This window comes from Runella sp. R5_40, assembly GCF_057652295.1.
Genome location: NZ_JBYFCH010000002.1, coordinates 1 through 57,671, shown reverse-complemented (window position 1 = coordinate 57,671; position 57,671 = coordinate 1). Strand labels below are relative to the sequence as shown.

The following is a 57,671-nucleotide window of genomic DNA, read 5'->3' as shown; positions in this document are numbered from 1 at the left end:
GTGTAAGATTTTTTGGAAGAAAGCATACAGCATGGCCACGCCAAGCCCTTGATAGGCTGTTTTGGCAAGGTCACCGCCTTTTTCGCCCGCAATCAACACCGAACCGCAAGCCGTCCCTTCGGGGTAGGGAAGGGTGCCGTGTTCTTGCACGATGAGCGACCGCCGCAGTGGAATCATCATAAACGTCCCTAAGAATCCACCCAAAATGGCCAACGTGAGAATGGTCCAATAATTGAAAAAATCGGCTCCAATGCTTTTGCCCTCTTCGGTCATGGAAAGAAACAAAAAGCCAGGTAAGGTAAACACCACGCCCGATGCGATGGACTCGCCCGCTGAACCCGTGGTTTGAATGATGTTGTTTTCGAGGATGGTGGTGCCTAAAAATTTGCGACCCAACGAGATAGCCAAAACGGCAATGGGGATAGAGGCCGAAACAGAAAGCCCTGCTTTGAGCGATAAATAGACCGTAGCAGCGCCGAACAATACGCCAAAAATAGCACCCATGACGACCGATTTGACAGTAAATTCGGCGACGCTACTTTCGTTGGGAACGTAGGGTTTGAAGTCTTTTGATTCCATGAAATTTTAAGGTTTAGGAGATAAACCTTAAAGATAGCATTGAAATAGAAAACCACAATTAGGTTTCCAAAATCAACAACATAGCATCGTTCGATAATGCTTCAAATTCTACCTCCGTCACCGACGAAAGTGATAAACCATCGCGAGCATGAAGCAGGCGGTTTTGGACTTCAAATGCACCTTCTATCACAAAAACATACACTCCTTTTCCTGCGGATTGCACTTGATAACTATCCTCTGCCCGCCCGTCATAACGCCCGATGAAACCTGGCACACACGCATTAAAAAGAGGAAGCAACTGATTCTTTTGCGAAAAATCGAACGTATTTATCTCTGTTTTTGGGGTAAAATCTTCTGGCGGACGCTTTAGCCAAATTTGCAAAAAATTCACCAGATGGTCAGGATACGGGTTGGTTACTTTGTAGCTCATCCCTTCCTTTGCCGAAAAGACCTGCACTTGCCCAGCTTCTACAAAACCCGTTTGGTGTAGGCTATTTTCGTATTCCAAAGCCCCAACCAACGGAATCAAGACCACATCCGTCGCTTGGTCAACCGTCATTTCGATGCTACGTTCGTAATCTAGGGTGTCGTCGTTCAGCACGCGTAACGCACCAAATGGCTCACGGTTTTCGGCGCGATAGGCCCCAAAATTGAAACTATGGTAGCTCCGAAACCAGTCGAGTTGTGACACTCCACGTTGGTCGGCTAAAAAAATGACAGCGTCGATTTGGGTTATCATGATTTTTGCAAAGAAGAAATACTCAAAAAGGGTTGAAGAGCAATTAAATCGGTCTCAATGTCTGCACCGGTCGCTAAGGCAGTTCGATGGTCACCGTAGGCCACCAATAAATGGTCGCCGACGGTGTCAATCCAAGTAAGAGGGTCGCTATAGAAATAAATAGCTATTTTATGTTCAGCCTTGTTCTGAATGTTCGATTGAACAATCTCAAACCGAAAACGCTTGAACGGAAGACAAAGCTTGCCGTGAGTGTTGACTATGTCAGGTACAATATCGTTGAGTTGGCGCAAATACCCGATCGCTGCTGTACTCACCATGCCGTGAATCTGCTCGGCATTGGGCACATGGTCGAGTAGTTCTTGCAAGGTTTTATAACGGCTATTAGGGTCAAAATACTGCGCCCTCATAAAAAACTCAAGATGAGTATCGTCAAAAACAAACTTATCCCAAGCTTTCTGTGACGATGCGTCAATCACTTTCCGATAACACAGACTGATTAGTCCTTTCATAAATCCACTAAATATTAGGCACTTACAACAATTGTATGAGTAATTGTATATCCATTGGCTACACTTCCCGAAACCGTACCAAGCTCGTTGGTATATCCATCCCCAAATACGTTATCTTTTTCGTTAGTCGTATCCGCTTTGCCTTTTTTGTAATAGTTGGTGGCGGTAGTAAATACGGTGTCACACACATCGGCAGGAAAAGCGATTTGGGTGACCAACAACGACTTGCCCGTAGAGTCATAGATGTGAACGTGGATGTGTACTGCACGACCCGAATACCACCCAGGGAAAATAGTTGTAAAACCTACATTACCCGACGCATCGGTAGTTTGGCGTCCTCTCAAAAAATGCACTGATGTATAGTTGGTACTTTGCATACCTGTACCGCCGTATTCTGAGTAGTTTCCATCCGCATCGCAGTGCCAAATGTCAACGAGTGCTCCCGACAGCGCTGCGCAGCTATTATTTTTATTTTTGATGGTAATAGTAACTGTCATAGGAAGCCCCGAACGGTCTGAACGAATATCTTTCATGACCAATGAACTAGGAGTCTTGGTTGGGAACGGCCCTTCGGTTTCCGAATTTGTGACTGTACAATTCGAGCTTGACGAGCCATTGGTAGAGCCTTGCGAAGTAGTAGAGCCCGAAGTAGTGGAGGTTGGGTCAACAGTCTCTTTGCTGCAAGAGCTGACAATAGGGACTACGGTTGCAATGCCTAATACCGATAAGCTTCTTTTCAAAAATTCCTTGCGTTCCATATTCGTATGATTTTGGTTAGAATGAGTGATTTTAATTACCCATACGTACAAAGCATTCATAACGTTGTGCAAAAAACCTGTTTTGAGGTAAAGGGCTTAAATGTTGCGGTAAACACAGGTCAGACGATAGTCAGACCACAGTTTACCACTGTACTCTTCGTGGTCTGACTATCGCTGACCAGTGTTTGAGGACTCTTCTACTCTTCGTGGTCTGACTATCGTCTGACCACGGTGTTTTTGACCATTTTTTTGTCAAGTGTTTGGTTCATGGTCACTTGTTCGGCCGAAAGGCGGGCGTTGCTTGCCACGGTGAAACTACCCGCCTGAATATAGTTGAGTGTTGCGGCCAAACAGTTCTCCTGCGTATCGCCCCAGTTTTTGCTGAGTCCATCCGACACCGCCGCATCTACCGCCAAACCTGTATAATAATCTCCTACATTTTGGGCATTCACCGTTTTAAACGCAATCGGAGCAATGACGTAATCCATGACCTCAAAACCGTACATGCCTACGGGCTTACCGTGCGTGGTGCTGCCAATTGTTTTGACGTCCAAATACGGCTTTAGGTTATTGATAAGTAATTCGGATGCTGAAGCAGAGGCCGACGACGTAATGAAGAAAATTCGAGAAAGATTCAAAGCGCCTGTTTTAGAAAAGCGAATCGTCTCGTTCCACTGCGAAAGTTTGGTGTTGTGAAGATAGCTAAACATCACCGACGACTTGGTGACACTCGTAGGAGCAAGCGCGTTGGCCAGCATAATTTGCGTTTCGACGTCCCCTCCGCCATTATAGCGCAAGTCCACGATGAGTTCGTTGACTCCTGCACTTTCAAAATTGCTCAACACCGCTTTTAGCTCATTTTGCGAAGGGGTTCCTGTAAAACTATTGAAGACAAAATAACCCACTTTTCGTCCCGCCACGTCGTAGGTTTTATTAAAAAGCACCGTATTCATCGTGTAAGTCGCGGCTGTTAGCGCAACGGTGGATGTAGTTCCATCCGATTTTTCAAACCCAAAGGTCGTAGAAGTCGCATCATAGAAGGCATTAACAATGGCATCATCCGTCATTGACTTTACCGATTGTCCGTTCAGCGTCGTCAGTTTCCAGCCCCGTTCTACCCCTGCTTTTCCCGCAGGCGATTGGTCATATACATAACGCACACGCAGGTCGTTGTTGGCATCGTATTTTATCCAAAAACCAAAATCTTGCGTTTCGCCGTCCGAAAAATAGCTATTGAAAGTACTCGCCTTTTCCACAAACGACCAGCGGTCTAATGTTTGATAGGTACGCAACGCATCCATCTCACTTTCAGGGTCGGCATACGATCGAGGATTAAACGTAGTAGGAAGTTTATCATACCACAAATAAACATCTTGCATGTACAGCCAAAGCGAATCGCGAATGTCTGCCGTATTTGAGGAGGTATTTGAAGAACTAGAGCCGCTAGAAGTGGTTTGCGGGTCGAGGTTGTTTTGTTTGCAACTAAAAAGGGCAATACAAAACGCCACAGTCATTCCAATAGTAAGTTTTGCCATGTTGCTCATGATACTGTTTTTAAGTTAGGTGAAGAAAAAAACAGGGAGAGGTATGGCAAATTCGGGTGATGCTCAAAAAGTGGATGATTGCGTTAACAATTGCTGTTACGCATATCTTTTCGGGAGCGTTGCAGAAAACCGCGCTCGTGTTTTCTGCGCCGCGCCCGTGGTTTCTCAAAACCACGGACTCAACAGACGCGGTTTTGAGAAACCGCTAACACAGTAGAGAAACTGCTGACACTTACTAGGAAGAAAAACGTTTGAAAAATTCTGCTTCGTAGCTACTTCCAATCGGGATTTCATTTTCACCCAGTGCAATTACTTTATTCCGAACGTTTTGAATGCGTCGCATGGGTACAATAAACGACCGATGCACTCGTATAAAATCCCGTGCTGGCAGTTTTTCAACCATGCTTTTCATGGTCATACGCGCCACGATAGGTTTCGCATTTTCGAGCTGAATTTTGAGGTAATCGTCTAACCCCTCGATAAACAAAATGTCGGCGATGGCAATTTTATAGGTGCTGTAATCGGCTTTGATGTATAAATATTCAACAGCAAGCTCAGGTTCTTCTTTTTTGATGAACTGAGAATAATCCAGCGCTTTGTGGACCCCCTGTTGAAAACGCTCGAAGGTAAATGGTTTCAAAAGATAGTCAACTGCGCTGAGGTTAAAGCCTTCTACGGCATATTCAGCGTAGGCCGTCGTAAAAATCACCATCGCCGCTTTTGGAATCGCTTTAAAGAAATCAATCCCCGACATGGCAGGCATATTTATATCCAAAAAGAGCAAATCCACCTCATTTTCGTTCAAATAAGCCAGCGCCTCGTCGGTACGCGAAAAGGTTTTTTGTAAGTCAACCAAAGATACTTGACTGCAAAAATGAGAAATCACCCGCAGGGCAGGGGGCTCGTCGTCGATGGCAATTGCTTTTAGCATAGTTTGGTATGTTGTTTACATATAAAATAACAGGGTTGTGAGCAACCTTTTGCACGTGAGGTCGGGTTTTGAGAAACCCTTTGCACGTGAGGTCGGGTTTTGAGAAACCCTTTGCACGTAGGGTCGGGTTGTGAGCAACCCTCTGCACGGTGCACGGTGGTTTTACGCTATTCGCAATTGCAAATCTACCGTAAAACTATCCACGCTATCCCCGATTTTTAATTCATAATCATCAGGGTAGAGCAATTCCAGTCGCGTTCTTGTGTTTTCGATACCTATCCCACTCGACGCTTCTTCATCATAAAACACCCGTACTTTTTTGTTAAATGTAGTTAAGGTCAATACCCTTTCTTTTACTGAAATCCGTAGCTGAATCAGCGATTTTTCCTGAGGATTTACGCCGTATTTAAACGCATTTTCGATGAATGAAATCAAAATCAACGGTGCAATTTTATGGCCATTGGGTTTGCCTTCTATCCCAAAGTCCAGCTCTACGGTATCCCCAAGGCGAAGCTTTTGCAGTGCTACATAATTGGAAATATACCCAAGTTCGTGCTCCAATGCCACCCAATCTGTAGCTGCTTCGCGCATGACGTACCGCATCAACGACGACAGCTTCACCACCGCGTCGGCTGTGTGTGGCGACTGCTCAATCGCTAGTGAATAGATGCTATTGAGCGTATTAAATAGAAAGTGGGGGTTGATTTGTGCTTTCAAAAACGACAGTTCGGTATTCAGTTTTTCGCTCTCAGTTTGCCGCAAACGATGGTTGATACGCAACGCTAATGACACAAAAACGCCGACCAAAAACAGAAAAAGCGCATGGCTCAGTTCAAACCCCATAGGAGGTTTGTTATCCGTTATCATTTGGTGAGAAGAGGGCGGGGGAGGAAAATCATGGGGTCTTGCTTCAGCATTGGATGGCGGGGGTGGGTGACCGTGTTCCTCAAAGCGACCTCGGTACATTTCAGGCCCAATTGCTGTTCGGTCGATGGAAGCTAGAAGCAGGAAAATTATCCCAAAAGCAGCTCCAATGCTCAGAGCGTATCGAACATATTTTTTGGGGAAATAAAGGGCAGGAATCAGGTAGTAGTAATTCAAATAAAAGAAACCCAACATAAACAAATACGAGGCAAAACTGGTGAGTTCGTGTGGATTGGAGGTCAGGTGAAGGAGTTGCGAAAGCCCGTTGGGCGCAAAAATGTAGGGGAGAGCCAAAAATGCCAGTCCTCCTAATACATGTACCGTCAGCTGCCACGCGGGGCTTTTCATAAAAGGGTATTTTTGGGGAAAATTAGAACTCCTCTTTATTCCTCCCAAATTCTTGCGGTCATCAGGCATAATTTGTCGGTAGATAAGTATTTATAGCATAGGTTTTGGTTTTTGGTATAGATACGCCTACTTTGTCCCCAAATCCTATAATTGTTTGTTCTGTAGTTATGGCCAACGAAGTACTTCTGCAAATTAGCAGTAAACTGAAAGATTACCGCAAGTCGAAAGGAATAACCATTCAACAATTGGCAGATCGTGCCCAAGTAAGCAAGGGACTTATCTCGCAAATTGAAAACAATCGGACGATTCCTTCTTTATTGGTACTGATCAATCTCATTCGCTCGCTAGGGGTGGATTTGAACGATTTTTTTGCCGATGTAGAACAAGCTTCTGAAGCCAAAGTGCTGGTCAAACGCAGTAGCGAGTATCAGTCGTTTGAAAAAGAACAATCCAAAGGTTTTTTGTACAAACGCATCATGACGCGCAACATCCAAAGCCTTCCTACTGACATTGTTATTTTGGAACTAGCCCCCAAAGCTACCCGTGCTTTCATGGTCAAAACCAATGCTTACGAATATAAATACATCATCAGCGGAGAAGTAGAATACACCGTAGGTGACCAAAAATATACCTTGAGTGCAGGAGATTCTATCTTTTTTGACGCGAACCTCCCGCACAAACCCGTCAATGTGGGTGATACCACCGCTTCTATGCTCGTCATGTATTTCTTCAAAGAATAACTTTGTTTTATTATCAATCCTAAACCTTTACTACCATGAGTCATTTAATTTATGTATTGATTGTAGGTGCTATTTCAGGATGGTTGGCTGGTCAAATAAGACGCGGCTTTGGATTCGGTCTTTTTGGCAATATCGCTGTCGGCATTGTAGGTGCTTTTGTTGGGAATTGGGTCTTCGGTCAGCTCGGCGTCTCGTTGGGGGCGGGTTTATTAAGTACGATTCTCACCTCCGTTATCGGGGCATTGTTGGTGTTGTTCGTGATTGGCCTCATCAAAAAGTAGAGCGTTTATCAACATTTTATACCCAAATAGCCCGTATTTTGCGGGCTGTTTTATTTTAGTCACTCCATTTTCTGTTTTTAGTAGTATGAAACCTTTTATTGTTCTCGCTTTTTTTCTCGTATCTCCGTTGTTATACAGCCAGTCGGTACGTCCAACCACAGAATCCGTCGCAAAACACATTCAGTTTTTGGCCTCCGATAAAATGAAAGGACGGGGTACTGGAAGCAAAGAGAATAAAAAAGCGGCGGCGTATATCATCAAACAATTTAAGAAAAATGGGCTTACACCCCTTGGCACCGACGGTTTCTTACAACCCTTTACGGCAAAAGTGCGCCGCATTGTGGTGCCCGACAGTATTCGTCCTGCTTCAAACGTGATTGGTTTTCTGGACAACGGCGCGCCCTACACCATCGTCATCGGTGCGCACTACGATCACTTGGGCGAAGGCCGCCAAGGAAGTCTGCGCGATGCCAACGCCGTAGGGCAAATTCACAACGGCGCCGACGATAATGCGTCGGGTGTGGCAGGATTGATAGAATTGGCGCGGTATTTTGCCAAAAACGACGTCAAAGAGTCTTACAATTTCTTGTTTATTGCCTTCGGAGCCGAAGAACTGGGTTTGGTAGGGTCGCGGTATTTTGTAAATAATCCTACTTTGCCGTTGGAAAAAATAAATTTCATGGCCAACATGGACATGATTGGCCGCTATGCTCCCGACCGTGGCGTGGGTATCGGGGGGTACGGCACCAGCGATGCTTGGCCCGCCATTTTTAAGGAAGTGAATGGCGGAAGCGTCAAGTTTTTTACGGACAATTCGGGTAGCGGCGGTGCCGACCACGCTTCGTTTTATGCCAAGAAAATCCCCGTTTTGTTTTTCCATACGGGCGGCCACGACGACTACCACAAACCTACCGACGACATCGAAAAAATCGACCTAGCGTCGGAAGTGGGTATCTTAAACATTGAAATTCAACTGATTGAGAATGCCATGAAGTTGCCTAAGCTGAATTTTACTGAGGTGAAGTAGTCCCAACGGTTATATTGACGAAGTTTGGTGCTTTATCTACGATAAACACCAAATTCCTTTCGGTAACCTCATGAGTATTTATCTACGAACCCTTTCGGTGGCCGCAGCCTTGACCGCAGCCACCACCCTAGCTTCTTACAAAAGTAGCCCTTCTCCACGCCCCGCTAAAAAGCCAGCCGTTGCGGCTGCCTATATCAAAGTGCCTGTGGGTTTTAACGTCACTATTTTGGCTGAAGATTTAGAAACACCTCGACATTTGGCCGTTTCTAAAGGCGGGGATATTTACGTCAAAATCAACAAACTCAAAGAAGGCAAAGCCATTTACCGCCTCCGCGACACCAATGGCGACGGAGTTATTGATGAAAAAATTGGCTTCGGCGATTACAAAGGCTCGGGTATGTACATCCGCGGCGGTTATTTGTACGCGTCATCGTCCACGAGTGTTTATCGCTACAAACTAAATGATAAAGAAGAAGTTATCGACTACGATCATCCCGAACTCATCGTCAAAGGGCTGGTGGCTCGCGGCCGCGATGAAGCTAAAAACTTGACCGTCGATAACAATGGCTATGTGTATGTAAACGTAGGTTCGTATGACGAAACGTGCAAACAACCTGGTACCAAACAGGGCATCATGCCTTGCCCGTTGTTGGATTCTATCGGGGGGATTTGGCGCTTCAAAACCGACCGCTTGAACCAATATTACAGCGATGGAATCCGCTACGCTACGGGTTTAAAAAACGTCGTAGGCTTGGATTGGAACTCGACTAACAATTCGCTTTTTGCCCTCATGCACGGTCGCGGGAAGTTCCACGAAGATTTTCCTCAGTATTATACCCCGCAAGACAGCGAAAAATTGCCTGCCGAAACGCTTTACGAACTCCGCCAAGGCGACGATGCGGGCTGGCCTTACGTCTATTATGACCCTTTCCAAAAGAAGAAAATCCTTTGCCCCGAATACGGCGGCGACGGCAAGAAAACGGGAGGAGAAAAAGCGGTCAACCCCGTAGCTGATTTTCCTGCCCACCTTGGCCCTAATGCGTTGTTGTTTTATACGGGTAACATGTTTCCTGCCAAGTACAAAAACGGTGCATTTATTGCCTTCCACGGGCAGTCGCCTGTGTTGAAAAAGGGTTACATGGTGGCTTTTGTACCGTTCAAAAACGGCAAGCCCTCTGGCCCTTGGGAGATTTTTGCAGATAATTTTGCAGGTACTGATTTAGCCAAGCCCACAGGCCCCGTTCAACACCGCCCCACGGGCCTCGCCCAAGGCCCCGACGGCGCCATCTACGTCACCGACGATTTGAACGGAACGTTGTACAAAATTACGTACAAGGCTCCTAAGAAATAGGTTTTCCTAATTGCATAAAAAATCCCGCGTCAGTAATTGACGCGGGATTTTTTTGTGTGTATTTTCCTCTGAAAATTAAGGATAGAGGCTTGCAAAATCAGGCGACTTGGGGGGAGGGTTGTTGTGGAAGAACACCAACAAGAGCTTTAAAAAACTCCTAACCAATTTGAAATATTAAAGCCATATTTTTGTCTACTGCAAGGCCGTAAGCGTTCTTTATTGTTGAAAAATATTTTCGAATGTATGCATTATTTTCTATTGATGTAAATGGGTGTTTTTCTAGCAGACCCTTTTGTAAAAAAAAGTCAAAGTCATCAACAGTAATATAATCGATAGTTTGTTCTTTGATTAATTTAATTTCTTCTGCAAACGAATAACCTATAAAACCATCTGCGGATTTATAGAAATGACAACCCTCTAATATTTTTCTAAAAACCCTCTTTTCAAATCCTGAATAGCTTTCCATAATTTCCATAAAATCAATTAAAAAATAGCTAATATCAGTTTTGACTCCCAATGCTTCCAAGTTTTTGAATCCATTTCTTATATTAACATGTAGCTCTTCGTCAGTGAGCTCATATATGAAGCCTGTTAGTGCCATAGCTTTTATAATATTTTGTTTGATTTTTAGGATAAAACCCTTGTTAGTTAAAGCTGCTAAATAATAAGATTTCATTTAACTTATGTTTAGTTTTTTATCAGGCTGACAGGGGGCTCACCAAGCCCCTTTTTCTCTCCCCTCCAATCCCTAATCATCAGAAGTGACCAACAAATTACGGTAGTCATATTTTTGATAGTCGTTATTTCGTGCTCTTTCCTTCTTAATTTCGATTAATTCATTTTTAACCTCCACTCTTAGCCAGTACTCTGGATTTAAGTGAGAAAACGAACTTAGTTTCAATACAAGACTGGGGTTAAGTTTTCTTTCTCCAACCAAATACTTATGAAGGTTACTCTCTTTCATCTCAAACAAATCTGCTAATTTTTTTGAGTAATGTTAAACGTTTTGAGGTACAGTTTAACAAAATCTAACACCCGTAATGGGTCAGATACGTTCTCGGATTCTATGTAATCTTCAATTTTATACTGTATTGCCAATAGCTCATTTCTTAGCTTTTGCTCTTTTGACTGCGCCCGCGAATGGGACATGATAAAGTCTTTCAAAGCAGCGCTTTTTTCCTCATTCCCAATTGCATCTATTTTAACTTCTTTGTTGTATCTCTCCATTTTAATGCTCCGTACTTTTGGCAATAAACAGCCGTTAATTTAAACACATTTTCTTTATTTCTCTCCAAAATACGGCTTAAACACCCAATAATAGCCTCAGAGAGGCGAAATCTTCGTAGAAAAAGGCTCCCCCCCAAGCCCCATCGGGGCGACCGACGCTCGGTAAAAGATGTCACCCCGATGGGGCTTCTTTTCACGCCTGATTCATTCTTTCTAGTAAGATTTAGCTCCTCTGGAGCAATGAAGAGGCAGGATGGGTCGCCGTGGAAGAATGGCCACAAGGATTTTGAAAACCATTTTAGCCGAAACATCTTCTCTTCCTCAAACTTTGATAGTGCCATCAGTCCACCATTTGATAAATGTGGCTAAGTTTGGGGCAACCCATGTCCTACTATCGGTTTCATGATCCCAAACAAAAATATCGTAACGGTCAAACTTTCCATTGAGCGTTTCAAAACCAAATAAATCTCCATTGCCTGCGTCTGCAATAAAAAAAAGCTGCTCAAAAGGTATTTGAAGTTCTTTAAAATCTGCTCCAGTCCGATATTCTTTGTTTACCTCAATAACTCTATCTATTGTCCAAATTAGGTGTCCTATTTCTTCGCCATTCAGAAGTTCGTCCACCCCATTTGTTTCATAATATAGTTCTTCAAGTTCCCTTGGAAGTTCTTCGAGACTAAATTGAGCACTCAAATCCTCCAATAGGTTAGCTGAAACAGGCAAATTAAAACCATAACTTAACCCCTCGACAGTTAAGCTTAATGTTTTTATGTATTCTTTCCAATCCATTGTGGTCTCACTAAGGCTGTTTTTAAGGCATTTTTTCAAACTCCAAGTTACTAAAGAAAATTTTCTTTCTTTCATTTACCCCAAAATCCCCCACCTTCCTTAGTCCAAATCTTCCCATCCAGCGTACTCTAAAAAAGACCATTGAGAGATATGAAAAAACTAGGTTGGTGTAGCCTTGTACTGGGAATTGGTTTATCTACAAGCTTCGCCCAAACGGGCAGCGTTCACGAACCTGTGCGCTACGTAGGTGGCATCAGCGCCGACCCGCAAGTCCACGAAGGGCGGTTGCGCTATGCCATTGGTGTGGAAAGTCGGCAGACGCTGCGGGTCAACCGTACGCATCCTGAATTGGCCGATGGTTTTGGCTGGACGTACAACCACGCCTCCACCCTTTGTTATTGGAACAACACCTTTTACCAACAATACCTCAGTAACCCCGTCGATGAGCACATCGCCCCAGGCCAAACCTTGGTGGTTACTTCCAAAGACGGCCGCACTTGGAGCAAGCCTACTGTGGTCTTCCCGCCGTATGTCGCACCCAAGGGTGTCAAAATCCCCAAAGGGTCAGACGGTTACATGATGCACCAGCGCATGGGCTTCTACACCGCGCCCAACGGCCGTTTGTTGGTGCTGGCTTTTTATGCCCACGCCGAAGAACCGTTTCGGGAAGGGGGAATCGGGCGAGTGGTGCGGGAAGCCTACAAAGATGGCACGTATGGCCCCATTTATTTTATTCGGTACAGCAGCCATAAAACCGTGGATGGGGTTCAGTGGACCGAGAAAAATACCAGTTATCCCTTTTACCAAAAATCAACCGACCAAGGGTTTGTGGAGGCTTGCAACGCGCTTTTGGGCGATAAACTCATGACGCTCCAGTGGCGAGAAGAGGACAACGGCTTAGACGGTTTTTACAAAAACAACCTCGATAAATCGCTTGATATTCAGGCGCTCTCGTATTATCACCGCAAAGATGGCAAGGTGGTTGCTCTCTGGAAACGGTCAAAAGCTGCTTTATCTGACGACGAAGGGACGACGTTTTCTACGCCTGTCAAAGTCCCTACGCTGACCATGGCTGGTGGCAAACAATGGGGGCAACGCACCGACGACGGGCGCTATGCCATTTGTTATAATCCCATTGAAATGGACGAACATCGCTTTCCGCTCGTCATCATCACGGGCGACGACGGGGCTATTTTCGATAACATGCTTTTGGTACAAGGCGAAGTGCCGCCGCGTCGATTTTTTGGCCGTTGGAAAGATTTTGGCCCTTGTTACATGCGCGGCATGGAGGAAGGAAACGGCAACCCGCCTGGCAACGATATGTGGTTGTCGTACAGCATGAACAAAGAAGATATTTGGATTAGCCGCATTCCTACGCCCGTGCGATACGAAGTAAAAGGCGATGTCAGCGATGACTTTAATGCGCTTCAAAACAACGGCTCAGTACCCGACTGGAACATTTATGCTCCGCAATGGGCACCCGTCACGGTTGTGGCAACACCCCAAAAGCAAGGAAAATGCCTCGAATTGGCCGACAAAGACCCCTACGATTACGCACGCGCCATTCGGGTGTTTGAAGAAAGCTCTCAAATCGAATGTTCGCTGACGGTATCACCTGCCCAAAACAAGACAGGTTCCCTAGAAATTGACCTCACCGACCGCTACGGCAACCGCCCCGTTCGGCTACGTTTCGACGACAAAGGCAACATCGTTGTGACTGATGGCGGTACCGAAAAAATCGTCCAAACGTATGATGCCTCGCAATGGTACACGTTAACGTTCTCGGTCAATGCCCAGCTCGCGGGCGGCTCTTTCGACTTAGCCATCAACGGCAAGAAAGTGGTGGAAAAGGCGGCGTTGGCAGAAGCGGTAAAATCAGTAGAACGCCTGTCGCTACGCACTGGCCCGTACCGCGATTTACCCAATCGAAAAACCCCCAACGAAGACCCACACCCGCCACTTGCGGGAGCTGATGAACCCGTTGCAACTGCCATTTTTTTCGTGGATGATGTTGTGGTGAAGAAACGGTAAATCTGTGAGAAAAATCGGAGAAAAGGGGGGTACTATTGCACTAAAAATCAGTAGTATAGAAAATTCTTGAACCCCCAAAAACCAGTATTCTCATGGAAGAAAAAAAAATCACTCCACACGCCAACAGTCGTCGCGATTTTTTGAAAGCTTCGTCGGTGGCAGCCACTTCTTTTTTTATTGTTCCTCGTCACGTATTGGGCAAAGGTTTCGTCGCACCGAGCGATAAACTCAACATCGCAGGAATCGGCGTCGGTGGAAAAGGAAAAAGCGATTTAGCGTCGTTTGCCAACAGTCCCAACGTCAACATTGTCGCCCTCTGCGACGTGGACGACCGCCAAGCCGTTGAATCCCGCACGCGTTTCTCTAAAGCTACGTATTACAAAGACTTCAGAGAGATGCTTGCGAAAGAACATAAAAACATCGACGCTTGCTCTATTTCTACCCCCGACAACACCCACGCCGTGGCGACGCTGGCTGCCATGCAATTGGGCAAACACGTTTACACCCAAAAACCACTCACGCACGACATTTACGAAGCGCGGATTTTGGGGATGGCTGCCAAAAAATACAAGGTGGTCACCCAAATGGGAAACCAAGGTGGTTCGGGCAACGGCGTTCGTCGTATGAAAGAAATCTATGACTCAGGTATCATCGGCGATGTGCATAAAGTATTGACGTGGACCAACCGCCCCGTTTGGCCGCAAGCCATCCCAACCGACAAAACCTACGAAGTTCCCAAAGAATTGGACTATGATTTGTGGCTCGGCCCTGCCAAAAAAGTGCCTTACAACGAAGCGTACTTGCCTTGGAACTGGCGCGGTTGGTGGCCTTATGGTACGGGAGCCCTCGGCGACATGGCTTGCCACATCATGGATCCCGTGTATCGTATTTTGCCGATTGATTATCCCACTTCGGTGGAATGTAGCGTGGCAGGTACGTGGACGTTTACCCTCCGCCCGCAAGACGATAATCCCGATTGGACGCCTTTTTCAACCTCCATCCACTTGGATTATCCGCGTAAAGACGGCAAAGGCAACATCAAAGTAAGTTGGTACGACGGCGGTATTTTACCCGAATTACCCGAGGAGTTATTGCCAGGTGAAAGCTTCGGAAACTCCGACGGAGGGGTATTGTTTATCGGAACCAAAGGCAAACTCATGGCTGACTGCTACGGCGCCAAGCCTCGTTTGTTGCCTTTGAAAGCCAACGAAACCCTCAATATTCCCGAAACCATACCGCGCGTTCCCAACGAAGACCACTATTTGCAGTGGGTGAATGCTTGCATTGCGGGCTACGGCAAAGGCGTAACCAGCTCGCCGTTTGAGTATGCGGCACCGTTTACCGAAAGTATTTTGATTGGTAACTTGGCCATCCGTAGCTGGATGTTGCGCGATAACCCAACTGCCAAGCGTTCGGTTGACCGATATAATGGCCGTAAGAAATTATACTACGACGCGCCAAACATGAAAATTACGAATTATGACTTGGCCAACCAATTTGTAAAACGTGACTACCGCGAAGGCTGGAGCTTAAATCTGTAATTTTTTTAGTACGTACTCATAGACCCTCCAAGTTTCCAAAACATGCTTTTATAGACCTTTATAGACCTGCCAAGTTTCCAAAACTTGGCAGGTCTTGCTGCTTTTCCTAGACCTTCTAAGTTTCCAAAACATGTTTTCATAAACCTGCCAAGTTTCCAAAACATGCTTTCATAGAGCCTCCAAGTTTCCAAAACTTGGAAGGTCTTACTGTTTTATAAACATAAGTTCAGTAATTATAAACAAAAACCACCACCTTTGTGATTTCACTTTTATTCGTAAAAAAGGAATTGCAAATAATGGATTCGGGAAATATAGTAGTGTTTACGGCATCGGGGCAGGAAATGGAATTGCTGAACAAAAAGTTGCCTGAATTACGCCCAGGTGAAATCTTGGTTCAGAACCACTATACCACCATTTGCGGCAGCGATTTACACACATTTTGCGGGCTACGAAAGGAAAAAACGCCCACGGTCTTGGGCCACGAGATTGTCGGGAAAGTGGTCAAAATAAGCGATGCTCATTCGGGGAACGATTACTCAGGAGCACCGCTTCGTCAGGGCGACGTCGTTACGTGGAGTATTTTTTCGGCCAATGAATCATCCGACATGGCGCAACGCGGAATGCCCCAAAAATCCGAAAATGTCTTCAAATACGGCCACGCCCTCGTCACCGACGACGACTGTTTTCACGGTGGCTTGGCCGAATATACCATTCTGAAACCCAACACGGCGGTGCTCAAGCTTCCTGAGGAAGTGCCCCTTCCCGTGGCGGCAACCATCAACTGCGCCGTGGCTACCGTCGCAGGAGCTTTGCGCCTCGCGGGTGAACTCACCCACAAAACGGTACTTATCACGGGCATGGGTCTGCTGGGTGTTGTGTGTGCGGCGATGTGCCGAGTAGCAGGCGCGGCCAAAATCATCGCCGCCGACATCGACGAACTCCGTTTGCAACAGGCAATTTCTTTTGGGGTGAACCAAACGCACTTGCTTCAGCATCAATCTATTGACACCCCCATCGACGTCGTTTTTGACATGAGTGGAGCACCCACTGCCATGGAAGCGGGTATCGAAGCCCTCGGCATAGGAGGCATCGCAGTGTGGGTAGGGGCGGTCTTTAAAAACCGTAAAATCGAAATTGACGCCGAACAAATCATTCGCCGCTTGATTACGATTCGCGGATTGCACAACTACAATTACGACGACTTTGCCAATGCCGTGGCCTTTATTTCTCAGCACCATCGGTCGTTCCCTTTTGAACAGATTGTGGCCAAAGAGTTTTCTCTTCCTGAGGCCGAACAAGCCTTCCAATACGCCCTCACACACAAACCCCTCCGCGTAGGAATTCGCATAAACCACCTTTAACTTACATGAATTCATCTTTCCGTAGTCAGCAGTGGAAAATGTTGTTGGTCACGATGCTGTGTTACTTGTTTTTTTACACAGGTCGGCACAACTTCGGCTGGGCTGCCAAAGGCATGGCGTCTGCCCTCAACGTTCCTTATTCGTTCATTGGTTGGATTAGCTTTGCCATGTTGTTGGGCTATGCCATTGGGCAATTTATCAACGGCAACCTTGCCGACCGCGTCAGTGCGCGGTTTATGATTGTCACGGGAGCATATTTGTCGGTACTTACCAACATCGCCATTAGTTACAGCAACTCCATCACCGTCATCCTGATTTTGTGGGCTTTCAATGGCTATTTTCAATCGATGGCTTGGGCGCCTGGTAGCAAACTTATTAGCAATTGGTGGAGCAAAGCCGAACTGGGGAAAGCCTTCGGGTTTTATACCATGGCCGCGGGGTTTTCGTCGGCCGTTACTTACCTACTTTCCATTATTTTGCTCCAGCAAGGCATGGAATGGCGAATGCTTTTCCGACTTCCAGTACTGTTGTTACTGGTAGCTGCTACCATTTTTTTGATTTTTGCCAAAGACACCCCTTCGCAAGCAGGTTTTACACTAGAGAATGAACATGCCTCCCAAAACGTAGTACAGGAAGGTTGGTGGAGTCGCTACCGCACCGTGCTGTCGCATCGCCATTTTTTGTTTACGGCTTTGGCACTCGGTTTTGAAAGCATGGCGCGTTATGGGCTTATTTTTTGGGTTCCTGTTCATTATTTGGGTAAAACGTGGAAAGAAAACCCCAGCAACCTTTGGGTAACGTTTTTGCTACCCGTCGGCATGGCCTTTGGTGCGCTTTCTTTTGGGCTATTGTCCGATACTTTTTTCAAAGGAAATCGCATCCACGCCATCCGTTTTGGAATGGCTGTCAGTGCGGTTATTTCATTGCTCGTTTTTATAACCCCAACGGATAGTTTGGTGCTAGGCGGTTTTTTGATGCTGTCGGTGGGCTTTTTTGTCTATGGCCCTCAATCTTGTTTTTGGGCACTTAGCCCTGAGATGTTGGGGCAAACTTACACGGGTACGGGCGTGGGTTTGATGAATATGTGTGCCTACGTTTTTGCCGCCCTTGGTGAGCCTTTGTTTGGATATATTATTGACAAAACGGGTAATACCTCCACCATTTTTATCTTTATTGCAGGAATTTGTTTCTTGTCGGTCGTGATGATTTCATTGGCAAAAAGGGCTTGGGCAAATTCAGTTCAACGCGTAGTTTGATAAACAATGGACATCTCTTCGACTTTTACGTGGCAACTTTGGGCGTTGGTCTATTTGGGCGCTTTTATCATTGGCTTGGCCAAAGCGGGTCTCAAAGGCGTCGAAATGCTCAACGTGACCATCATGGCTTTGGTATTTGGTGGAAAAGCTTCTACGGGCGTGGTCTTGCCAATGCTCTGTGTTGCGGATATTTTGGCTGTTTTGTACTATAACCGCCACGCCCAATGGAAATACTTTTGGCAACTGTTACCTTGGATTATTTTTGGGGTGTTGTCGGGGGTATATATTGGGAATATACTGGAAGAGGCGGTTTTTAAGAAAATTATGGCTTTTGTCATCTTACTCATTGTAGGAGTAATGAGTTGGCTCGAATACCGTAAATCGGCTCCTATTCCCACCAGCAAGTGGTTTGCCGCTACAATGGGAATTGTGACGGGTTTTACGACCATGCTGGGGAATCTGGCGGGGCCACTCTCGACGATTTATTTTCTTGCCCTTCGTCTTTCAAAAAACGATTTGATTGGCACCGCCGCTTGGTTGTTTTTAGTGATTAATTTGTTCAAACTTCCGTTTCAGGTGTTGGTATGGCACAATGTCACGTTTGATACCCTTCAGCTTAATTTGATGCTGCTCCCTGCGCTGGTGTTAGGCTTTTTTGTGGGTATTCGCATCGTTTCTATCATCCAAGACAACAATTACCGTCGGGTGATTTTGGGATTGACATTGTTAGGAGCGTTGGTGATTTTTATGCGTTAAATAGTATGATTGAGTAGGGAAAGAGTACTATTTATACGTTAAAAAGCCCCGTATGAATCGTCTTTTTCTTCTGTTTTTGTTTCTTTATCAAGGAGTTGTAATTGCCCAAAAAGAGCGACGTGTCAACGTTAAAACCTTCGGTGCGAAGGGGAATGGAACAACACTCGACACCAAAGCCATCCAAAAGGCCGTTGACCATTGTGCCGCCCAAGGTGGTGGAACGGTCTGGTTTCCCGCTGGCCGTTATTTGACAACCACCGTTTTTCTGAAAGACAACGTCACGCTTGATATTCCTGCGGGTACGACCATTTTGGGCGCGACTGATATTTCGTTGTACCCTGTTCTTACCCCCAAAATCCCTTATTACAGCAATGATAACATTCATTTTGCGCTGTTTTATGCAGAGGGAAACCAGAATATTAGCCTACGTGGCAACGGTATCATCGATGGCCAAGGGGCTGCTTTTAAAGATACTTCCCCCGCTTTTCCCAAAAATTATAATGCACGGCCGTTTGTTTTTTGGTTTGTACAAGTGAAGGGATTAACCGTCAAAGAATTACACTTGCGAAATTCGGGGTTTTGGATGCAGCACTACTTGAATTGTGAAGAAGTGTTGATTGATGGTATTGAGGTATTCAACCATAGCAACAAAAACAACGACATGATGGACATCGACGGTTGTAAAAACGTTCGGATTGTCAATTGCCTTGGCGATAGCGACGACGACGGCATTACCCTCAAAAGCATGAATCAGTACCCTGTCGAAAATGTCGTTATTAGTAATTGTATTTTGAGCAGCCATTGCAACGCCATCAAGTGCGGTACCGAGTCGTCGGGAGGGTTCAAAAATATTGCCATCACCAATTGTGTCGTACGGCCGTCCATCGTTTCTGACCGCGCTATTTACGGCAACCCTACAGGTAATTCAGGGATTACGCTTGCGACCGTCGATGGTGGAGACCTGGACGGTATTGTCATTGATAACATTCGCATTTCGGGGCCACAAGCACCTATTTTTTTGAGGTTGGGTAATCGGGCACGGCCTTATAAAAAGGACCAAGAAAATGTCCCCGTTGGTGCATTGCGCAATGTGTACATTTCTAATGTGGTAGCTACAGGAGCTTCCCGTTTGGGCTGTTTGCTGGCGGGTTTGCCTGAGCACCCCATTGAAAATGTGCATTTATCCAATATTTCTATCTCGTTTTCGGGTGGTGGCACCCTAGCCGATGCGCAAAAACAATTGCTCGAAAATGAGAAAAAATACCCCGATGCCGAGCAGTTTGGCCTCAGCAACGCCTATGGTTTTCAAGTGCGACATGCTCGTGCTATTTCACTGAAAAACATTCAGTTGAATTATTTGAAAACCGACGACCGTCCTGCGGTGGTTTTGGATAATGTACAACAAGGGACGGTAGAGGGAATAAGTGCTGTAGTATCGCCCAACGCCGAAGCATTTGTGCAACTGCGGAATTGTCAGGCCATCAAAGTAATTCATTGTTTTCCCGAATTTGCTTCAACCTCCGCGTCCTTTCTCAAAGCTTCTAATGTTAAAAATGTATTGTTGTTAAACAACGATTTAAGAGGTTTTGCCAAGCCCATTGCCACCGAAAATACGGCCGCCGAAGAAATTATGCTCAAATAAAGCGGCCTTTAAAACGCCAACCCAAACGCCTTCTCGCATGTCAGCCCATGTGAGAAGGCGCTTTGGTTATTAAAGCATTGCTTTCGCTTCTTTTATTGTTTTATCGCTTTTAGAGTCAAATGCGTTTTATCCTCGTAATTCACCCGAATCAGGTAAATTCCCGTCGATAAATGCTCGCCAAAACTCACTTTTGTACCTCGTATTATTTTTTCAAGTCCAACGCGCTCTAGCCCTAAAATATCATATACTTTGAGCGTTTCGACGTTTTTGTCTGACACCCACGTAAACACATTCTGAGTAGGGTTAGGATAAAGCAAGAACGCATCGGCAGATACCAGCTCCTCGGCGGCTACCCTTGCTGCGGCGCACACGTTCACCGTTTTGCAGTATTGCTTGTACCAAGGCGAAGCCGAATAATTTACCCCTACGCAAACTTGGCCACCCGAAAACCATTGGCCAAAATTAATCGTCACCTTGTAAGGCTGGCCCGAAGTTGGGGTAATACTTTGTATCGAACCCGTACTCCACCACGAATAGCTGGTGGCGTTGGCTCGATTGGTGACATTTAGCTCAAACGGTTTTACTGAATTGACGGCGGCACAGTCATCGCCAATAATATCAGCGGTTGTGGTAGGGGGCGCATTTACCGTTACGGAAATTGCCGAAGAAGTGCTCGTAGTGCCTTGGTTATCAGTCGCTTTGGCCGTTAAGCTATAAGAACCTGCCCCAACGTTTGTCCAGCTAAAGGTGTAGGGAGCGGTGGCATCTTCGCCTAGCTTGGTGCTACCGTTGTAAAACTCCACCTTGGCGATACTGCCATCCGAATCAGAGGCATTCGCCGCCAACGAGATGGAAGCAGGTGCCGTAAAAGAGGCATTATTGGAGGGGGCCGATAAACTCACCGAAGGGGCTTGATTGACAACTGGGGCATTTACCGTGACCGAAACCGCCGAAGAAGTGCTTGCTGCGCCTTGGTTATCAGTCGCTTTGGCCGTTAAGCTATAAGAACCTGCGCCAACGTTTGCCCAGCTAAATTCGTACGGCGACGTCAGGTCTTCGCCCAACTTCGTACTTCCATTGTAAAACTCTACTTTTGAAATGCTACCGTCGTTGTCGGCGGCAGTGGCGACCAGCGCAATCGTTGCAGGTGCCGTAAAGGAGGCATTGTTCGATGGAGCCGTTAGACTCACCGAAGGGGTTTGATTGACAGGAGGTTGTCCCGTACAAAGTGTCACTGTTTTACAAAACTGCTTGTACCAAGGCGCTGCCGAATAATTGACGCCAACGCACACTTGTCCGCCCGAGAAGTTAGCCCCAAAATTGATATTAACTTTTGAAGGTTGCCCCGAAACGGCCGTAATGCTTTGGGTAGAACCCGTACACCACCATGAAAAACTGTTGGCGTTGGGTAGATTGATAGAATTTAGCTCAAACAATTTTGTTTCATTCGCACTCACGCAATCAGGCCCAATGATGTCTGCGGAAGGATTGCCAGGGCTATTTACATACACGGTTACACTGCCTGAAGTTACCACCGAATTTTGGTTGTCAGTCACTTTAGCCGAAATCGTGTATGCGCCTGAGGCCACGTTTGTCCAGTCAAAACTATACGGAGCTGAGGTATCTTCCCCCAGTTTCGTCGAACCATTGTAAAACTCCACTTTCGCGACACTACCGTCACTGTCGGCAGCATTGGCCGCAATCGAAATGGTGGCTGGAGCCGTAAAAGTTGTTCCGTTGGTGGGGGCTGTAAGGGTAATTGTAGGCGGTTGGTTAGGCGCAGGAATCGCCGTCACTTGCACCAGCGACGACGTCAGTGGGCCGCCTGAGTTAAGCAACGCTTTTACGGTTAAATTATACGTTCCTGCTTGGATGTTCGACAAGGTCAATGAATACGGGGCGGTGGCATCTTCGCCCAGTTTGGTCGTACCATCGTAAAACTCTACCACGGTGGCGGTGGCATTTCCCACGTTGGCCGTAATGGTCAAATTGGCGCCAATCGTCACCGTCGAATTGTTGGCAGGGCTACTAATTGCGACAAAAGGCGTAGGAGGGCCAAAATTATCGGCAGGATTTAAGATTTTATCTTTGACCCACGTTCCCGACGTGCTCGTATTGTTCCACCCATTGTTGCCACAGGCTCCAGGCATCAACGCCGCCGAAGATTCGTCTTTGTCGCAATAACTCCAGTTACACCAGCTAATTTTCATTCCAGAGGAGTTGTTTCCCCCCATAAAACTCACCCAATTTTGGGCGTTGGTGTAATCGTTCCCGCCGTTGCCTGAATAATTACTCGTGCCCCATTCTGATACGAACAAAGGCACCGTTTTAATCACATCGTCGATGTAGCTTTGGGTATAATGCGAACCTGCGTAGAAGTGGAAGGTGTACATGATGTTGTGGGCGTTCGGTCCTGTCAGTGGATTAGAACGGACGTCGCCTGGCGAACCGCTCCACGAAGGTGTACCCACCAAAATAATCGCGTCGGGGTCGTACTGACGGATGGCTGGGATGACCTGCTCAGCATAACTTTTGACCGACGACCAGTTGACGCCGTTGGGTTCATTGCAGATTTCGTAAATAACGTGTTTTTTACCCGCGTGCTGCTGCGCCATCAACTGAAAAAATTCAATGGCATCGGCGGTGTGCAGGTTAGGGTCACCAGGGTTCAGAATATGCCAATCGATGATGCAATACATCCCAAACTGAGCCGACCAATCGACCAACTGGTTGACTTTGTTGCGCAGACCGACTTTGTTATTCATGTACCCACCTTCGTCCACGTACATGGCTGCCCGAAATACGTCAGCGCCCCAGTCGTTGGCCAGTGTTTGTAAGGCCGAAGAATTATAACATTGGTCAAACCAATGCAACCCGTGCGAACTCATTCCCCTCAGCTGAATGGGCGTTCCTGCTTCGTTACAAAGCTGGCGGTTGATTACCTGTAAGCGGCCGTTGGCTGCCAAAGGAGTGGAGGATTGTCCAAAAGCAAGAGAATGGACAATGAAAAGGAGCGCAAACACTCCGAAGATTTGTAAAATTGAGCTTTTCATAAATCTACCTCTAAAAAAGTGTGTATTATAAGTGACCACATTGACGGTTTAAAAATACCTACACAACCAACGATAAGTTGAGAATTGGGTGTGAATGCCCAATACAAAGCTGTAAAACCAACTAATATTGTGTGCGAATTTTATAAAAATGCCAGCCTTCGCTACACCTAGCGAGGTTTGACAATACCGATAAGAAGTAGGGGAAAATGCGCTTATCCGTAAATATAAGCGATTTTAAATATTCCCCCCCCTGATTGTCCTAATCTTTTTCTAGCACTATATCTTAGCCTTGTTTTTGTCCATTTTCTGGGGAAAAACTTGCTTATTTTCGAGAAAATCGTTGCTTTGCATAAGTTCACTTCTTCCATCCCTAAACCTCTATTTTCATGAATACCTTTCCACTTGCTGGGTTTGGCAACCGCTTGGTCGCCCAAATCATTGATAGTATTATTGTCGGGATTGCTTTTAGCCTTATTCTCGTTCCTTTTGGGGGCTTAGCTGCCCTGATTGGTCTCAGTTCTGCCGATGCCCTTGAAGGCTCCGAAGAAGCTACGGCCGCCGTGATGGGGCTTTTTGGCATTGGACTTATCGTTCTAATTTTAGCTAGTATCTTTACTCCCTTTGTTTACGATGCTTTTATGGTAAGCTCAAGCAAGCAAGCCACGTTTGGCAAAATGATCATGAAAATAAAAGTGGTAGGCCCTAGTGGTGAACGCCTTACGTTCAGTCAAGCGTTAGTTCGTTCACTGATTAAGTACATTTCAGGCCATTTTTGTATTTTGCTATGGCTTTGGCCTTTATTTAACCCCGAAGAGCAAGCCTTGCACGATTTAGCGGCCAAAAGTTTAGTCATTCGAGAAGCCTAATGATAAAAAAAGTCATTTTAACGGTAACGGCCTTGGTCATTACCGTTTTTTATTTTTACTACAATCCTGCTGTTCAATCGTTTGGGCCGCCTTGCCTCATTCACAAAACCACGGGTTTGTATTGCTGGGGCTGCGGTGGGCAACGGGCGTTTCATGCGCTACTTCACGGAGAGTTTGGTAGGGCATTTCAGGACAATGTGCTCATTTTCTTGGTTCTGCCACTTTTAGGCTTGGTTTTGTACGCCGAACTTTTCGACGATGTCCGTCCGTTTCATTATCTTCGCCGCCGCTGGGTAGTCCTCCTGGCCGTAGGAATATTTTTCCTGTTTACGATTATTAGAAACCTAAACGGATTTGATTTTTTAATTCCAACAAACTAATTCATCATGCTTACCATTGACCTTCGTTCCGACACCGTTACCAAACCCACCAAAGCAATGCTCGAAGCCATGTTTACCGCCGAAGTCGGTGACGATGTCTTCGGCGACGACCCCACCGTTAATGCGTTGGAAACAAAAGCAGCAGCTTTATTTGGTATGGAAGCGGCGCTTTTTTGTAGTTCAGGAACCCAAACCAATCAATTGGCAATACGTGTGCACACTCGCCCTGGCACGGAGGTTATTTGTGACAAACTTTCGCATATTTATTTGTACGAAGGCGGTGGCATCGCGCTCAACTCATTGAGCTCAGTCAAACTGTTAGACGGCGACAAAGGGCGCATCTCTGCGCAGCAAGTACGAGATGCCATCAACAACCCCGACGACGTACACGCGGCCGTATCGCGATTGGTTTCCCTCGAAAATACAATGAACAAAGGCGGAGGCTGTTATTACAGTTTCAGCGAAATTGAAGCGATTAAAGACGTTTGTACCCAACATGGTTTGGCACTTCATTTAGATGGAGCTCGCTTATTTAATGCCCTCGTCGAAACGGGCGAAACTCCGTTCCAACACGGGCAAGTTTTCGACAGCATCAGTATTTGTTTGTCCAAAGGACTTGGCTGCCCCGTAGGGTCGTTGTTGTTAGGCAGTAAAGACTTTATTAAACAAGCGCGTCGAGCTCGTAAGGCCATGGGAGGTGGCTGGCGCCAAGCGGGCTATCTTGCTGCCGCAGGAATTTATGCCCTCGACCACCACGTTGAGCGTCTTCGTCAAGACCATGCTCGCGCCCGTGCCATCGGAGAGCTACTAAAAGGCCGCCCCGAAGTAGAAGAAATTTATCCGATTGATACCAATATTGTCATATTTCGCCTACCCGAAACGATCCTTGCTACCGACTACGTAGCCCAGCTTGCTTCTCAAGGCATCAGAGCCGTGACGTTTGGGAAGCACTTGGTTCGCTTTGTGACGCACCTTGATTTTACGGATGAGCACCTTTCAGAATTACAAAAACGGCTCTAAAGTTATTTTTCGGTAACAAAATGCGTATTTCTACGCTATAATTTTGCCCAAAAAGTTGGCACTTTTGTTGCTGTAAAATTTTTGTGATTTTTTTTAAACCTTTTTGTACTTTTTCCCGTCTAAAGTAAAAACAGGTGCAAAAAGCAATGTGATTGAGAAAAAACCAGAAATGATGTTTTTTCTACAATAGCAAGGCAGAAAGTCCGTTAATTGAGCTAAATTAGTTGTTTTGTTAATTTCTAAATCGTCCGTCAAAGCCATGAAAAAAGTCGTCAAACTCTTGTCAGTTGCTTTAGCAGTGGGTGCAGCCGTATATACATACAAAAAGTTGCAACCTAAAAAAGCATAAAAAAAGGGGGCGTTGCTGAGGGTCAGCAGCGCCCTTCGCTTTTATGTTCAGTTTGACTTGTTTATGAAGCAACGCCTAAGCGTTCAAAACCAGCATTCTTCTCTGCGGTAGTTTCAAAAATACCCTTCGTTTTTTCAACGTGATACTCCCGAATCACCATCTTTTGGGCAATTTGTACGAGTTCGTTTTCATCAACTCCTTCGGGGACTTCACCTGCCCACTGCAAGAAAGTTTGGTAGTCTTTAAAGTCGCATATCGGTAGCGACATAGCCAAAATTCTACACAAGCCATCAAGCGTTGTTGTATCAAAACAACAATTCCACGGGCTATTCCACATCTTACTGTAACTTTTTTTGGCGGCTTCAGGAGTGGGTACTTTTCCCAAATGATGGCAAAGGGGAATTTTTTCCGAAAACCAATGAAGCAACTTTTTGTCAGTGGGCCTATTTTTGGGATAATCCTCTATTGCCCAAGCAAGAAGACTTGTCAATAAGCCCATGTAATAGGCTGAGTGAGTAGGGTTGGGTTTACGTGGCATAGAACTAAATGGTTTAGATGTCGGTACACCAAACAACTAAGTATGCGCACGAAAGTACTTTTAACGGGGTAAAGTTAACACCCTGTAAAAATGAAACGAATGAATTTAAAATACTAGGAATGAAAGTAGAAAATTTTAGGAATCTTATTCATGGGTATCAACAAGGAACTTCCCTCGACCAATAGCAGTTACTAATTCATAACATTTCATAGTGATTAGCCTTGGAAAGTGCAGTTTCCCTAATTCGCTATTTATTTCAAAATGCTCCAAAATCGCTTCATAAAACGGGTTTTTGCCTACTTTGTACGGGGGCTTGTACTTGTTGCTCCCACTTATTTTACGTTCCTAATTATCAAAGAAGGAATTTCATACTTAGACAGTATTTTACCCATCTACATTCATACCGATGCCAAGCATCCACTTTATTTGCCAGGGCTGGGGCTGTTGATTATCGTCTCAAGCATTGTTTTTTTAGGGTTTATTTTTTCCCGCTTCGTGCCCCAATCGGTATTTAGTTTTAGCGAAAGTATTTTGAAGAAAATGCCGTTGGTGAGTTTGATATATTATTCTATCAAAGACCTTATTTCGGCTTTTGTGGGCGACAAGCGTAAGTTTAATCAGCCTGTGTTGATTACAATCAACCCTCAGTCTGACCTAAAAAAACTGGGTTTTATAACGCAAAACGACCTTTCTAGCTTCGAGCTTAGTGAGTACGTAGCCGTTTATTGTCCACACTCTTACGCATTTTCGGGAGAGTTATTTATTGTAGCAAAATCCAACATCAAGATTCTCGACAACGTATCGAGTACTGACGTCATGAAGATGATTGTTTCGGGAGGGGTTTCGGTCAAATAGCTTTACAACCCACGAATCACACGGCGTGCCCATGAGTTACGTCCGCGTGGCGTGTCGGGGGCTTTGAAAACATCCGTCCAAGTCATTTGTTTCTTGCGCTTCATCGCCCGAATTTTAAGGAAGTAGCCTGCACTAAGGTAAACACAAAATAAACCCACCAAAATAAAGAAGGCTTCGGTATTGGTGATGTATTCAAAGGTGAGGAAATAACCCATCACGTTGACAATGGTCATGCCCCAAAACGTAAGCGAAGTTTGGATGTGGGTAAATCCATTGTCTAAAAGCACGTGGTGCATGTGATTGCGGTCGGCTTTAAACGGAGAGCGGCGGTTAAGAATACGTACCAAAAACACGCGCAATGTATCGAAAATAGGAACAATCAGAAGCACTACTGCAAGAATAGGCGCATTGAAGAACGCAGTAGAATCATGTTGGTAAGTGATGTTAAGACGGATAAACTTCACAGCAAAAAATGCCAACAAGAAGCCAACAATCAACGATCCTGTATCGCCCATGAAAATTTTGCTCGTCTTTGAAAAGTTGAACCGCAAAAAGCCTAGAAGGGCCCCCGAAAGCGAGAAAGCCATGCAGGCCATTGAGAAATGGTGATTTAACAAAAACCACGTTCCAAAACTCAAACTTGCAATAAAAGCAATTCCTCCTGCAAGCCCATCCACGCCATCAATGAGGTTGACGGCATTGATAATGGCAATGAAAATGAAAATTGTGAATGGAATACTGATGACATCTGGAATGTGTGTCCAGCCAAAAATACCAAAGAAGTGATCAACTTTCAGTCCTCCAAGTAATATCAAGGTAGAAACGGCTACGACTTGAAGCAAAAGCTTTTTGTTGGGGTCAAGTACTAAAATATCATCTTTGAGCCCTAAAAAGAACAGTATTGTAAGCCCTACTACTGCCAAACTTGTCAGGTAAGCATCGGTTTGCTCGTTGGTGTGAGGCCACAAAAAATGGGCAATGAGAAGCGAAGCATAAATGGCAATTCCTCCAAACTCAGGCGTTTCTTGCTGGTGAGAACTGCGGAAGTTGGGTTTCTTTTTCAGTTCCAACAATCCACTAATATTGATAATCACTGGAATAGACGTAATGGCCACAGCGCAGGCAATCAAAAAGGATATAAGGCACTGATACACTTCGTGTTGAAGTATATTTTGATATTGGCTTCTGAGTACGTCTATTAGTATATCTGCGTTCATAGAATTCCGTTTCTGCCTTTTTGTCTCTCATAACGGAAGACAAAAATTATAAAAATTAGCTTATCTCACAAAAAACACTCCCGAAAATACGATTCTATTTATTATTCGGTCGTTTTGGTTTGTAAACAAATTGTAAAACCTTTCTAAGGGGTTTGAGCCATAAAGTAAACCAATAGGGCTCCAATCCATTCAGGTGCCACGCTTCTCGGTCACTTTGATTTGCCTTTAAGCGATTCCCCACTGTTTTGTTACTTACCCCACCCGTTCGCATCACGGTGACAATCTCTGGAAGGTAAGTAACCTTTAGACGTTGCTTGTATAGGAAACGTAACATTAATTCGTAATCTGCCGCGCTTCCCAAATCAAGACGATACGTTCCAAGCTGCTCATAAGACGCTTTTTTTACAAAAAACGTTGGGTGAGGGGGCATCCAACCGAAAAGAAATTTTTTTCTATCAAACCCACCCGACTTCCAATAACGTGTTACCTGTGCCGTATCGTTTGCATCTACGTAAACCAAATCACCATAGATGCCGTCAGCGTCCGTTTCTTTCAACTTTGCCACTAACTTCTCAATGACTTGGTTGTCTGCATAAAAATCATCGGCATTCAAGATACCAATTACCTCGCCCGTTGCGTGGGCGATACCTTTGTTCATCGCATCATAAATCCCTTGGTCTTTTTCAGAGATAAATACAGCAATTTTTGTGCCGTAATTAGCGACTATCTTAGGTGTATTATCGGTTGATTTTCCGTCAATTACGATGTATTCTATATCGTGATATGACTGATTTAGTACCGATTCTATACAACTCTTTAGGGTCTGTTCTCCGTTAAAAACTACTGTAATAATACTTACTTTCAAAGCCTCTTGGGTTGGTGATGAGATAATGTCTAACGTTTTAGCGTTACTCCGTTATTCTACGTTCGCGGATCCACTGAGCGGGATTCCCTTGATAAATACCGTATGGCTCTAAGTCGCGCACGGCCACCGAATTGACGGCTAACACAGCGTGTGAATGGCAGGTAACCCCTGGACAAACCACCGCTTTGGCACCAATCCATGCGCCTTCTTCGAGAACAATTTTACCCACTTTCAAATCAAAAGTACTGCGGGTATAGTCGTGGTTCCCAGTCAGGAGCATGGCTCCTTGCGAAAGGCACACATTGTTCCCAATCACAATCTCGGTTAAGCTATCAATCCATACCTCTTCGCCTATCCAGACGTAATCCCCAATCGTAAGTAACCAAGGATACTTGATGTTTACTTTGGGTTTAATCATCACATTGTGCCCGACTTTCGTGCCAAAACCTCTCAAAATAAAACACTTAATAGAGGCTGGCAACGGAAAATACGAATTAAAAAAAAGTGCGTTTACCAGAAACCAAAGCACATTTTTCCAAAAAGGCGGATGCTTGTACCAACTATTGTCGTACCGAGACAGGTCGGTTTTGAACCGATGAGAGGTCTTTTCCGTATTCATTTCGGAAAAATTCAATGATAGCTTGTTTATCTTTTCCAACTCGAAACTCTACTTCAAACAGTTTGGCGTCCACCAAGAAACGATACCATAATCCCTGTAAAAAGTGCCATACTAAGCCTTTTTTACCGTCAAGGAAGCCAAACTTTATAAAATAACGATACAAAAAATAAGCGAATGGACGAGTAAAAAGGGGTAAGGAAGCATACTTTTGCTTTAAATAGCGCTTCCGTTGCTCTTGTGTTCCAAAAAGCTTGGGAATAACGCGCTCCGCTTCTGCAAAATTATACTTTATGTCCAATAAATCAATCACTTCTCGAATGGCATAATTATTATGCTTTTGTGTCCACCACGTGAGGTTATTCAAATTGTGATCCACAATGTCATTTTTGAATTGGATAGTTTCCCCTTCTGAAAGTTTAATGTGTTCGTCCATCCAAAGTTCCTCGCAAATCCCTTTGTCGCGGTGCCATAAGCGTAACAACCAAATGGGATAATACCCCCCGCGCCGAATCCATTGATTCATAAACATCACACGGCGCTTGACATATACACCAGTAATTGTAGGTGCTAGTCCAGCAAGAGTTTGATTGATTTCGTTGGCCAACTCAGGCATTACATACTCATCGGCGTCCATACGCATGAGCCATTTGGTCTGAAAAGGGGTATTCTCAATCCCAAAATTAAACTGCGTAGCGTAGGTAATCCACGGGTTATGAACGACGTTCGCACCTAATGATTCGGCGATTGCCACTGTGCGGTCGGTAGAACCCGAATCCACAATAAAGATTTTGTCCGTAAACACTAATAAGCTACGGAGACATCGTTCGATGTGTTTTTCTTCGTTGTGCGTGAGGATAATGACTGAAATATCAGATTTCACAGTTGTGCGATTTCAAGCTGCAAATTGTACTTTTTTAGGTTGAAAAGCAAAAAAATGGCCTTAACTTTGTAAAATTATCAGATTATCGACTCTCAATGCAAGCAGTAACCGTTTACCCACCTCTGGCTCCCATTCAAGCCAAAATCCAGTTAGCAGCTTCTAAAAGCGAAAGTAATCGCGCTTTGATTATCAATGCGTTATCGAATTTTGGAGGGCAACTTTCTAACGTATCAGCCGCTCGTGACACCCAAACGATGCTGCGTTTGTTGCAATCGTCGGAAACGGTCGCCGATGTACTTGACGCTGGTACTACCATGCGTTTTCTCACTGCTTATTTTGCAGTGACAGGCCAAAATAAAACCATGACAGGAACGCCACGCATGTGTGAGCGCCCGATTGGGATTTTGGTCGATGCCCTACGCACGCTTGGCGCAGATATTACGTATTTGGGAAAGGATGGATACCCACCAACCCAACTAAATGGTTTTACCTATTCGGGAGAAAATAAGGTAAGAATACGGGGCGATGTGAGTAGTCAGTATATTTCTGCCTTGCTAATGGTAGGCCCTACGCTTCCCGAAGGGATTACTTTAGCGCTTACGGGCGAGGTTGGTTCACGCCCTTACATTGAAATGACGCTTCAACAAATGGTGGCTTTTGGAGCAACGTTTGAAGCGGATTGGGAACAGAAAATTATCCGCGTTCCTGCCCAAAAATATACCCCAACTCACTACCAAGTAGAGTCCGATTGGTCGGGTGCTAGTTATTGGTACAGTGTAGTTGCTTTGGCCGAACAAGCTGAAGTAGAGCTTTTGGGTCTAAAAGAAAACTCATTGCAAGGCGATAGCGCCATTGTCGATATTATGCGACAGATGGGCGTGGAAAGCACTTTTACGGCGCAAGGAGTTCTTTTGACCAAAATTCCTGCCCAAGAAGCGTTTGCTTGGGACTTCACTGACTGTCCTGATTTGGCTCAAACCGTTGCCGCTTGTGCCGTAGCTAAAGGCATTACGGTAACAATGACGGGCATTGAAAGCTTAAAAATCAAAGAAACCGACCGTGTAGCGGCTCTTCAAGCAGAGTTGCCCAAAATTGGTGGAGAATTAGTAGAAGTTGAAAGTAATACCAAATACGTGGTAAGACGCACCGTAGCGCCTACAACACAACCTACCATCGAAACTTACGATGACCACCGCATGGCCATGGCGTTTGCACCTGTAGGAATGGTAATGCCTATTGTTATCGAAGAACCGCACGTGGTGGCCAAGTCGTACCCAAGTTTCTGGGAAGACTTGAAAAAAGTCACAACTGTTGAATAAATCGTAGGAGCATCGCTCTCCATACGCCACTACCTTTTGCCAGCCCGAAGCTAATACCTTCGGGCTAAAATCATTGTTTCATTTTACTGATATTTGTCTCCAAACAATGAAAAATCCCTATTTCTCGCTCTTACAAACGGCTTGGCGATATGCACGCAAGGAAAAAGGGCGATACGTGTTGGTGTATGGCCTTTTTGTCCTTGCCAATGTGGTTTTTGCGCTTAATCCGCTTTTGTACGGCTGGTTTGTCGAAGCCATTCAAAAAGAGGGAACGGGTGTCATCAAGCACGTTTGGATGTATGCAGGCGGTTACCTATTCTTGATGCTGTTGGAGTGGGCATTTCACGGTCCTGCGCGGGTGATGGAGCGCGAACTCGCGTTTAATCTGAGCCGTAATTTTTTAGAAGAACTGTATCACCAATCGCTGCATTTGCCCGTTCGTTGGCACCAAGACCACCACAGCGGCGCTACCATCAACCGTATTCGGAAAGCCTACGAAGCCTTGAAAGACTTCTTTCAAAACGGCTTTATGTTTTTGCACGCCTTTTCAAAGTTCATCTTTTCGTTTTTGGCCATTCTGTATTTTTCTCCGCTTTATGGAAGCATTGGCGTTTTGATAGGCGTTTTTACGGTTTGGATTATTTTTAAGTTTGACAAGCCCTTCATCAAAGCCCTCGACGAAACCAACGAAAAAGAACACGTCGTGTCATCGACTTTGTTTGATAGTCTTTCCAACATCATTACGGTGATTACCCTGCGCCTCGAAAAACGCATGGAAAATAGCCTGTTGGCCAAGGTAAAAGAGATATTCCCGCCATTTCGTCGTACGGTGGTTATCAACGAATGGAAATGGTTTGTGGCGAGTGTGCTCATTGGGGTTATTTATGTGGTAGTTGCGGTTGGGTACGTGTATCAAAATTACGTTCCCAACGCAGTGTTTTTAGTGGGTGGACTGGTCACTTTGTTGGGTTATGTCAATCAATTTACCAGTGTTTTTCAGGATGTTGCGTGGCAATATACCGAAATCATTCGCTACAATACCGACGTTCAAACGGCTCGTTCCATCGGCGAAGCCTACCGTCAGCAGCACCGCGCCGAAGCAACTGAAATTCTTCCGTCTGATTGGAAAACAATACAAATCAACCAGTTGAGTTTTTCGCACCACGATACCTACGACGCCCAGAAATCGGCGCATAGCCTTCATCAATTAAACTTGCGCATCGAACGAGGCCAACGCATTGCTTTTATTGGGGAAAGTGGTAGCGGAAAAAGCACCCTTTTGGCCTTACTGAGAGGGCTGTACGAACCCGAAAAAGGAGCAGAATTGACCATTGATGGAAAACCAGTGGAAGGAGTTGGCCTGATTACGGACACCGTGACGTTGTTTCCACAGGAGCCCGAAATTTTTGAAAATACCATTGCTTACAACATTACGTTGGGACTGCCTTTTGAAGAGCAAGATATTTGGCAAGTATGCGATACGGCCCAATTTAGCGAAGTAGCCCGTCAATTACCGAATGGGCTTGAGTCCAGCATTCAAGAAAAGGGCGTCAATCTTTCGGGGGGACAAAAACAGCGGTTGGCGTTGGCTCGTGGCATTTTGGCCGCCCGAAGCAGCGATATTGTATTGCTTGATGAGCCTACTAGCAGCGTTGACCCCAAAACTGAGTCATTGATTTATGATCAATTGTTTGACGAATTTAGGGGCAAAGCTGTACTTTCGTCCCTCCACCGTTTGCACCTTTTGACCAAATTTGACTACGTGTATGTGCTCGAAAACGGCCGAATTGTTGACCAAGGTACGTTCGAGTCCCTCAGAGCTAATAGTCCAGTTTTTCAAGAACTGTGGAAACATCAAGAGAAAACTTCGAGTTAGTGAATCATAACCAAGACATTTATGCTAACCATCAACCCTAAAGACGTTTCAGTACCTGTTTTGCATCACTTTTTGCAAGGTGCAGTGGCGCCTCGCCCCATCGCTTTTGCCAGCACGATTGATGCCGAGGGCAACGTAAATCTCAGCCCATTCAGTTTCTTTAATTTGTTTGGGACAAAACCCCCGACCTTGATTTTTTCGCCCAATCGCCGCGTGCGAGACGGAAGCAACAAACATACGCTGGAAAACGTACAGGCTGTGGACGAGGTGGTGATTAGCATGGTTGACTACGCCATGGTTGAGCAAATGTCGCTGGCGAGTTGTGAATATCCGCGTGGCGTCAACGAATTTGTGAAAGCAGGTTTTACCGAAGTGCCGTCCCAACTGGTACGCCCGCCGCGCGTTGGCGAATCGAAAGCCGTTTTTGAGTGTAAAGTCAAACAAATTATTTCGTTGGGCGAAGAAGGAGGAGCAGCCAATTTGGTGATTTGCGAAGTAATTCTAGCCCATTTTTCGGAGGATATTTTGGGGGAAGATGGCCGCATCGACCAGCGCAAAACGGATTGGGTAGCCCGCATGGGGGGCGATTGGTACGCACGCGCCTCGGGCGACGCGATTTTTGAAATTCCCAAACCAAGTACTCAAAAAGGCATTGGGGTGGACTTGATTCCTGATTTTATCAAAAACAACCCCGAATTTTCGGGAAATAACTTGGGACGTTTGGGGAACATCCAACAGTTGCCTGAAACCGATAAAATTGAAGCATTTAAAGCCCAACACGCGGGACAAGATTGGGTGACGACAGCCAAGCAGTACCTTTCGGAAGGAAAAGTTGAACAAGCTTGGCTATCGTTGTTGGCTTCGCAAGGAAGTTAGGCCAGCGCTTTACCTTGTAGTACAGGGCGTTTGTCTTTTGCCCCCGACATGCGGTTGATGCTGTTGTCAAAACTTACCGTCAAGGCATCACCGTCAAATTGGCCAATGACGTAATTTCGGTGTGGTGACTCGTAGTAACGTAGCGTTATTTCAAACGTTTTTGGGTCTTTCCACGTACCACTTGCCGCTATTTTGGCGATTTTTTCGGTTTTAATTTTCTGAGAAGCAACCAAATTGGGTCTTGGCAAGTCGGTTTGTCCAAAGACCCATTTTTCCAATCCTACTTCTACTTTATGCTCACCTGCTGCATCTTTTAGCATGAATTGATACGTACCTCCTTCGCGGTAGGCCAGCGAAATTTGTTGTACATTCATCGAATTTGCTTCGATTGCAAACGCTTTCCCCGATACTTTTACCGCTTCCGAAGGCTTTACGTTTCCTTTGGGTGGCAATAAAGCCAATGCTGCCATTCGCTGCTTCAACGCATTGACCGAAGCCGCATTGGCAGGTAATGCCTGGGATTTCATGGCGGGCAGAATGTGCTCCCAAACCAAGTCCAAAATCCCCTGCATGTCAGGAGTTTCGCTCGTGATGGCCAATACGGCGTCTTGGTCGGGCATCACTATTGTGTATTGTCCATACGCTCCGTCACCTCGGTACGCGTTGTGCTGACAACGCCAAAACTGGTAACAATAGCCCTGAAGCCAGTCATTTTTTTCGTTGGGGCGCGTTGGTTTTGCGGGAGAAGGTTGCTGAATTTTGAAGGTAGTTGCTTCTTCTACCCAGGCTGCTGGAATGATTTGTTTGCCATTCCATTTGCCTTTTTGAAGGTACAATTGCCCAAACTTCGCCATGTCTTCGGTACGGACGCGCAATCCCCACCCACCCGTATTGATACCCAACATGTCTTCTTCCCAATCGGCACCTTCAATGCCAAGAGGTTCGAATAAACGAGGGCGTAGGTAATCAATGATTTTTTGTCCTGTTACTTTTTGTACAATGGCCGAGCACATGTAGGTAGCCATGCTATTGTACAAAAATGTACTGCCTGGGTCGTTTTGAATTGGAAAGGCCAAAAACGTTTTTATCCAATTGGCTTCATCCCGAATGCTCTGGCCCGTGGGGTCCACACCATGCCCTACCGACATCGTTAGGAGGTCTTTAACCGTCATTTTGGCCAAATAATCACTGACCGTTGCGGGCGCGTATTCGGGGTAAAATGAAATAACACGGTCGCTGGTTTTGAGCTTGCCTTCATTTACGGCAAACCCTACGGCCGTGGATGTAAAACTTTTACTCATCGAGTACATGGTATGTTTCAATTCCGCCCGATAGGGTGCCCACCAGCCTTCGGCCACCACTTGGCCGTGCCGAACGAGCATCATACTGTGAAACTCGTGCTTACTTTGGGCAATGGCGTCCAAAAACGCATTGATGTTTGCCGAATCGACCCCTTGTGCTTCGGGCGTACTACGAGGTAACCGAACGGCTGATTTGCCCCAGCTGTCATACGGCAATGCCGCCGAAAGCCCTAGGCTAATTCCTGCCAAACCTAACTGTTGGATAAACTGACGACGCGTAGTTTGCATGGTCTATTTGTATTTTTTTTGTAGAAAAGGAACAAGAATTTTGGCGTATTCACGATAACCTTGCGGGTTGATGTGTAGGCTGTCTTTGGTATATAGTTCGCTTTTTACCGTACCATTAGGGTGGAATAGTGCGGGGTTAATATCCACGTACGACAAACGCTTTCCTGTACTAAATGCTTTTACCATTTGATTCCCTTTGGTAACTTCAGCCCAGTGCTGGCGGCGCGACGGCGATAGTTTCATTGACACAAAGCAAATGTGAGTTTTGGGAGAACGCTTCTGAATGAGCGATACAAAATCGCGGTAAGAGTCAAAAAGCTGTTCGGCCGACTTGAATTTTTTTCCTGATAAATCATTCTCTCCTCCGTAAACAACCAATAATTTCGGCTCGTGCGGAATCACCGTTCGTTCTGCATAATGAATCAGTTCGGGAATGGTAGAACCTCCAAAGCCACGGTTGACGACGGGCAATGGGGCTAAGTCGGTTGCCATGTCTTTCCATAGGCGCCAACTGGAACTTCCGTACAAAACTACTTGGCCTTTTTTGATACCTTTGGTTGCATCTTCTTGCTCAAATTTCTTAATTTCCTCCTCAGAGCGGTCGATTTTATAGTCTAGCGCAAAAGGTTCAGCAATGGGTTGATAGGTGAGGTTACTACGTTGGCAGGAAGCCACCACTAGAAGCAATAAAAAGCTACTTACAAAAAAGTTGCGTTTGGTAACTAAAGGGGTCATAGGTGGAGTGTTTTCTAGTTGAAAGCGCCAAACGGTTAGAATTTACGCTTAAACCGAAAAAAAAGCTACCCTAAGAAGGTAGCTTTTTTTGCTCACAAACACTTGACCTAGTTTTCAAAAAAAGATTGATGATGTGTCTATAGTAAGTCTCTTAGCAATGCCACGAGACGTAGTTACAAGTCAAAGATAAGATATAAAATCGCCATTTCCTCACAAATAGTACAGTTTTACACAAAAACTAAAATTGTCAGTTGGGGTAGTTCTAACAAACAAAAATCCGACTTCTCATCGAAAAGTCGGATTCTCACACGATACCTAAACCTTTACTCTACTGAAGGATGGAAAACTCTTTTGTTAGATAAAAATCTGATATTGTAACGTCAGGGCACTTCGGCGACCGTTGGGGCTCAGGCGGCCGTCGGTCGCATTTTGATACACTGGACGGTTTTGATAATCGAGTGTAATTTTGGAGTTATGGCCTTTAATGAGCCAATTCACCCCTACACTGTAAATACTTGCCGTTTTTGACAAGCGCTGGTAGTTGGCTACTTGAGCCGTGGCGTAGGGCATTAAAGTACCGTTTTTGCCCAACAAATCGGCGGCACACAAGTAGCCCAGTTGGCTATAGACCACACTTCCTGTTCCAAACATCGGAAACGCATTGCCTTGCACCCCCGATACCCCCGAAAGCCCTTGGGTGGTTCCACTGGCAGGATTCATGATGCCATTAAAACGTAAATAATTGGGGCCGTAGTCGGTATGAAAATAGCCTAAGTATCCCGAAAAGGCAGTTCCTTTATCCTTATTGATTGGCATATCAGCAAACAATGCCAACGACCACAAATTCATCGCATTATACACCGTGTCTTTGCTTTGGTTGGCGGTGTTCCACATTGCTTTTTTCTGAGAAATAAACCCGCCTTCTAGGTTCAAAATCTTCTTTTTTCCTAAATAAGTGCCTGTCATGTAAGGTGTTTGGTGCGTGTCTTTGTCGAACAAATTATACACCAAAAAACCTTGGTATTGCTTGTGGTGGCCTTTGGCCGCGAAGCTAGAGTTGGTCGAAATCGCTGGCGTAGCAGCGCCGTTGGTAGTGATGGGGAACGGGTCGGTTAATCCTATACGATAATCCCATTTGCCTACCTGACCACGGGCATAGACGGTGAGTTTGCGAGAAAATTCATCGGTTTGGTCCACAGTGGCTTGCGCAAACACAGGCACATCCATCGTCATAATCGTGGTAACACTCGGCTGGCTAAAACGCGAAAGTCCGTTCAAGATGGTTAGTCCACCTCCAATTTTTAACCAATCTTTGTTGGCAAAAGCGGAATATTCCACCACGGCATCATGGATAAAAAAGCCTACTTTACGGTTGGTAGGTACTCCTTGGGCATTTCCCAAAGCTGGAAAACCGTTCAGGAAGTTGAAGTTGTTCATTCCCAATTGGAAATACACAAAGGCGCGGTCGGAAATCTGCCCAAACAACTGCATACGCGTCCGACGAAGACCTAAATCTAAGGTTTGTGAAGCGGGTTCATTTATCACAGTCGTACCTGGATTGCTTTGGTTGAAGCGTACCCAAGTCTGATTCAAAAAAGTAGCTTTAAAGAAGTGCGTACCCGACGCATTTAGGTTGTATTTTAACTCATTTTTGTCGGGAGCAGGTTTGACCGAATCCTGTGCCGTAGCAATTCCTCCCGTAAGAAGGAGCATCCAAATAAGGTGCTTCATGGTGCGCTTTTTAAGTATTGTTTACGCTCACAAAGCACCTACTTGACTATTAATACCACATGAAAAAAAAATTAAAATCATGTTAAAGCAAAGGGGGTGGACTTAGTTACCAAAAGCCCACTGCAAGAAATCTGGCATTATCCTTGACCACGTTGCTTGGTCGTGATGCCCGCCTTTTACCTCTACGTAGCGCACTTCTTTGCCCCACCGAAATCCTTTTCGTTCGAGTTCGGCTACAAGGTCTAGCGTATCTTCTATAGAATCAATGATCCCGTTGTGGTTTCGGTCGTCTTTTTCATCGTCGGTGCCCGTTTGGAACCAAAAAGTGGGCGTAAGTTCCTTAAATTGCTCTCGCCGTACCGACGATTCGCGCACCAAACGGTGCATAATGCGGTCTTGGTGGTCGTCGTAATGATTTTCGTAAGCCCGTTGGCGCCACCAAAACGACCCTGAAAAAGCCCCCGCTTTGCCAAATATTTGGGGATGATGCCACACAATATCAAACGCCGACAAGCCGCTCAGCGAAAACCCGCAAAAGACCGTGTGCGGTGGGCCTGTCAGAACCCGATACTGGTTTTTGATGTAAGGAAGAAGCTCTTCTAGTACAAACGAAGTATAAGCCCCTGCTCTTGCACCACGGTGTTTGTAATCAGCTTGGGTTGCTGTGCCGTATTCTTGAATGCGCTCACCGCAATGTACTGCTACAAGAATAAAAGGAGGCACTTGCTGATGGTGATACAACTCACTTAGCACACGCGTCATTTGTAGGCGTTCTAAATCCTGTCCGTCGTTCATGTACAATACGGGATAGGCCGTATTCGTTGCCTCATAGTGAGGCGGTAACACCACGTCCATAACAATGCCGCGATGCAAGTGCTGCGAATGAAGTGTTGTGTCGTGTTTTACGACCAGTTCAGAAGGAGTGATGAAGTGTTCCAATTAGATAAAAGCTTTGAAAGGCAACAAAAATACAAATAACCCAATATGGGGTATTAATTTCAAATAATTCATTCTTCCAAACTTTTTTCGGACATTTTTGCGTTTATTTACGAAAACTATCAAAAATTGATTTTAATCCCAAATTTTTCTAATTGCATGAAGTATCCCATCGCGCTGACCCTCACGGTAATAGCATCAACCGTTGTTTCATTTGCTCAAACCAAGAAAGCGCCCGTAAAACCTGCTACACCTGCTGCTAAAACAGCCGCACCTGCCAAAACTGCTACGCCAGGCAAACCTGCGGCAGGGTTAAAAATGACAAACGAGTTAGATTCCGTTGCTTATAGTATAGGTATGAATATTGCCCAAAACTTAAAAGGGCAAGGACTTGATAAAATCAATGTAGGCTTACTTTCTAAAGCCATTCAGGATGTGTTGAAGTCGAGCAAAACCGACCTCGACGATTCTCAGGCGCAGATGATTCTTGGTAATTTCTTTAACAAACTTCAAGCCAAGCAGCAGTCGGAAGAAGCTAAAAAGTACGAAGTTGTGAAATTAGCTGGCGAAAAGTTTTTGGAAGAAAACAAAAAGAAAAGCGGCGTAGTTACACTTCCGAGTGGTTTGCAGTATGAAATTATGAAAGCAGGTGACGGCCCTAAACCAACGGCCAATAACACCGTAAAAACCCATTACCACGGCACGCTTATTGACGGAACAGTGTTTGATAGCTCAGTACAACGTGGCCAACCTGCCGAGTTTCCTGTAGGTGGTGTCATTCAAGGCTGGGTAGAAGCCCTTCAATTGATGCCTGTAGGTTCAAAATGGAAATTGTTCATTCCTTATAACTTAGCATACGGTGAGCGTTCGGCTGGCCCAACCATCAAACCGTATTCTGCCCTTGTTTTTGAAGTAGAGTTGTTAGAAATAGTTAAATGATTTTAGCGGGTTGTCGCTTTTGACATCCACTCGCAAGGCTGGTTTTAGAAGTCGCCACACTAAAGTCAATAAATCAGTTTATGAAAATGAAAAGCCTATTAATCGCCTTAGCTCCAGTGTTGCTGCTTGGTCTGCAACCTGATGATTCTCGCTCGCGGGGAGTGATTGCTTCTCACCCCTCTGCCATTAGTGAAGACGACTTGAAGCCTACCATCACCCAAGAAAAGGTGGAGGCGTACGTGACCAAAATTTTCTCGGGATACCATTACCGCAAATTTGGTCTCAACGATTCGTTGTCGAATAAAATGTATGAGAACTATCTTAATGAGATTGACCGTGCAAAGCTTTATTTCTTAGCGAGTGATGTACAGTCGTTTGAAAAATACCGTAACCAATTGGATGAGTCACTTAGCAATGGAGACTTAACTGCGGCTTACGATATGTACAATACGTTCAGAAAACGCTATCGCGAGCGTAGTGCTTACATTGATAAACTATTGACGAAGCCTTCTTTTGATTTTATGGTCGATGAATCATTCAATACCGACCGTGAAAAAGTAGCTTGGGCGAAAACGCCCGACGAGTTGAATGAAGTTTGGCGTAAACTGATTAAAAACGAGGCACTTGAGCTTAGAATTTCGGGCAAACCCGATTCTTCTATTGTTACGTTACTCAAAGACCGCTACAAAAACCGTGAGCGTAACTTAGGCCGTTTCCGCAGCGAGCAAGTGTTCCAAATGTACATGAACGCTTTCTGCGAAGTGCTTGACCCGCACACGCGGTATTTTTCACCTGCTGATTCTGACCGCTTCAAGCAAGATATGTACCAAGCCCTTGAGGGGATCGGTGCGGTGCTTCGCGAAGACGGAAACTACATCAAAGTCGTAGAAGTGGTACCAGGTGGGCCTGCTTTCAAAGACAAACGCTTGAAAAAAGATGACCGTATCATCGGGGTAGCCCAAGGCGACGAAGGGAAATACGAAGATATCGTTGGTTGGTACGTGGACGATGCTGTAAAGAAAATCAAAGGAGCTAAAGGAACGGTTGTTCGTTTGCAAGTTTTAGCAGCGGATGCCCTTCCAAGCGATCCTCCAAAAGAAATCCGTTTGGCGCGCGAAAAAGTAAATTTGCAGACCTCTCGGGCTAAAAAGGAAGTGGTTACCATTACTCAAAACAAGCACGATTATAAGATTGGAATTATTCAGATTCCGTCGTTCTACCGTGACTTTGAGAGTGCTGGCAAACGTGATAAAGATTTTGCAAGTACCACCCGCGACGTACAAAAGCTATTGGATTCACTCAAAGCTGAAAACGTAGAAGGGGTAGTGATTGACCTTCGTAACAACGGTGGTGGTTCGCTTACGGAAGCTATTTCACTCACTGGTTTGTTTATCTCAAAAGGACCTGTAGTGCAAGTCCGCGAGCAAACGGGAGAAACAGAAGTTCAATCTGACCTCAATCCCGAAGTAAATTACGACGGGCCACTCGCGGTACTTACCAACCGTTTCAGTGCGTCTGCTTCCGAAATCTTTGCGGCGGCTATTCAAGACTACAAACGTGGTATCGTATTGGGCGAGCAAACTTACGGCAAAGGTACGGTACAAACCATGGTGGACTTGAACCAGTGGATTAAAGATCCCGACAAATTGGGTCAAATCAATATTACTGTTGCGAAGTTTTACCGCATCAATGGTAGCAGCACGCAGCGCAAAGGAGTGTCACCTGACATTGAGTTCCCGTCGGCGTTTAGTGCCGCAGAATACGGCGAAAGTTCACAACCAACGGCGCTTCCTTGGGATCAAATTGCGACTACTCGTTATGATTTGACGAAATACTTGAACGAAAAACAAGTAGAAAAGCTGCGTGAAAAATACCAACAACGCCTCAAAAATGAGCCTGAGTTGAAAACGTTTACGGAAGAACTTGAGCTTTTCAGAAAAGCCCGCGAAAATACCGTTGTTTCTCTCCAAGAAACCAAACGTAAGAAAGAACGCGAAGAAGCGGAGAAAAAACGTCAGGCGTTGAAAAAGTTGGAAACCGAAGAAGAGGATGACGACGAAGGTACAGTAGCTACCAAGCCTGCCGACAAAAAGAAAAAAGACATTTACATGATTGAAACTGAGCGCATCTTGGCTGACTATATTGCGTTGATAAAGTCGCCTTCGATGGCCAAACGCTAATTTATGAAATACAAAAAGCACGTTTTTATTTGCGCTAACCAAAAAGATGGTGGCAAGAAATGTTGTGGCGCCGAACACGGAACGGCCCTAGTAGATGCCTTCAAGACATCGTTGAAAGACAAAAATCTCCATATTGATATCCGCGCTCAAAAAGCAGGATGCCTCGATGTGTGCGCTTTGGGTCCTGCCTTGGTGGTATATCCTGAAGGTATTTTTTACGGCAATGTCCAGTTGTCTGACGTCGAAGAAATCGTAGAAAGCCACTTGGTAAACAATACGCCAGTGGAGCGCTTAAAACTTCCATTCTAAGCCGTTCTTTTGATTTTTTGAATGCCATTGCGGGCGAGTAAATGTTTCAAAGCTTTACTTTCTGCAATGGCATTCTTATTTTTACTGCTACTCAAACCTCCACCTTCTCTCCATGCTCGAACGTTACTTTTCGCTTTCCCATCACCAAACTACCCTTCGTACCGAAACCATTGCGGGGGTGTCGTCATTTTTGGCAACGATGTACATTATCGTCGTTAACCCCGCCATTTTAAGCCAAGCAGGTTTGCCCTTTGGAGCCGTCCTGACGGCGACCGTCTTGCTGTCGTTCTTTTGTAGCTTGATGATGGGATTATATGCCAAAAACCCGTTGCTCGTTGCGCCTGGCATGGGGCTGAATGCCTTCTTTACTTTTACGGTAGTCAAAGGAATGGGAATCGCTTGGCAAACAGCGCTCGGTGCGGTGTTCTGGGCGGGGGTATTGTTTTTGATTTTATCCATTTTCAACGTCCGTACGCACATTGTTAAGGCCATTCCTAAACCGCTACGGTATGCCATTTCGTCGGGCATTGGCTTGTTTATTACCTTGATTGGTTTTACCAATGCCAAATTTATCGTTGGCAATTCTGCTACGCTCGTTGGGATTGGCAACCTCAAAGACCCCGTTCTGATTACGTTTTTGGTAGGTTTGCTAGTAACGGCGGTATTGGTCGCAAAGCGTGTTACGGGCGGGATTGTCATTGGTATCATTACGACCACGCTTTTAGCCATTCCCATTGGTCGTTGGTGGGGTGATGCGTCAGCGATTAATTTTGGTCAAAAAGCCCTCGTCAACTGGAACGGCCTGCTTGCTTCGCCCGATTTTAGTCTTTTGTTTCAACTCGATTTAGGCGGTTCGTTGAGCCTGGCGTTGTTCCCCGTTATTTTTGCTTTTGCTTTCACTGACCTCTTCGATAGCTTATCGACCTTCGTAGGAGTGGCTGAAGCCGCCGATTTGTACGACGAAAACGGCGACCCGCGCCACATCAAAGAATCGCTACTAACCGACGCCGTGGCTACTACACTAGCGGGGGTCTTGGGGACAAGCCCAGGCACTGCTTACATCGAGTCGGCGGTGGGGATAGAGCAAGGAGGGCGTACAGGTCTAACCGCCGTAATCGCCGCCTTTTTGTTTTTGCCTTTCATGTTTTTGTCGCCCTTGCTGTCGGTGGTGCCTAGCATTGCTACCGCACCTGCATTGGTGATTGTGGGTGCATTTATGATGAAACCCGTCACTAAAATTGACTGGTCGCGCATGGACGAGGCCATCCCTTGTTTGCTCGCTCTTGTCCTGATTCCGTTCAGTTATTCCATCACCCAAGGCATCATCTTTGGTTTCTTGAGTTGGAGTGTTTTAAAAACGATGACAGGCCAAACAAAAGACGTTTCTCCAACACTTTGGGTGATTAACCTTTTTGCCATTGGCTCACTGATTTGGGGACATTGATTTTTCCACTCAATAACTTAATGACAAAAAATAGCGATTCCTGACTACATTTGACTTTCCATTTTTCAATCCATTCAATTTTATTCAAACGCAACAGAACTATGAAAAGAACAGCAGCTGCCAATTGGCAAGGAAGTGGTAAAGAAGGCCACGGAACGGTTTCAACGCAAAGCACGGTATTAGACGGAACGCAATATTCGTTCAACACGCGTTTTGCCGATGGCATTGGCACTAACCCCGAGGAGCTCGTTGGGGCAGCCCACGCGGGTTGTTTTACGATGAAATTAAGCTTTGTAATTGGAGAATATGGTTTAATGGCCGAAAATATCGACACCAAAGCCACCGTTACGTTTGAAAACGGCGCGATTCCAAACATTCACTTGTCGGTAAAAGCAAGTGTACCAGGCATGACAGCTGAGCAATTTGCCGAAGCGGCTCAAAATGCAAAAGCGAACTGCCCCATTTCAAAATTGTTGAATACCGACATTACCATGGACGCCGAATTGGTGTAGTCCTTTAAATCAAAACGCCAGTCGGATTTTTCCGCTGGCGTTTTGCACTTGTTAAGATGAGGTGGGTTGAATCAATGATTAAATGTATTGATTCAAGATGTTTTCGAATAATTCTTGCTTGCCGCTGATTAGCTTTGGCTCGCCATTGGCTACGGCAAAGCTATGAAGGTCTTCCAACGTTAGTTTTCCTGCTTCAAAATCTTGGCCAGCGCCGCTGTCAAACGAAGCATAGCGCTCTGTACGGAGTTTGCTGTACGGAGATTTTACCAAAATATCGTTGGCAATGACCAACGAACGCGCAAACGCATCCATACCACCGATGTGAGCAATGAAAATATCGTCGAGGTCGGTAGAGTTACGGCGGGTTTTTGCATCGAAGTTGATACCTCCTGCGGTGATACCACCTGCTTCAAGAATCACCAACATCGCCTCCGTTAGCTCGCTTAGGTTGATGGGGAATTGGTCAGTATCCCAGCCGTTTTGGTAGTCACCACGGTTGGCATCGATACTACCCAACATACCAGCATCGGCGGCCACTTGCAACTCGTGTTGGAACGTATGCCCTGCCAATGTAGCGTGGTTTACTTCGATGTTCAATTGGAAATCTTTCTCCAAACCGTACTGGCGCAAGAAGCCAATCACCGTTGCTGAATCGTAATCGTATTGGTGCTTGGTAGGCTCACAAGGTTTAGGCTCGATGAAGAACGTACCTTTGAAACCATTTTTACGCGCGTAATCACGAGCCACAGTCAAAAACTGCCCTAGGTGATCCAATTCACGTTTCATGTTGGTATTGAGCAAGCTCATGTAGCCCTCACGACCACCCCAGAATACGTAGTTTTCACCACCCAACGCAATCGTTGCGTCAATGGCGTTTTTCACTTGTACGCCCGCATGAGCCACCACATTAAAATCTGGGTTGGTCGATGCGCCGTTCATATAACGAGGGTTTGAGAATACGTTGGCCGTACCCCAAAGCAATTTTACCCCACTTGCTTGTTGCTTTCCTTTCGCATAGTCCACAATGGCTTGCATACGGCGTTCGTACTCCGAAATGCTTGGCCCTTCGTCCACCAAATCCACATCGTGGAAGCAGTAGTAAGGTACCCCTAGCTTGGTGATAAACTCAAATGCCGCGTCCATTTTGTCTTTGGCACGCTCTACGGCATCTGCTTTGGCATCCCAAGGAAATACTTTTGTTCCTGGGCCAAAGGGATCAGCGCCTGTTCCGCAGAACGTATGCCAGTAAGCTACGGCAAAACGCAAGTGTTCTTTCATGGTTTTTCCGCCAATGATACGGTTTTCATCGTACCACTTAAATGCAAGCGGATTGTCTGAATCGCGACCTTCAAACTGAATTTTGGAGATGCCCTTGAAATATTCGGAATTTCCGAGTGTAACTGACATAAAATAAGTTAGTTTAAATGTTTTCTCGAAAGCGTAATTACTACTAAAAGAGCGAATTTTGCTTTCTTACTGATGCAAAAAAAGAAAATAATTGTCAAATTGACAATTTTATATTTAAACTTGCACTTGACAATCTTTTTTCAAACCATCAAAAAACTGTCAATAGGCTATCATACAGCACATTAACTTTATTGTACGTATATAAAAAAAGACAAAAAAAATAGAAGTGCCGCCGCTTCTATACGCAACTCTGAACGAGTTTTGGTAGTCTTTTTTACCTAAAACTGCGTAGTAAAGAAATCCAAGTATGGTAATTTATTGAGCAAAGTCTCTTTTGACCGAGAGAACCCAAAAATATTCTATGAAACTCTATCGTACCACCAATGGCTTTTATGCCGAGGCTGATGGCCAATTTTATAAAATCCCAACCTTTATTTGGGACGAACTTATCAACCGCGACGATTTGCACGCTTATTTGCGAACCACCATCGCTAGTCTTGCTCCCGAAGCGTCTTTCGACGAAAGCAGCATTGTGGCTCCCGTAGGAACGCAAGAAGTGTGGGCGTCGGGGGTGACGTACTATCGCAGTAAAATTGCGCGGATGGAAGAGTCAAAAGACTCAGGAGGCGATACCTTCTACGACAAGGTATATGATGCCGAACGTCCTGAGTTATTTTTCAAAAGCCTTGCCCACAAAGTAGTGGGAAGTGGTGGCACGGTCAACATCCGTCCTGATTCGTCGTGGAACGTACCTGAGCCAGAATGGACGCTCTTTGCGACATCAACTGGAAAAATTGTTGGGTACACTATCGGAAACGACATGAGTTCGCGTAGTATCGAAGGAGAAAACCCACTTTATTTGCCTCAGGCCAAAGTCTATGACGGTTCGGCTGCGTTGGGGCCTTGTTTGTACGTACCCGCCGAGCCAATGGCCGTTACGACCACCATCGACATTGAAATTTTACGGAATGACGCAAAAGTATTTGAAGGCCGTACCACCCTCGAACAACTCAAACGCCGCCCTGAAGATTTGGTGAGCTATTTATTCCGTTCTAATACATTTACCACAGGCGTATTCTTGATGACGGGCACAGGACTTGTGCCTTCTAACGAATTTACGCTTCAAGTGGGTGACGTTGTCAATATCCGTATCGATAAAATCGGCCAATTGACCAACACTGTTGCGTTTGCTAAAGCTTAAAATACACCAATCTATATGCAAGATACACTCCCACAGGGCTTTATTCCTGTGATGCTCACCCCGTTTAAAGAAAATGGTGAGATTGATTTCGATGGTTTGACCCAACTTACTGAGTTGTATTTACAAGCAGGAGCAGCGGGTCTTTTTGCCAATTGCCTCTCGTCCGAAATGTACGAACTCACCGAAGACGAGCGTCTTGCCATTACGCGTCACGTAGTGGAGGTGGCCAATGGCCGCGTGCCCGTGGTTGCGACAGGAACGTTTGGCGGACCGATTGCCGAACAGGCTGAGTTTGCCAAGAAAATTTATGCAACGGGGATTCAAGCAGTCATTGTGATTACTAGCTTGTTGGCCGATGCCAACGAATCGGATGAGGTGTTTATGAAGCGAATAAACGAACTTCTTCACCTAACGCCAGGCGTCATTTATGGACTGTACGAATGTCCGGTTCCTTACAAACGTCTTGTTACGGCCAAAGATTTGGGTGAACTCGCCGCGACAGGTCGGGTGATTTACCACAAAGATACGTCGCTCGACATTGACAATGTAAAAGGTAAAATCGCCGCCACCCAAGGGCAGCGTTTTGGCGTATATGATGCCTACATGGAGCACGCCGTGGCATCGTTGCAAGCAGGTTCGGCAGGGTTATCGTGTATTCAAGGGAATTTCTTCCCAGAAGTTATTGTGTGGTTATGCGCAAACTATAACAATCCTGACCAGCAAGTAGGCATTGCGCGCGTTCAGCAACTGTTGATTGAGACCATGCCCGTCATCCATTATGCGTATCCTACGGTCGCTAAGTATTACTTACAAAAACGCGGTTTCCCGATTTCGCTTTATACCCGTCGCAAGGTAGAAGAATGTACGGCAGAAGTGAAAACGGAGGTCGATGCACTTTACGAGCGCGTTGAGGCACTTTCCAAAGAACTCGGGATTAGCTAGATATTATAGTAGATATTCCTGCAAATCTGGGATTTAATTCTCGATTTGCAGGAATAATTGCTAAGACACCTTCACGGTCAGCCCCTATTAGGGCTGGCATTTTTTTTGCCTGTCTTTCACCAAACAATGACTGATGGCCATTAAAAATACGTTGCTCTACGCTTTTCTTCCTAGTAAGACTATCTACCTCTCCATGAAATCTTTTTTCTACTTCATCATCGCTATGGCTGGGGCTGTGAGTGCGTTGGCACAGCGGCAAATTGTACCTGTTAATTTTTCGCAGGTGACGGTCAATGATTTTTTCTGGAAACCTCGAATTGAGAAAGTGCATTCAGCGACCCTCCCCGTGTGCATGACTTACACCGAAGACTCAACGGCTCGGATTCGTAATTTTGAAAATGCAGCCAAACGAAGCGGGCAGCATAAAGGCATTTATTTCGACGATTCGGACGTCTATAAAGTCATTGAAGGCATTGCGTACACCCTTAAAACCACCCCTGACAAAGCTTTAGAAGCCAAAACCGACGAGTGGATTGATAAGATTGCAGCAGCGCAACTTCCCGATGGTTATTTGAATACGTACTACACGCTCAAGGGACTCGACAAACGCTGGACCGACATGGAAAAGCACGAAGACTACTGCTTAGGGCATTTGATAGAGGGGGCGGTGGCCTACTACGACGCTACCAAAAAACGTAAATTGCTCGATGTATCCATTCGCTTTGCCAATCATTTTGATTCGACGTTTCGCCTTCAAAATCGACCTTGGGTAACAGGTCACCAAGAATTGGAGTTGGCACTGGTGAAGCTTTACCACACGACTCAAAACGACCGCTATCTCAAACTCGCCGACTGGCTGATTGAGCAACGCGGCAAAGGAAATGGTCGCGGGCAGATTTGGACAGATAAAAATTTTGATGGCGCTCGCTATTGTCAAGACGATGTGCCTGTCCGTGAAATGACCGACATCAAAGGCCACGCCGTTCGGGCCATGTACCTCTACACTGGTATGGCCGACGTAGCCGCAGAAACAGGCGACCGTGGCTACACCCAAGCCCTCGAACGCGTCTGGGCCGATGTGGTCGAACGAAATATGTACGTCACGGGTGGCATTGGCTCTTCGACCAAAAACGAAGGGTTCACGGTCGATTATGACCTACCCAACGAATCGGCTTACTGCGAAACCTGTGCTTCGGTGGGGATGGTTTTTTGGAATCAACGCATGAACCTCTATTCGGGCGAGGCGAAGTACGTGGATGTGCTCGAACGTTCGCTTTACAACGGTGCGTTGGCAGGTGTACAACTGACGGGGAATTTGTTTTTTTACGTCAACCCGCTGGCTTCGTTTGGGATGCACCACCGCAAAGCTTGGTACGGTACGGCTTGTTGCCCCAGCAACGTCTCACGCTTGATGCCGTCGGTAGGAGGCTATATTTACAACACTTCGGCGAATACGCTTTGGGTGAATTTGTATGTTGGTAGCAGTACTGAAGTGAAATTGGGAACTAACAAAGTGAAGTTTACCCAAAAAACCAATTACCCTTGGGCGGGCGAAGTAGAGTTTAAAGTTGTTCCCGACAGCAGCAAAGTGGACTTTGGGGTTAAATTGAGAATCCCTGCTTGGTGCGACAAATACAGCGTTGAAGTCAACGGAAAGGCAGTTTCAAACTTGGTGGCAGACAAAGGCTACGTGACAGTTGCGCGCACATGGGCAAAAAATGATGTTCTCAAACTTCGCATGGAGATGCCCGTTAAAGTTGTAGCGGCCGACCCGCGCGTGCAAGCCAACGTAGGCAAACGTGCCATTCAGCGCGGCCCGCTTGTGTATTGCATTGAAGAGCAGGACAACCGTCATTTGGATTTTGACCAAATGGTGCTTTCGCCCAAAACCCAATTTACAACAGCATTTGAGCCTGCTTTGCTCGGAGGTGTTACTACGATTAAGGCCCAAAATGGCGGCGATAACTTTACGTTAATTCCCTACTATTCGTGGGACAACCGCCAAGCTGGCCGCATGAAAGTATGGATGGACTGGAAGGGGAAATAACCGCAAACGGTTCGGTATCGGAAGTTTAGCTTTGCATTAAGCTCAACTTCCGATAAAAACTTTTTTCTTCCTTTAAAAGCTCGTCGTGCGTGCCGCGTTCGATGATTTTTCCACCGCTTAATACCAGGATTTCATCGGCGTGCTGAATGGTGCTGAGGCGGTGAGCAATGACCAAGGTCGTACGATTTTTCATCAAATTAGTCAACGCTTCTTGCACCAACTTTTCAGATTCGGTGTCCAAGGCCGAAGTCGCTTCGTCCAAAATTAAAATCGGTGGGTTTTTCAAAATCGCCCGCGCAATGCTCAAACGCTGCCGTTGTCCACCCGAAAGCTTTGTGCCTCGGTCGCCGATGACGGTTTGGTAGCTATCGGGCTGTTCCAGAATAAAATCGTGGGCATTGGCAATTTTAGCCGCCGCCATCACTTCGGCTTCGGTGGCCTCGGTGCCAAAAGCGATGTTGTTGAAAATTGTATCGTTGAAAAGAATCGACTCTTGTGTTACAATCCCCATTTGGTCGCGCAGCGATTTTGTGGTGATGGAACGTAAATCCAGTCCATCAATCAAAATTTGCCCTTCGGTGGGGTCATAAAAACGAGGAATCATATCGGCAATCGTTGATTTACCCCCGCCCGACGAACCTACAAGTGCAACGGTTTTGCCTTTTTTGAGTGAAAAAGAAATGTTCTGCAATACAGGGACGCCCTTTTCGTACTCAAACGAAAGGTTTTTTACTTCAATGGCCGAGTTAAACTTCTTGAACTGCTGGGCATTGGGTGCATCTTGAACTTCCAAAGGCATGTCAATCAAACGCATGATGCGCTCGCCCGACGCCACTCCGCGTTGGATGCCACTGATGGCGTTAGAAATCTCTTTGGCAGGCCGTAACACCTGTGAAAAAATAATGATGTACGTCACGAAGGTGGAAGCCGAAAGCTCAAAGTTGTCGGAAAGTACCATCGAACCACCGTACAACAATATCCCCGCTACGACCGAAACCCCCATAAATTCCGACATCGGCGGGGCAAGTTCTTGACGAAACACCATGCGTAACAAGGAATGGCGGTAGCCTTGGTTTTCTTCTTCAAAACGGCGACGAATGACTTTTTCGGCATTAAAACCTTTCACCACCCGAATCCCACCAAACGTTTCGTCGAGGACGCTGATGATATTACTCAAACGTTGCTGCACTTCTGAGGCCGATTCTTTGAGTTTTTTGGCCAATGTTCCAATAATAATTCCCGAAAGAGGAATGACGATGAGCGTAAAAAAAGTCAGTTTGACCGACATGGCAAAGAGCGTCACGAAGTAAAAAATGAGCGTAAACAACTCTTTGAACAACGCACTAAACGCCCGTCCGAGCGAGTTCTCGATTTCTTGGACGTCGGTAGTAACGCGGGAAATGAGGTCGCCTTTGCGCTCGTTGGAGAAAAACGAAAGGCTCAAACGAATGGCACTGTCAAAAACCGCTTGGCGCAGCTGGGCTACGGTGTGCGCTTTAAAATTTTCAATGATTCGAATGGAAAGGTATTTGAAGACGTTGGCCAAAAAAACGCACAACAAAATAGCTCCACAGACAAATTGCAACGCTCCTAGTTTGCCGTATTGTTGGATGGCGTGCCCAAAATAATATTGGAACAAATCGACCAAATAGGCGGCGTCGAAACGGAACGAGGGAAAAACCAGTTGAGACGGAATTTTTGCTTTCCCAAAAAGAACATCTAATAAAGGTTGAATCAGTGTAAAATTGAGTACCCCAAACAAGCTACCCAATAAAGAGGTAAAAAAGTACGGCCCAACGTATCGGCTAAGCGGGCGGGCGTACTGTAAAATGCGCCAGTAAATTTTCATTTAGAACCTTAATCCATTTTATCAATTCCAACAACGATAAACTCTTTATAGTTGTGTTGATGAAGAGGTTTATCAAAATTGTCTATTTATGGGGCCAAAGGTAACAAAAATAGATAGGTATGTTACGTGTTTAGCTTTTGCCAAAATGCTCTAATTTATTTATTTTTGATAAAAACATAGACCTATGCAAACCTCCACTTCTGTCACTGTTGAAGAATATTTTGATTTACTTCAAAAATCTGATGTCAAACTAGAATACCATGCAGGGGAGGTAGTTGCGATGGCAGGTGCCCAGCCTGCTCATAATCGGATATGCGTGACGCTTTCTACTGCGCTGGAAAATTGTTTACGAACAGGAGCGTGTATAGTACTAAATAGCGACCAACTTATCAAAATTGAAGGATGTCAAAAATATGTTTTTCCTGATTTGGTGATTGTTTGTAAAACACCCGTTTATGAGAAGGCTCCGAATGGGTTGGATGCGTTGGAGAATCCTGAAATCATTATTGAGGTCTTATCCGATTCTACCGAAGCCTACGATAGACTGGAGAAATTCGATTGTTACAAAACAATTCCTTCGTTTCGTGAATACGTACTTGTGTCATCTAAAAAGAAGAAAGTGGAAGTTATCAAAAAATTAAGCGAGGCAGAGTGGTTGAGTCATACCTATAATGAAAACGATACGACACTTCAAATCGGAGAATGTTCAATAGCTTTGGCCGACATTTATCATAAGGTAATGTTCGGTTAAAACATTCACGAAAAGTGAGTAGAAAACAGTTTTTAATATTTTTTAAAATATATTTGTACTTATTATAAACTGTTCCTGCCTTTATCGTGAAAATGAATCGAAAAATACTTGCTTACCTGTTCAAAAACAGGCTTTTAGTAGGAGTGGGCATTGCGGTTAGCTGTGTGACTACTGCTTGCTTTCTGAATGGAGGTAGCACGTCGGCAGCTTCTGTTCCCGACGAGGTTGACTATAATTACCACATCCGACCGATTCTCTCGGATCGTTGCTTTAAATGCCACGGCCCCGATGCTAACAAACGGGAAGCTGACTTACGTTTAGATACCGAAGAAGCCGCTTATGCCGCGCTGAAAGACAATGCCAAGCTTCATGCGATTGTTCCAGGAAAACCCGACGAGTCGGCGGTGTGGTTGCGTATCATTACCAAAGATACGGCTGAAATTATGCCGCCTTTGGAATCCAACCTTAAACTGAACGAACACGAGATTGCGCTGATTGAAAAGTGGATTAAACAAGGCGCTAAATACAAACCCCACTGGGCGTTTATTGCGCCAGAAAGGCCCAAATTGCCCAACGTTGACAATGATGCTTGGCCTAAAAACCCCATCGACTACTTCACGTTGGCTGAAATGGAAGAGAATGGCTTGAAGCCCAACGAGGAAGCCGATAAAGAACGGCTTTTGAAACGGGCGGCCTTGGATATTACGGGACTTCCGCCTTCGCTCGATTTGCAAGAACGCTTTTTGAAAGACGAATCGCCTAATGCCTATGAAAAGGTGGTGGACGAATTGCTAAGTTCAAAACACTACGGCGAAAAAATGGCGATTCCGTGGTTAGATGCCGCTCGGTATGCCGACTCGCACGGGTACCAAGACGATGGACTACGGACAATGTGGCCGTGGCGCGATTGGGTAATTCATGCTTTTAATCAAAATTATAGCTACAGCAAATTTTTGACGTGGCAACTTGCGGGGGATTTGATTGTAAAACGTCAGAAGGGCAATCCCGCCAATCCTCGCATCAAAGAGGCATTGCTGGCAACGGGCTTTAACCGTAACCATAAAATCACGCAAGAAGGTGGGGTGATTGACGAAGAATACCGCATCGAATACGTAACCGACCGTACCAATACATTTGGGAAAACGTTTTTGGCACTGACCTACGAATGCGCCAAATGCCACGATCACAAGTACGACCCCATTCTACAAAAAGATTATTACAGTGCTTTTGCCTTCTTTAACCAAGTGCCCGAAAAAGGCTTGGTAGGAACCATTGATGCTTCCTTCGCCGACCCTCCAAACCTCAAGTTGACGACCAAAGATGTTAAGAGTATTCTGACCTTTGTCAACAAAACCGATACCGCCGATGTGACGGTAATGGTGATGCAAGATTTGGATACGTTGCGGAAAACGCACGTGTTGGGGCGCGGTAATTATGACCAACCGACCGATGTAGTTGGGGCTCAAATGCCCAAATTCTTATTGCCTTTTGATACCAAAAAATACCCCGACAACCGCCTAGGGCTTGCACAATGGATGCTTGATGCGAAAAATCCGCTGACAGCGAGGGTGTTTGTCAACCGAGTGTGGCAGGAGTTCTTTGGACGTGGCATTGTCAAAACTGTTGGTGATTTTGGAATGCAAGGGGAGTTACCTTCGCATCCGCAGTTGTTAGACTGGTTGGCGGTGGATTTCCGTACCCACGATTGGAACATTAAGCGTTTGGTGAAACAAATCGTGATGTCGGCCACCTATCGACAGTCGGCTGTGATTACGAAGGAACACTTGGCCAAAGATCCTGAAAATGTGCTATTGGCTCGTGCGCCCCGAATGCGCCTTTCGGCGGAGTTGGTACGCGATTTTGTGTTATCTACGAGCGGACTGCTTAGTCCTGCCATTGGTGGGCCGAGTGTCAAACCTTACCAGCCAAAGGGCTTGTGGGAAGTAGCGACTTCGGGGCGAGGAAGTCTTAAAAGCTACATCCAAGACCACGGCGATAGCCTTTACCGAAGAGGAATGTATGTCTTTATCAAACGAACGGTGCCGCCGCCGTCGATGCTGATTTTTGATGCTTCCAACCGCGACCAATGCGAGGTAAAACGTTCCCGAACCAATACACCACTTCAGGCATTGGTAATGCTCAACGACCCCGTTGTATTAGAATCGGCGAGGGTATTGGCCGAAAAACTAGCACTGGAAAAGAACTCGGACGAGGACAAAATCAAGAAAGCTTTCCGCATCGTCGTGTGCCGAACTGGAAAAGATAAAGAACTCAGTGTGCTCGAAAAATATTTTGAAAGTGAGCAATCGGTGTTTGCCAAAGACCCCAAAAAGGCCGCGAAACTGCTGAGTGTAGGAGAACGTCCGCAAGCACGAATCGCTAATCGTCCTATGGTAGCAGCCCTTATGCAATCCATACTGATGATGTATAACTTGGAAGAGGCGATTATGAAATAACTGGGCAAGAACACACAACAATTCATTAGAACTATGAATAAGAACGAATTTTTTGAAAACCGTTTGAATGTCAACCGTCGGCATTTTATGGGAAAAATGGCAGCGGGGATTGGTAGTGTTGCGTTGGGGTCTTTGCTTGTTCCTGATTTGTTTAAGGGAGCAGGTGATGACGTAGAAGAACTTCCTTTGGGGGTTGCTCAGTTTGCACCCAAGGCAAAACGAGTCATTTATTTGTTCCAAAACGGGGCTCCATCTCAGTACGAAAGCTTTGAATATAAACCGTTGCTCAATAAAATGGCGGGCGAAGAACTCCCTGCCTCGATACGGATGGGACAACGCCTGACGGGAATGACGGCCAACCAAGCCAAGTTTCCGTTGGTTGGGTCTTACTTTAAGTTTGCACAACATGGGCAGTCGGGGATGTGGATGAGCGAGTTGTTTCCCAACATTGCCAATATTGCCGACGACCTCTGCATGATTAAAACCATGAACACGGAGGCCATCAACCATGACCCTGCGCTCACTTTTATGCAGACGGGCGCGCAACAAGGCAATCGCCCTAGCATGGGGTCGTGGGTGAGCTATGGTTTGGGTAGTGAAAATAAAAACTTACCTGCGTTTTCGGTGTTGCTGTCGCGCGGGAAGGGAAATGGACAAGGGGTGTATTCAAAACTTTGGTCCAACGGATTTTTGGATTCGACGCACCAAGGCGTGGTATTTAGTAGCGGTGAAGACCCTATTTTGTACCTCAACAACCCCGCCAATTCTGACCGAGCGTCGCACCGAAAAATGCTGGATAAACTGGCAGAACTGAACAACATGGCGTTCGACGATTTTGGCGACCCCGAAATCAAAGCCAAAGTGCAGCAGTACGAAATGGCGTATCGGATGCAAACCGCCGTTCCTGAGTTGACAGATTTGAGCAAAGAACCTGACCACATTGTAAAAATGTACGGCCCTGAGTGTTTGGTGCCAGGGACGTTTGCTGCCAATTGTTTGTTGGCACGTAAACTTTCGGAAGCAGGGGTACGTTTTGTGCAATTGTATCACCAAGGCTGGGATCAGCACGGAAACATGGTGGGAGAGATGCCATTGCAAGCCAAAGATACCGACCGTGCTTCGGCGGCTTTGATTACCGATTTGAAACAACGTGGCTTGCTCGACGAAACATTGGTGATTTGGGGAGGAGAATTTGGGCGTACCAATTACGGTCAAGGAACTTCAACCAAGGATAACTACGGCCGCGACCACCATCCACGGGCGTATTGCACGTTTATGGCGGGTGGAGGAGTAAAACCTGGAACGGTCTATGGCCAAACGGATGACTTTGGGTACAACATCGTGCGTGACCCTGTTCATATCAACGATTTTCACGCGACGGTGATGCACTTGATGGGTATCAATCACGAAAAACTTACCTACAAGCACCTCGGCCGCCGCTATCGCTTGACCGACTTGGCTGGAAAAGTATTGCCTGGGCTAATTGCGTAATTGGCTGTAAGCCTGCTAATAGTCGTCGCCGCACGGATTTCTATGGTTTATGCAAGCGTGCGAGTATAATTTTTGTCATATTTTTGCTGGTGATGCACCACCGAG

The 57,671-nt window shown here is 45.7% G+C and carries 50 protein-coding genes (1 of these 50 running past the window's edge); 28 read left to right on the top strand and 22 right to left on the bottom strand.

The annotated features are described in order from the left end of the window. The 7 genes from AC23N5_RS05070 to AC23N5_RS05040 form a co-directional block, all read right to left on the bottom strand. Positions 1 to 579 carry the beginning of an OPT family oligopeptide transporter gene (locus AC23N5_RS05070; protein ID WP_487754716.1) on the bottom strand. Its footprint begins 1,461 nt before the window's first position, so 579 of the gene's 2,040 nt are visible here — the first part of the coding sequence; the start codon lies at positions 577 to 579; its stop codon lies beyond the left edge, outside the window. A gap of 58 nt (positions 580 to 637) precedes the next feature. Then, a complete protein-coding gene (locus AC23N5_RS05065; RefSeq protein WP_487754715.1) occupies positions 638 to 1,318 on the bottom strand; it encodes a pirin family protein in 681 nt (226 codons plus the stop codon). Next, the gene (locus tag AC23N5_RS05060; protein WP_487754714.1) at positions 1,315 to 1,827 is read right to left on the bottom strand and encodes a hypothetical protein; all 513 of its coding nucleotides are present in this window, start codon (positions 1,825 to 1,827) and stop codon (positions 1,315 to 1,317) included. Before AC23N5_RS05060 ends, AC23N5_RS05065 begins: the two co-directional genes overlap by 4 nt. Before the next feature lie 14 nt (positions 1,828 to 1,841). After that, on the bottom strand, positions 1,842 to 2,585 hold the full coding sequence (locus AC23N5_RS05055) for a dioxygenase family protein (RefSeq protein WP_183975352.1): 744 nt from the start codon (positions 2,583 to 2,585) through the stop codon (positions 1,842 to 1,844). A gap of 215 nt (positions 2,586 to 2,800) precedes the next feature. After that, the gene (locus AC23N5_RS05050) at positions 2,801 to 4,120 is read right to left on the bottom strand and encodes a S41 family peptidase (protein WP_487754713.1); all 1,320 of its coding nucleotides are present in this window, start codon (positions 4,118 to 4,120) and stop codon (positions 2,801 to 2,803) included. A 244-nt stretch (positions 4,121 to 4,364) separates the two neighbouring features. Continuing rightward, a complete protein-coding gene (locus tag AC23N5_RS05045) occupies positions 4,365 to 5,060 on the bottom strand; it encodes a LytR/AlgR family response regulator transcription factor (protein WP_487754712.1) in 696 nt (231 codons plus the stop codon). A gap of 162 nt (positions 5,061 to 5,222) precedes the next feature. Further along, positions 5,223 to 6,332 carry a sensor histidine kinase gene (locus tag AC23N5_RS05040; RefSeq protein ID WP_487754711.1) on the bottom strand — a complete coding sequence of 370 codons (1,110 nt, stop codon included), beginning with the start codon at positions 6,330 to 6,332 and terminating at the stop codon, positions 5,223 to 5,225. A 167-nt stretch (positions 6,333 to 6,499) separates the two neighbouring features. On the opposite strand from AC23N5_RS05040, the gene AC23N5_RS05035 reads away from it, so the two are divergent. The 4 genes from AC23N5_RS05035 (at position 6,500) to AC23N5_RS05020 (ending at position 9,731) form a co-directional block, all read left to right on the top strand. Then, positions 6,500 to 7,072 carry a helix-turn-helix domain-containing protein gene (locus AC23N5_RS05035; protein WP_122933802.1) on the top strand — a complete coding sequence of 191 codons (573 nt, stop codon included), beginning with the start codon at positions 6,500 to 6,502 and terminating at the stop codon, positions 7,070 to 7,072. Positions 7,073 to 7,107: 35 nt separating this feature from the next. Beyond that, positions 7,108 to 7,353 (top strand): GlsB/YeaQ/YmgE family stress response membrane protein, encoded by a 246-nt coding sequence (locus AC23N5_RS05030; RefSeq protein ID WP_183975345.1) that lies wholly within the window; start codon positions 7,108 to 7,110, stop codon positions 7,351 to 7,353. Between the two features lie 85 nt (positions 7,354 to 7,438). Next, positions 7,439 to 8,380 carry a M20/M25/M40 family metallo-hydrolase gene (locus tag AC23N5_RS05025; protein WP_487754710.1) on the top strand — a complete coding sequence of 314 codons (942 nt, stop codon included), beginning with the start codon at positions 7,439 to 7,441 and terminating at the stop codon, positions 8,378 to 8,380. A gap of 70 nt (positions 8,381 to 8,450) precedes the next feature. Continuing rightward, on the top strand, positions 8,451 to 9,731 hold the full coding sequence (locus AC23N5_RS05020; protein ID WP_487754709.1) for a PQQ-dependent sugar dehydrogenase: 1,281 nt from the start codon (positions 8,451 to 8,453) through the stop codon (positions 9,729 to 9,731). Between the two features lie 157 nt (positions 9,732 to 9,888). Here the strand turns inward: AC23N5_RS05020 and AC23N5_RS05015 are convergent, their stop codons facing one another. The 3 genes from AC23N5_RS05015 to AC23N5_RS05005 all read right to left on the bottom strand — a co-directional run bounded on the left by AC23N5_RS05015 (position 9,889) and on the right by AC23N5_RS05005 (position 11,747). Continuing rightward, entirely contained in the window at positions 9,889 to 10,407 is a 519-nt protein-coding gene (locus AC23N5_RS05015; protein ID WP_487754708.1) for a hypothetical protein, read from the bottom strand. A 302-nt stretch (positions 10,408 to 10,709) separates the two neighbouring features. Then, positions 10,710 to 10,958 carry a hypothetical protein gene (locus tag AC23N5_RS05010; protein WP_487754707.1) on the bottom strand — a complete coding sequence of 83 codons (249 nt, stop codon included), beginning with the start codon at positions 10,956 to 10,958 and terminating at the stop codon, positions 10,710 to 10,712. 321 nt (positions 10,959 to 11,279) lie between these two features. Next, on the bottom strand, positions 11,280 to 11,747 hold the full coding sequence (locus AC23N5_RS05005) for an SMI1/KNR4 family protein (RefSeq protein ID WP_487754706.1): 468 nt from the start codon (positions 11,745 to 11,747) through the stop codon (positions 11,280 to 11,282). Between the two features lie 150 nt (positions 11,748 to 11,897). Here AC23N5_RS05005 and AC23N5_RS05000 point away from each other — a divergent pair, with 150 nt between their 5' ends. The 6 genes from AC23N5_RS05000 (at position 11,898) to AC23N5_RS04975 (ending at position 20,334) form a co-directional block, all read left to right on the top strand. Continuing rightward, a complete protein-coding gene (locus AC23N5_RS05000; RefSeq protein ID WP_487754705.1) occupies positions 11,898 to 13,778 on the top strand; it encodes a hypothetical protein in 1,881 nt (626 codons plus the stop codon). A gap of 92 nt (positions 13,779 to 13,870) precedes the next feature. After that, positions 13,871 to 15,319: a Gfo/Idh/MocA family protein gene (locus AC23N5_RS04995; RefSeq protein ID WP_028525146.1), complete on the top strand. Its 1,449-nt coding sequence runs from the start codon at positions 13,871 to 13,873 to the stop codon at positions 15,317 to 15,319. A gap of 257 nt (positions 15,320 to 15,576) precedes the next feature. Further along, positions 15,577 to 16,680 (top strand): zinc-binding dehydrogenase, encoded by a 1,104-nt coding sequence (locus AC23N5_RS04990; protein WP_487754704.1) that lies wholly within the window; start codon positions 15,577 to 15,579, stop codon positions 16,678 to 16,680. 5 nt (positions 16,681 to 16,685) lie between these two features. Beyond that, a complete protein-coding gene (locus AC23N5_RS04985; protein ID WP_487754703.1) occupies positions 16,686 to 17,936 on the top strand; it encodes an MFS transporter in 1,251 nt (416 codons plus the stop codon). Positions 17,937 to 17,942: 6 nt separating this feature from the next. Further along, positions 17,943 to 18,692 (top strand): sulfite exporter TauE/SafE family protein, encoded by a 750-nt coding sequence (locus tag AC23N5_RS04980; RefSeq protein WP_487754702.1) that lies wholly within the window; start codon positions 17,943 to 17,945, stop codon positions 18,690 to 18,692. Positions 18,693 to 18,744: 52 nt separating this feature from the next. After that, positions 18,745 to 20,334, top strand: coding sequence for a glycoside hydrolase family 28 protein (locus AC23N5_RS04975; protein ID WP_487754701.1), 1,590 nt, complete (start codon positions 18,745 to 18,747; stop codon positions 20,332 to 20,334). 92 nt (positions 20,335 to 20,426) lie between these two features. Here the strand turns inward: AC23N5_RS04975 and AC23N5_RS04970 are convergent, their stop codons facing one another. Continuing rightward, positions 20,427 to 23,387, bottom strand: coding sequence for an Ig-like domain-containing protein (locus tag AC23N5_RS04970; protein WP_487754700.1), 2,961 nt, complete (start codon positions 23,385 to 23,387; stop codon positions 20,427 to 20,429). 386 nt (positions 23,388 to 23,773) lie between these two features. On the opposite strand from AC23N5_RS04970, the gene AC23N5_RS04965 reads away from it, so the two are divergent. From AC23N5_RS04965 to AC23N5_RS04955, 3 genes are read left to right on the top strand one after another with little or no spacing between them, the layout of a single operon-like run. Next, positions 23,774 to 24,253 (top strand): RDD family protein, encoded by a 480-nt coding sequence (locus AC23N5_RS04965; protein WP_487754699.1) that lies wholly within the window; start codon positions 23,774 to 23,776, stop codon positions 24,251 to 24,253. Further along, positions 24,253 to 24,633, top strand: coding sequence for a DUF2752 domain-containing protein (locus AC23N5_RS04960; RefSeq protein WP_487754698.1), 381 nt, complete (start codon positions 24,253 to 24,255; stop codon positions 24,631 to 24,633). The genes AC23N5_RS04965 and AC23N5_RS04960 overlap by 1 nt, the downstream gene beginning before the upstream one ends. A 6-nt stretch (positions 24,634 to 24,639) precedes the next feature. After that, complete coding sequence (locus AC23N5_RS04955; RefSeq protein WP_487754697.1) at positions 24,640 to 25,653, top strand: threonine aldolase family protein; 1,014 nt, start codon at positions 24,640 to 24,642, stop codon at positions 25,651 to 25,653. Positions 25,654 to 26,063: 410 nt separating this feature from the next. Here AC23N5_RS04955 and AC23N5_RS04950 read toward each other — a convergent pair whose 3' ends face one another. Further along, positions 26,064 to 26,540, bottom strand: coding sequence for a hypothetical protein (locus tag AC23N5_RS04950; protein ID WP_183975315.1), 477 nt, complete (start codon positions 26,538 to 26,540; stop codon positions 26,064 to 26,066). A 261-nt stretch (positions 26,541 to 26,801) separates the two neighbouring features. Here AC23N5_RS04950 and AC23N5_RS04945 point away from each other — a divergent pair, with 261 nt between their 5' ends. Next, positions 26,802 to 27,395: a DUF502 domain-containing protein gene (locus tag AC23N5_RS04945; protein WP_122933820.1), complete on the top strand. Its 594-nt coding sequence runs from the start codon at positions 26,802 to 26,804 to the stop codon at positions 27,393 to 27,395. 2 nt (positions 27,396 to 27,397) lie between these two features. On the opposite strand, the gene AC23N5_RS04940 is transcribed toward AC23N5_RS04945, so the two are convergent. The 4 genes from AC23N5_RS04940 to AC23N5_RS04925 all read right to left on the bottom strand — a co-directional run bounded on the left by AC23N5_RS04940 (position 27,398) and on the right by AC23N5_RS04925 (position 30,976). Further along, positions 27,398 to 28,612, bottom strand: a complete 1,215-nt coding sequence (locus AC23N5_RS04940; RefSeq protein WP_487754696.1) for an MraY family glycosyltransferase — start codon at positions 28,610 to 28,612, stop codon at positions 27,398 to 27,400. Between the two features lie 94 nt (positions 28,613 to 28,706). Next, complete coding sequence (locus tag AC23N5_RS04935) at positions 28,707 to 29,477, bottom strand: glycosyltransferase family 2 protein (protein ID WP_487754695.1); 771 nt, start codon at positions 29,475 to 29,477, stop codon at positions 28,707 to 28,709. Positions 29,478 to 29,520: 43 nt separating this feature from the next. Then, on the bottom strand, positions 29,521 to 30,096 hold the full coding sequence (locus AC23N5_RS04930) for a WcaF family extracellular polysaccharide biosynthesis acetyltransferase (RefSeq protein ID WP_487754694.1): 576 nt from the start codon (positions 30,094 to 30,096) through the stop codon (positions 29,521 to 29,523). Then, positions 30,038 to 30,976, bottom strand: a complete 939-nt coding sequence (locus AC23N5_RS04925; RefSeq protein WP_487754693.1) for a glycosyltransferase family 2 protein — start codon at positions 30,974 to 30,976, stop codon at positions 30,038 to 30,040. Before AC23N5_RS04925 ends, AC23N5_RS04930 begins: the two co-directional genes overlap by 59 nt. A gap of 95 nt (positions 30,977 to 31,071) precedes the next feature. On the opposite strand from AC23N5_RS04925, the gene AC23N5_RS04920 reads away from it, so the two are divergent. From AC23N5_RS04920 to AC23N5_RS04910, 3 genes are all read left to right on the top strand, one after another. Then, positions 31,072 to 32,295, top strand: a complete 1,224-nt coding sequence (locus tag AC23N5_RS04920) for a 3-phosphoshikimate 1-carboxyvinyltransferase (protein ID WP_487754692.1) — start codon at positions 31,072 to 31,074, stop codon at positions 32,293 to 32,295. 106 nt (positions 32,296 to 32,401) lie between these two features. After that, a complete protein-coding gene (locus tag AC23N5_RS04915) occupies positions 32,402 to 34,171 on the top strand; it encodes an ABC transporter ATP-binding protein (RefSeq protein WP_487754691.1) in 1,770 nt (589 codons plus the stop codon). A gap of 21 nt (positions 34,172 to 34,192) precedes the next feature. After that, positions 34,193 to 35,047 carry a flavin reductase family protein gene (locus AC23N5_RS04910; protein WP_183975301.1) on the top strand — a complete coding sequence of 285 codons (855 nt, stop codon included), beginning with the start codon at positions 34,193 to 34,195 and terminating at the stop codon, positions 35,045 to 35,047. On the opposite strand, the gene AC23N5_RS04905 is transcribed toward AC23N5_RS04910, so the two are convergent. From AC23N5_RS04905 to AC23N5_RS04890, 4 genes are all read right to left on the bottom strand, one after another. Then, complete coding sequence (locus AC23N5_RS04905; protein WP_487754690.1) at positions 35,044 to 36,636, bottom strand: serine hydrolase domain-containing protein; 1,593 nt, start codon at positions 36,634 to 36,636, stop codon at positions 35,044 to 35,046. The two genes, AC23N5_RS04910 and AC23N5_RS04905, sit on opposite strands and share 4 nt — an antisense overlap. Before the next feature lie 3 nt (positions 36,637 to 36,639). Further along, positions 36,640 to 37,371, bottom strand: a complete 732-nt coding sequence (locus tag AC23N5_RS04900) for a GDSL-type esterase/lipase family protein (protein WP_487754689.1) — start codon at positions 37,369 to 37,371, stop codon at positions 36,640 to 36,642. A gap of 354 nt (positions 37,372 to 37,725) precedes the next feature. Then, complete coding sequence (locus AC23N5_RS04895; protein WP_487754688.1) at positions 37,726 to 39,102, bottom strand: hypothetical protein; 1,377 nt, start codon at positions 39,100 to 39,102, stop codon at positions 37,726 to 37,728. Positions 39,103 to 39,204: 102 nt separating this feature from the next. Beyond that, a complete protein-coding gene (locus tag AC23N5_RS04890) occupies positions 39,205 to 40,041 on the bottom strand; it encodes an alpha/beta hydrolase (RefSeq protein WP_487754687.1) in 837 nt (278 codons plus the stop codon). A 156-nt stretch (positions 40,042 to 40,197) separates the two neighbouring features. Here AC23N5_RS04890 and bamJ point away from each other — a divergent pair, with 156 nt between their 5' ends. From bamJ to AC23N5_RS04865, 5 genes are all read left to right on the top strand, one after another. Further along, positions 40,198 to 40,977: a BamJ family beta-barrel-assembly machinery protein gene (gene bamJ / locus AC23N5_RS04885; RefSeq protein WP_487754686.1), complete on the top strand. Its 780-nt coding sequence runs from the start codon at positions 40,198 to 40,200 to the stop codon at positions 40,975 to 40,977. Positions 40,978 to 41,063: 86 nt separating this feature from the next. Next, positions 41,064 to 43,157 (top strand): carboxy terminal-processing peptidase, encoded by a 2,094-nt coding sequence (locus tag AC23N5_RS04880; RefSeq protein WP_487754685.1) that lies wholly within the window; start codon positions 41,064 to 41,066, stop codon positions 43,155 to 43,157. A gap of 3 nt (positions 43,158 to 43,160) precedes the next feature. After that, the gene (locus tag AC23N5_RS04875; RefSeq protein ID WP_183975289.1) at positions 43,161 to 43,466 is read left to right on the top strand and encodes a (2Fe-2S) ferredoxin domain-containing protein; all 306 of its coding nucleotides are present in this window, start codon (positions 43,161 to 43,163) and stop codon (positions 43,464 to 43,466) included. A gap of 112 nt (positions 43,467 to 43,578) precedes the next feature. Then, positions 43,579 to 44,910: an NCS2 family permease gene (locus AC23N5_RS04870; protein WP_487754684.1), complete on the top strand. Its 1,332-nt coding sequence runs from the start codon at positions 43,579 to 43,581 to the stop codon at positions 44,908 to 44,910. Between the two features lie 101 nt (positions 44,911 to 45,011). Further along, entirely contained in the window at positions 45,012 to 45,422 is a 411-nt protein-coding gene (locus AC23N5_RS04865; protein ID WP_487754683.1) for an OsmC family protein, read from the top strand. 78 nt (positions 45,423 to 45,500) lie between these two features. Here the strand turns inward: AC23N5_RS04865 and xylA are convergent, their stop codons facing one another. Continuing rightward, positions 45,501 to 46,829, bottom strand: coding sequence for a xylose isomerase (gene xylA, locus AC23N5_RS04860; RefSeq protein ID WP_487754682.1), 1,329 nt, complete (start codon positions 46,827 to 46,829; stop codon positions 45,501 to 45,503). 361 nt (positions 46,830 to 47,190) lie between these two features. Between xylA and AC23N5_RS04855 the strand changes: the two genes are divergently transcribed. The 3 genes from AC23N5_RS04855 (at position 47,191) to AC23N5_RS04845 (ending at position 51,019) form a co-directional block, all read left to right on the top strand. After that, positions 47,191 to 48,030: a fumarylacetoacetate hydrolase family protein gene (locus AC23N5_RS04855; protein ID WP_028525171.1), complete on the top strand. Its 840-nt coding sequence runs from the start codon at positions 47,191 to 47,193 to the stop codon at positions 48,028 to 48,030. Positions 48,031 to 48,045: 15 nt separating this feature from the next. Then, positions 48,046 to 48,972, top strand: coding sequence for a dihydrodipicolinate synthase family protein (locus tag AC23N5_RS04850; RefSeq protein WP_487754681.1), 927 nt, complete (start codon positions 48,046 to 48,048; stop codon positions 48,970 to 48,972). A gap of 193 nt (positions 48,973 to 49,165) precedes the next feature. After that, positions 49,166 to 51,019, top strand: a complete 1,854-nt coding sequence (locus tag AC23N5_RS04845) for a glycoside hydrolase family 127 protein (protein WP_487754680.1) — start codon at positions 49,166 to 49,168, stop codon at positions 51,017 to 51,019. A gap of 25 nt (positions 51,020 to 51,044) precedes the next feature. Here the strand turns inward: AC23N5_RS04845 and AC23N5_RS04840 are convergent, their stop codons facing one another. Continuing rightward, a complete protein-coding gene (locus tag AC23N5_RS04840; protein WP_487754679.1) occupies positions 51,045 to 52,868 on the bottom strand; it encodes an ABC transporter ATP-binding protein in 1,824 nt (607 codons plus the stop codon). 184 nt (positions 52,869 to 53,052) lie between these two features. Between AC23N5_RS04840 and AC23N5_RS04835 the strand changes: the two genes are divergently transcribed. The 3 genes from AC23N5_RS04835 (at position 53,053) to AC23N5_RS04825 (ending at position 57,566) form a co-directional block, all read left to right on the top strand. Next, positions 53,053 to 53,619 (top strand): Uma2 family endonuclease, encoded by a 567-nt coding sequence (locus AC23N5_RS04835; protein ID WP_183975274.1) that lies wholly within the window; start codon positions 53,053 to 53,055, stop codon positions 53,617 to 53,619. A gap of 92 nt (positions 53,620 to 53,711) precedes the next feature. Continuing rightward, on the top strand, positions 53,712 to 56,075 hold the full coding sequence (locus tag AC23N5_RS04830; protein WP_487754678.1) for a PSD1 and planctomycete cytochrome C domain-containing protein: 2,364 nt from the start codon (positions 53,712 to 53,714) through the stop codon (positions 56,073 to 56,075). Between the two features lie 33 nt (positions 56,076 to 56,108). Further along, positions 56,109 to 57,566, top strand: coding sequence for a DUF1501 domain-containing protein (locus AC23N5_RS04825; protein WP_487754677.1), 1,458 nt, complete (start codon positions 56,109 to 56,111; stop codon positions 57,564 to 57,566). Positions 57,567 to 57,671: the final 105 nt, after the last annotated feature.

What these genes read in the sequence shown, in the direction of transcription:
- AC23N5_RS04940 (WP_487754696.1), bottom strand. Translation starts at nt 28,612, where the DNA reads ATGAACGCAGATATACTAATAGACGTACTCAGAAGCCAATATCAAAAT.
- xylA (WP_487754682.1), bottom strand. Translation starts at nt 46,829, where the DNA reads ATGTCAGTTACACTCGGAAATTCCGAATATTTCAAGGGCATCTCCAAA.
- AC23N5_RS04840 (WP_487754679.1), bottom strand. Translation starts at nt 52,868, where the DNA reads ATGAAAATTTACTGGCGCATTTTACAGTACGCCCGCCCGCTTAGCCGA.
- AC23N5_RS04855 (WP_028525171.1), top strand. Translation starts at nt 47,191, where the DNA reads ATGAAACTCTATCGTACCACCAATGGCTTTTATGCCGAGGCTGATGGC.
- AC23N5_RS05055 (WP_183975352.1), bottom strand. Translation starts at nt 2,585, where the DNA reads ATGGAACGCAAGGAATTTTTGAAAAGAAGCTTATCGGTATTAGGCATT.
- AC23N5_RS04905 (WP_487754690.1), bottom strand. Translation starts at nt 36,636, where the DNA reads ATGCAAACTACGCGTCGTCAGTTTATCCAACAGTTAGGTTTGGCAGGA.
- AC23N5_RS04965 (WP_487754699.1), top strand. Translation starts at nt 23,774, where the DNA reads ATGAATACCTTTCCACTTGCTGGGTTTGGCAACCGCTTGGTCGCCCAA.
- AC23N5_RS05010 (WP_487754707.1), bottom strand. Translation starts at nt 10,958, where the DNA reads ATGGAGAGATACAACAAAGAAGTTAAAATAGATGCAATTGGGAATGAG.
- AC23N5_RS04945 (WP_122933820.1), top strand. Translation starts at nt 26,802, where the DNA reads ATGCTCCAAAATCGCTTCATAAAACGGGTTTTTGCCTACTTTGTACGG.
- AC23N5_RS05030 (WP_183975345.1), top strand. Translation starts at nt 7,108, where the DNA reads ATGAGTCATTTAATTTATGTATTGATTGTAGGTGCTATTTCAGGATGG.
- AC23N5_RS04960 (WP_487754698.1), top strand. Translation starts at nt 24,253, where the DNA reads ATGATAAAAAAAGTCATTTTAACGGTAACGGCCTTGGTCATTACCGTT.
- AC23N5_RS05000 (WP_487754705.1), top strand. Translation starts at nt 11,898, where the DNA reads ATGAAAAAACTAGGTTGGTGTAGCCTTGTACTGGGAATTGGTTTATCT.
- AC23N5_RS04920 (WP_487754692.1), top strand. Translation starts at nt 31,072, where the DNA reads ATGCAAGCAGTAACCGTTTACCCACCTCTGGCTCCCATTCAAGCCAAA.
- AC23N5_RS04900 (WP_487754689.1), bottom strand. Translation starts at nt 37,371, where the DNA reads ATGACCCCTTTAGTTACCAAACGCAACTTTTTTGTAAGTAGCTTTTTA.
- bamJ (WP_487754686.1), top strand. Translation starts at nt 40,198, where the DNA reads ATGAAGTATCCCATCGCGCTGACCCTCACGGTAATAGCATCAACCGTT.
- AC23N5_RS04830 (WP_487754678.1), top strand. Translation starts at nt 53,712, where the DNA reads ATGAATCGAAAAATACTTGCTTACCTGTTCAAAAACAGGCTTTTAGTA.
- AC23N5_RS04930 (WP_487754694.1), bottom strand. Translation starts at nt 30,096, where the DNA reads ATGAATACGGAAAAGACCTCTCATCGGTTCAAAACCGACCTGTCTCGG.
- AC23N5_RS04915 (WP_487754691.1), top strand. Translation starts at nt 32,402, where the DNA reads ATGAAAAATCCCTATTTCTCGCTCTTACAAACGGCTTGGCGATATGCA.
- AC23N5_RS05035 (WP_122933802.1), top strand. Translation starts at nt 6,500, where the DNA reads ATGGCCAACGAAGTACTTCTGCAAATTAGCAGTAAACTGAAAGATTAC.
- AC23N5_RS04845 (WP_487754680.1), top strand. Translation starts at nt 49,166, where the DNA reads ATGAAATCTTTTTTCTACTTCATCATCGCTATGGCTGGGGCTGTGAGT.
- AC23N5_RS05005 (WP_487754706.1), bottom strand. Translation starts at nt 11,747, where the DNA reads ATGGATTGGAAAGAATACATAAAAACATTAAGCTTAACTGTCGAGGGG.
- AC23N5_RS04985 (WP_487754703.1), top strand. Translation starts at nt 16,686, where the DNA reads ATGAATTCATCTTTCCGTAGTCAGCAGTGGAAAATGTTGTTGGTCACG.
- AC23N5_RS04980 (WP_487754702.1), top strand. Translation starts at nt 17,943, where the DNA reads ATGGACATCTCTTCGACTTTTACGTGGCAACTTTGGGCGTTGGTCTAT.
- AC23N5_RS05040 (WP_487754711.1), bottom strand. Translation starts at nt 6,332, where the DNA reads ATGAAAAGCCCCGCGTGGCAGCTGACGGTACATGTATTAGGAGGACTG.
- AC23N5_RS04865 (WP_487754683.1), top strand. Translation starts at nt 45,012, where the DNA reads ATGAAAAGAACAGCAGCTGCCAATTGGCAAGGAAGTGGTAAAGAAGGC.
- AC23N5_RS04910 (WP_183975301.1), top strand. Translation starts at nt 34,193, where the DNA reads ATGCTAACCATCAACCCTAAAGACGTTTCAGTACCTGTTTTGCATCAC.
- AC23N5_RS05015 (WP_487754708.1), bottom strand. Translation starts at nt 10,407, where the DNA reads ATGAAATCTTATTATTTAGCAGCTTTAACTAACAAGGGTTTTATCCTA.
- AC23N5_RS05065 (WP_487754715.1), bottom strand. Translation starts at nt 1,318, where the DNA reads ATGATAACCCAAATCGACGCTGTCATTTTTTTAGCCGACCAACGTGGA.
- AC23N5_RS04835 (WP_183975274.1), top strand. Translation starts at nt 53,053, where the DNA reads ATGCAAACCTCCACTTCTGTCACTGTTGAAGAATATTTTGATTTACTT.
- AC23N5_RS04975 (WP_487754701.1), top strand. Translation starts at nt 18,745, where the DNA reads ATGAATCGTCTTTTTCTTCTGTTTTTGTTTCTTTATCAAGGAGTTGTA.
- AC23N5_RS04950 (WP_183975315.1), bottom strand. Translation starts at nt 26,540, where the DNA reads ATGCCACGTAAACCCAACCCTACTCACTCAGCCTATTACATGGGCTTA.
- AC23N5_RS04875 (WP_183975289.1), top strand. Translation starts at nt 43,161, where the DNA reads ATGAAATACAAAAAGCACGTTTTTATTTGCGCTAACCAAAAAGATGGT.
- AC23N5_RS04970 (WP_487754700.1), bottom strand. Translation starts at nt 23,387, where the DNA reads ATGAAAAGCTCAATTTTACAAATCTTCGGAGTGTTTGCGCTCCTTTTC.
- AC23N5_RS05020 (WP_487754709.1), top strand. Translation starts at nt 8,451, where the DNA reads ATGAGTATTTATCTACGAACCCTTTCGGTGGCCGCAGCCTTGACCGCA.
- AC23N5_RS04880 (WP_487754685.1), top strand. Translation starts at nt 41,064, where the DNA reads ATGAAAAGCCTATTAATCGCCTTAGCTCCAGTGTTGCTGCTTGGTCTG.
- AC23N5_RS04895 (WP_487754688.1), bottom strand. Translation starts at nt 39,102, where the DNA reads ATGAAGCACCTTATTTGGATGCTCCTTCTTACGGGAGGAATTGCTACG.
- AC23N5_RS04825 (WP_487754677.1), top strand. Translation starts at nt 56,109, where the DNA reads ATGAATAAGAACGAATTTTTTGAAAACCGTTTGAATGTCAACCGTCGG.
- AC23N5_RS04850 (WP_487754681.1), top strand. Translation starts at nt 48,046, where the DNA reads ATGCAAGATACACTCCCACAGGGCTTTATTCCTGTGATGCTCACCCCG.
- AC23N5_RS04955 (WP_487754697.1), top strand. Translation starts at nt 24,640, where the DNA reads ATGCTTACCATTGACCTTCGTTCCGACACCGTTACCAAACCCACCAAA.
- AC23N5_RS05045 (WP_487754712.1), bottom strand. Translation starts at nt 5,060, where the DNA reads ATGCTAAAAGCAATTGCCATCGACGACGAGCCCCCTGCCCTGCGGGTG.
- AC23N5_RS04995 (WP_028525146.1), top strand. Translation starts at nt 13,871, where the DNA reads ATGGAAGAAAAAAAAATCACTCCACACGCCAACAGTCGTCGCGATTTT.
- AC23N5_RS05060 (WP_487754714.1), bottom strand. Translation starts at nt 1,827, where the DNA reads ATGAAAGGACTAATCAGTCTGTGTTATCGGAAAGTGATTGACGCATCG.
- AC23N5_RS05025 (WP_487754710.1), top strand. Translation starts at nt 7,439, where the DNA reads ATGAAACCTTTTATTGTTCTCGCTTTTTTTCTCGTATCTCCGTTGTTA.
- AC23N5_RS04870 (WP_487754684.1), top strand. Translation starts at nt 43,579, where the DNA reads ATGCTCGAACGTTACTTTTCGCTTTCCCATCACCAAACTACCCTTCGT.
- AC23N5_RS05050 (WP_487754713.1), bottom strand. Translation starts at nt 4,120, where the DNA reads ATGGCAAAACTTACTATTGGAATGACTGTGGCGTTTTGTATTGCCCTT.